The sequence below is a fragment of the Sinomonas sp. RB5 genome, assembly GCF_054063535.1.
Genome location: NZ_JBSSGJ010000006.1, coordinates 113,365 through 168,732 on the forward strand (window position 1 = coordinate 113,365; position 55,368 = coordinate 168,732).

Annotated in this window: 54 protein-coding genes and 2 pseudogenes (1 of these 56 only partly in view); 28 read left to right on the forward strand and 28 right to left on the reverse strand. The window is 68.9% G+C overall.

What is annotated here, in order from left to right; translation table 11 throughout:
- The 4 genes from ACVWWH_RS09085 to ACVWWH_RS09100 all read left to right on the forward strand — a co-directional run.
- On the forward strand, positions 1-120 hold the 3' end of the coding sequence (locus tag ACVWWH_RS09085; protein WP_457316353.1) for an NAD-dependent epimerase/dehydratase family protein. The gene continues 738 nt to the left of window position 1, outside the view; only the last 120 of its 858 coding nucleotides appear in the window; its start codon lies beyond the left edge, outside the window; its stop codon occupies positions 118-120.
- Positions 121-200: 80 nt separating this feature from the next.
- Entirely contained in the window at positions 201-1,004 is an 804-nt protein-coding gene (locus tag ACVWWH_RS09090; protein WP_457316354.1) for an ABC transporter ATP-binding protein, read from the forward strand.
- Entirely contained in the window at positions 1,001-1,879 is an 879-nt protein-coding gene (locus ACVWWH_RS09095; protein WP_457316355.1) for an ABC transporter permease, read from the forward strand. The genes ACVWWH_RS09090 and ACVWWH_RS09095 overlap by 4 nt, the downstream gene beginning before the upstream one ends.
- Positions 1,876-2,886, forward strand: a complete 1,011-nt coding sequence (locus tag ACVWWH_RS09100; protein WP_457316356.1) for an ABC transporter substrate-binding protein — start codon at positions 1,876-1,878, stop codon at positions 2,884-2,886. Before ACVWWH_RS09095 ends, ACVWWH_RS09100 begins: the two co-directional genes overlap by 4 nt.
- A gap of 70 nt (positions 2,887-2,956) precedes the next feature.
- Here ACVWWH_RS09100 and ACVWWH_RS09105 read toward each other — a convergent pair whose 3' ends face one another.
- From ACVWWH_RS09105 to ACVWWH_RS09115, 3 genes are all read right to left on the reverse strand, one after another.
- Positions 2,957-3,883 carry an HNH endonuclease family protein gene (locus ACVWWH_RS09105; protein ID WP_457316357.1) on the reverse strand — a complete coding sequence of 309 codons (927 nt, stop codon included), beginning with the start codon at positions 3,881-3,883 and terminating at the stop codon, positions 2,957-2,959.
- A gap of 188 nt (positions 3,884-4,071) precedes the next feature.
- Positions 4,072-5,244 carry a DUF3761 domain-containing protein gene (locus ACVWWH_RS09110; protein ID WP_457316429.1) on the reverse strand — a complete coding sequence of 391 codons (1,173 nt, stop codon included), beginning with the start codon at positions 5,242-5,244 and terminating at the stop codon, positions 4,072-4,074.
- Between the two features lie 431 nt (positions 5,245-5,675).
- Positions 5,676-5,843, reverse strand: a complete 168-nt coding sequence (locus tag ACVWWH_RS09115) for a hypothetical protein (RefSeq protein WP_457316358.1) — start codon at positions 5,841-5,843, stop codon at positions 5,676-5,678.
- A 477-nt stretch (positions 5,844-6,320) separates the two neighbouring features.
- Here ACVWWH_RS09115 and ACVWWH_RS09120 point away from each other — a divergent pair, with 477 nt between their 5' ends.
- The 3 genes from ACVWWH_RS09120 to ACVWWH_RS09130 all read left to right on the forward strand — a co-directional run bounded on the left by ACVWWH_RS09120 (position 6,321) and on the right by ACVWWH_RS09130 (position 10,110).
- Positions 6,321-7,907, forward strand: coding sequence for a reverse transcriptase domain-containing protein (locus tag ACVWWH_RS09120; RefSeq protein WP_457316359.1), 1,587 nt, complete (start codon positions 6,321-6,323; stop codon positions 7,905-7,907).
- A gap of 180 nt (positions 7,908-8,087) precedes the next feature.
- Positions 8,088-8,402: a nucleotide pyrophosphohydrolase gene (locus ACVWWH_RS09125; RefSeq protein ID WP_457316430.1), complete on the forward strand. Its 315-nt coding sequence runs from the start codon at positions 8,088-8,090 to the stop codon at positions 8,400-8,402.
- Positions 8,389-10,110 carry a DNA/RNA helicase domain-containing protein gene (locus ACVWWH_RS09130; RefSeq protein ID WP_457316360.1) on the forward strand — a complete coding sequence of 574 codons (1,722 nt, stop codon included), beginning with the start codon at positions 8,389-8,391 and terminating at the stop codon, positions 10,108-10,110. Before ACVWWH_RS09125 ends, ACVWWH_RS09130 begins: the two co-directional genes overlap by 14 nt.
- A gap of 54 nt (positions 10,111-10,164) precedes the next feature.
- Here the strand turns inward: ACVWWH_RS09130 and ACVWWH_RS09135 are convergent, their stop codons facing one another.
- Positions 10,165-10,932 carry an HpcH/HpaI aldolase family protein gene (locus ACVWWH_RS09135; RefSeq protein ID WP_457316361.1) on the reverse strand — a complete coding sequence of 256 codons (768 nt, stop codon included), beginning with the start codon at positions 10,930-10,932 and terminating at the stop codon, positions 10,165-10,167.
- Positions 10,932-11,861, reverse strand: coding sequence for a DUF6282 family protein (locus ACVWWH_RS09140; RefSeq protein ID WP_307006775.1), 930 nt, complete (start codon positions 11,859-11,861; stop codon positions 10,932-10,934). The genes ACVWWH_RS09135 and ACVWWH_RS09140 overlap by 1 nt, the downstream gene beginning before the upstream one ends.
- A gap of 130 nt (positions 11,862-11,991) precedes the next feature.
- Here ACVWWH_RS09140 and ACVWWH_RS09145 point away from each other — a divergent pair, with 130 nt between their 5' ends.
- The 5 genes from ACVWWH_RS09145 to ACVWWH_RS09165 are packed head-to-tail and all read left to right on the forward strand — an operon-like array spanning position 11,992 to position 15,145.
- Entirely contained in the window at positions 11,992-12,405 is a 414-nt protein-coding gene (locus tag ACVWWH_RS09145) for a cupin domain-containing protein (RefSeq protein WP_066496691.1), read from the forward strand.
- 32 nt (positions 12,406-12,437) lie between these two features.
- Positions 12,438-13,760, forward strand: a complete 1,323-nt coding sequence (locus tag ACVWWH_RS09150; RefSeq protein ID WP_457316362.1) for an MFS transporter — start codon at positions 12,438-12,440, stop codon at positions 13,758-13,760.
- Positions 13,761-13,804: 44 nt separating this feature from the next.
- Positions 13,805-14,566 carry an IclR family transcriptional regulator gene (locus ACVWWH_RS09155; protein ID WP_457316363.1) on the forward strand — a complete coding sequence of 254 codons (762 nt, stop codon included), beginning with the start codon at positions 13,805-13,807 and terminating at the stop codon, positions 14,564-14,566.
- A 58-nt stretch (positions 14,567-14,624) separates the two neighbouring features.
- Positions 14,625-14,858: a type II toxin-antitoxin system ParD family antitoxin gene (locus tag ACVWWH_RS09160; RefSeq protein WP_066496675.1), complete on the forward strand. Its 234-nt coding sequence runs from the start codon at positions 14,625-14,627 to the stop codon at positions 14,856-14,858.
- A complete protein-coding gene (locus ACVWWH_RS09165; protein WP_066496660.1) occupies positions 14,855-15,145 on the forward strand; it encodes a type II toxin-antitoxin system RelE/ParE family toxin in 291 nt (96 codons plus the stop codon). Before ACVWWH_RS09160 ends, ACVWWH_RS09165 begins: the two co-directional genes overlap by 4 nt.
- A 24-nt stretch (positions 15,146-15,169) precedes the next feature.
- Here ACVWWH_RS09165 and ACVWWH_RS09170 read toward each other — a convergent pair whose 3' ends face one another.
- A complete protein-coding gene (locus ACVWWH_RS09170; RefSeq protein ID WP_457316364.1) occupies positions 15,170-17,971 on the reverse strand; it encodes an AAA domain-containing protein in 2,802 nt (933 codons plus the stop codon).
- Positions 17,972-18,339: 368 nt separating this feature from the next.
- On the opposite strand from ACVWWH_RS09170, the gene ACVWWH_RS09175 reads away from it, so the two are divergent.
- Positions 18,340-19,017, forward strand: a complete 678-nt coding sequence (locus tag ACVWWH_RS09175) for a hypothetical protein (RefSeq protein WP_457316365.1) — start codon at positions 18,340-18,342, stop codon at positions 19,015-19,017.
- A 110-nt stretch (positions 19,018-19,127) separates the two neighbouring features.
- On the opposite strand, the gene ACVWWH_RS09180 is transcribed toward ACVWWH_RS09175, so the two are convergent.
- From ACVWWH_RS09180 to ACVWWH_RS09190, 3 genes are all read right to left on the reverse strand, one after another.
- Complete coding sequence (locus tag ACVWWH_RS09180; protein WP_457316366.1) at positions 19,128-19,979, reverse strand: carbon-nitrogen hydrolase family protein; 852 nt, start codon at positions 19,977-19,979, stop codon at positions 19,128-19,130.
- Between the two features lie 321 nt (positions 19,980-20,300).
- Positions 20,301-20,681, reverse strand: coding sequence for a hypothetical protein (locus ACVWWH_RS09185; protein WP_457316367.1), 381 nt, complete (start codon positions 20,679-20,681; stop codon positions 20,301-20,303).
- 419 nt (positions 20,682-21,100) lie between these two features.
- Positions 21,101-21,655 carry a DUF3761 domain-containing protein gene (locus ACVWWH_RS09190; RefSeq protein WP_457316368.1) on the reverse strand — a complete coding sequence of 185 codons (555 nt, stop codon included), beginning with the start codon at positions 21,653-21,655 and terminating at the stop codon, positions 21,101-21,103.
- Between the two features lie 361 nt (positions 21,656-22,016).
- On the opposite strand from ACVWWH_RS09190, the pseudogene ACVWWH_RS09195 reads away from it, so the two are divergent.
- Positions 22,017-22,169: pseudogene (locus tag ACVWWH_RS09195) on the forward strand (DUF4236 domain-containing protein); the annotation flags it as partial.
- A gap of 639 nt (positions 22,170-22,808) precedes the next feature.
- Positions 22,809-23,624: an HIRAN domain-containing protein gene (locus ACVWWH_RS09200; protein WP_457316431.1), complete on the forward strand. Its 816-nt coding sequence runs from the start codon at positions 22,809-22,811 to the stop codon at positions 23,622-23,624.
- Between the two features lie 27 nt (positions 23,625-23,651).
- Here ACVWWH_RS09200 and ACVWWH_RS09205 read toward each other — a convergent pair whose 3' ends face one another.
- Positions 23,652-23,981, reverse strand: coding sequence for a CHY zinc finger protein (locus ACVWWH_RS09205; RefSeq protein ID WP_457316369.1), 330 nt, complete (start codon positions 23,979-23,981; stop codon positions 23,652-23,654).
- Between the two features lies 1 nt (position 23,982).
- Positions 23,983-24,630 carry a biotin transporter BioY gene (locus tag ACVWWH_RS09210; RefSeq protein ID WP_457316370.1) on the reverse strand — a complete coding sequence of 216 codons (648 nt, stop codon included), beginning with the start codon at positions 24,628-24,630 and terminating at the stop codon, positions 23,983-23,985.
- A 330-nt stretch (positions 24,631-24,960) separates the two neighbouring features.
- On the opposite strand from ACVWWH_RS09210, the gene ACVWWH_RS09215 reads away from it, so the two are divergent.
- Complete coding sequence (locus ACVWWH_RS09215; RefSeq protein WP_457316371.1) at positions 24,961-25,785, forward strand: DUF6994 family protein; 825 nt, start codon at positions 24,961-24,963, stop codon at positions 25,783-25,785.
- An 89-nt stretch (positions 25,786-25,874) separates the two neighbouring features.
- Here the strand turns inward: ACVWWH_RS09215 and ACVWWH_RS09220 are convergent, their stop codons facing one another.
- From ACVWWH_RS09220 to ACVWWH_RS09240, 5 genes are all read right to left on the reverse strand, one after another.
- Positions 25,875-26,231, reverse strand: a complete 357-nt coding sequence (locus tag ACVWWH_RS09220) for a HepT-like ribonuclease domain-containing protein (protein WP_457316372.1) — start codon at positions 26,229-26,231, stop codon at positions 25,875-25,877.
- Positions 26,228-26,671 (reverse strand): helix-turn-helix domain-containing protein, encoded by a 444-nt coding sequence (locus ACVWWH_RS09225; protein ID WP_457316373.1) that lies wholly within the window; start codon positions 26,669-26,671, stop codon positions 26,228-26,230. The genes ACVWWH_RS09220 and ACVWWH_RS09225 overlap by 4 nt, the downstream gene beginning before the upstream one ends.
- 91 nt (positions 26,672-26,762) lie before the next feature.
- Complete coding sequence (tcuA, locus tag ACVWWH_RS09230) at positions 26,763-28,256, reverse strand: FAD-dependent tricarballylate dehydrogenase TcuA (RefSeq protein WP_457316374.1); 1,494 nt, start codon at positions 28,254-28,256, stop codon at positions 26,763-26,765.
- A gap of 85 nt (positions 28,257-28,341) precedes the next feature.
- Entirely contained in the window at positions 28,342-29,739 is a 1,398-nt protein-coding gene (locus tag ACVWWH_RS09235; RefSeq protein WP_457316375.1) for an MFS transporter, read from the reverse strand.
- 85 nt (positions 29,740-29,824) lie between these two features.
- Positions 29,825-31,015, reverse strand: a complete 1,191-nt coding sequence (locus ACVWWH_RS09240; RefSeq protein WP_457316376.1) for a PrpF domain-containing protein — start codon at positions 31,013-31,015, stop codon at positions 29,825-29,827.
- Between the two features lie 114 nt (positions 31,016-31,129).
- Between ACVWWH_RS09240 and ACVWWH_RS09245 the strand changes: the two genes are divergently transcribed.
- Together ACVWWH_RS09245 and ACVWWH_RS09250 are read left to right on the forward strand one after the other, a co-directional pair.
- Positions 31,130-32,050: a LysR family transcriptional regulator gene (locus ACVWWH_RS09245; protein WP_457316377.1), complete on the forward strand. Its 921-nt coding sequence runs from the start codon at positions 31,130-31,132 to the stop codon at positions 32,048-32,050.
- Between the two features lie 154 nt (positions 32,051-32,204).
- Positions 32,205-32,465, forward strand: a complete 261-nt coding sequence (locus ACVWWH_RS09250) for a hypothetical protein (protein WP_457316378.1) — start codon at positions 32,205-32,207, stop codon at positions 32,463-32,465.
- Positions 32,466-32,536: 71 nt separating this feature from the next.
- Here ACVWWH_RS09250 and ACVWWH_RS09255 read toward each other — a convergent pair whose 3' ends face one another.
- Positions 32,537-33,988 (reverse strand): amino acid permease, encoded by a 1,452-nt coding sequence (locus ACVWWH_RS09255; protein WP_066496609.1) that lies wholly within the window; start codon positions 33,986-33,988, stop codon positions 32,537-32,539.
- A 294-nt stretch (positions 33,989-34,282) separates the two neighbouring features.
- Between ACVWWH_RS09255 and ACVWWH_RS09260 the strand changes: the two genes are divergently transcribed.
- Positions 34,283-34,828, forward strand: a complete 546-nt coding sequence (locus ACVWWH_RS09260; protein ID WP_457316379.1) for a flavodoxin domain-containing protein — start codon at positions 34,283-34,285, stop codon at positions 34,826-34,828.
- A gap of 49 nt (positions 34,829-34,877) precedes the next feature.
- Here the strand turns inward: ACVWWH_RS09260 and ACVWWH_RS09265 are convergent, their stop codons facing one another.
- From ACVWWH_RS09265 to ACVWWH_RS09285, 5 genes are all read right to left on the reverse strand, one after another.
- A complete protein-coding gene (locus ACVWWH_RS09265) occupies positions 34,878-36,116 on the reverse strand; it encodes an RNA polymerase sigma factor (RefSeq protein WP_457316380.1) in 1,239 nt (412 codons plus the stop codon).
- Entirely contained in the window at positions 36,113-36,436 is a 324-nt protein-coding gene (locus tag ACVWWH_RS09270; protein WP_457316381.1) for a YciI family protein, read from the reverse strand. Before ACVWWH_RS09270 ends, ACVWWH_RS09265 begins: the two co-directional genes overlap by 4 nt.
- A gap of 166 nt (positions 36,437-36,602) precedes the next feature.
- Positions 36,603-38,084, reverse strand: a complete 1,482-nt coding sequence (locus tag ACVWWH_RS09275) for an APC family permease (protein ID WP_457316382.1) — start codon at positions 38,082-38,084, stop codon at positions 36,603-36,605.
- A 28-nt stretch (positions 38,085-38,112) separates the two neighbouring features.
- A complete protein-coding gene (locus ACVWWH_RS09280) occupies positions 38,113-39,414 on the reverse strand; it encodes a flavin monoamine oxidase family protein (protein WP_457316383.1) in 1,302 nt (433 codons plus the stop codon).
- Positions 39,415-39,429: 15 nt separating this feature from the next.
- On the reverse strand, positions 39,430-39,765 hold the full coding sequence (locus ACVWWH_RS09285; RefSeq protein ID WP_457316384.1) for a cupin domain-containing protein: 336 nt from the start codon (positions 39,763-39,765) through the stop codon (positions 39,430-39,432).
- A gap of 155 nt (positions 39,766-39,920) precedes the next feature.
- Here ACVWWH_RS09285 and ACVWWH_RS09290 point away from each other — a divergent pair, with 155 nt between their 5' ends.
- Both ACVWWH_RS09290 and ACVWWH_RS09295 read left to right on the forward strand, forming a co-directional pair.
- Positions 39,921-40,475 (forward strand): TetR/AcrR family transcriptional regulator, encoded by a 555-nt coding sequence (locus ACVWWH_RS09290; protein WP_457316385.1) that lies wholly within the window; start codon positions 39,921-39,923, stop codon positions 40,473-40,475.
- 171 nt (positions 40,476-40,646) lie between these two features.
- Positions 40,647-41,192, forward strand: a complete 546-nt coding sequence (locus tag ACVWWH_RS09295) for a flavodoxin domain-containing protein (protein ID WP_066496580.1) — start codon at positions 40,647-40,649, stop codon at positions 41,190-41,192.
- Between the two features lie 55 nt (positions 41,193-41,247).
- Here ACVWWH_RS09295 and ACVWWH_RS09300 read toward each other — a convergent pair whose 3' ends face one another.
- On the reverse strand, positions 41,248-42,249 hold the full coding sequence (locus ACVWWH_RS09300; protein ID WP_066496578.1) for an alcohol dehydrogenase catalytic domain-containing protein: 1,002 nt from the start codon (positions 42,247-42,249) through the stop codon (positions 41,248-41,250).
- 231 nt (positions 42,250-42,480) lie between these two features.
- The gene (locus ACVWWH_RS09305) at positions 42,481-44,226 is read right to left on the reverse strand and encodes a glycoside hydrolase family 13 protein (protein ID WP_457316386.1); all 1,746 of its coding nucleotides are present in this window, start codon (positions 44,224-44,226) and stop codon (positions 42,481-42,483) included.
- A 132-nt stretch (positions 44,227-44,358) separates the two neighbouring features.
- Between ACVWWH_RS09305 and ACVWWH_RS09310 the strand changes: the two genes are divergently transcribed.
- Positions 44,359-46,260, forward strand: coding sequence for a hypothetical protein (locus ACVWWH_RS09310; protein WP_457316387.1), 1,902 nt, complete (start codon positions 44,359-44,361; stop codon positions 46,258-46,260).
- A gap of 82 nt (positions 46,261-46,342) precedes the next feature.
- A complete protein-coding gene (locus tag ACVWWH_RS09315; RefSeq protein ID WP_457316388.1) occupies positions 46,343-47,509 on the forward strand; it encodes an ROK family protein in 1,167 nt (388 codons plus the stop codon).
- Positions 47,510-47,572: 63 nt separating this feature from the next.
- On the opposite strand, the pseudogene ACVWWH_RS09320 reads toward ACVWWH_RS09315, so the two are convergent.
- The 3 genes and pseudogenes from ACVWWH_RS09320 to ACVWWH_RS09330 all read right to left on the reverse strand — a co-directional run.
- Positions 47,573-49,525: pseudogene (locus ACVWWH_RS09320) on the reverse strand (putative bifunctional diguanylate cyclase/phosphodiesterase); the annotation flags it as partial.
- A complete protein-coding gene (locus ACVWWH_RS09325) occupies positions 49,459-50,010 on the reverse strand; it encodes a heme NO-binding domain-containing protein (protein WP_066496561.1) in 552 nt (183 codons plus the stop codon). The pseudogene ACVWWH_RS09320 and the gene ACVWWH_RS09325, both read right to left, overlap by 67 nt.
- A gap of 111 nt (positions 50,011-50,121) precedes the next feature.
- Complete coding sequence (locus ACVWWH_RS09330) at positions 50,122-51,534, reverse strand: MFS transporter (RefSeq protein WP_457316389.1); 1,413 nt, start codon at positions 51,532-51,534, stop codon at positions 50,122-50,124.
- Between the two features lie 386 nt (positions 51,535-51,920).
- Between ACVWWH_RS09330 and ACVWWH_RS09335 the strand changes: the two genes are divergently transcribed.
- From ACVWWH_RS09335 to ACVWWH_RS09345, 3 genes are all read left to right on the forward strand, one after another.
- On the forward strand, positions 51,921-52,061 hold the full coding sequence (locus ACVWWH_RS09335; protein WP_457316390.1) for an OsmC family protein: 141 nt from the start codon (positions 51,921-51,923) through the stop codon (positions 52,059-52,061).
- A 68-nt stretch (positions 52,062-52,129) separates the two neighbouring features.
- Positions 52,130-53,053: a dihydrodipicolinate synthase family protein gene (locus ACVWWH_RS09340; RefSeq protein WP_457316391.1), complete on the forward strand. Its 924-nt coding sequence runs from the start codon at positions 52,130-52,132 to the stop codon at positions 53,051-53,053.
- A gap of 114 nt (positions 53,054-53,167) precedes the next feature.
- The gene (locus tag ACVWWH_RS09345; protein ID WP_457316392.1) at positions 53,168-53,554 is read left to right on the forward strand and encodes a hypothetical protein; all 387 of its coding nucleotides are present in this window, start codon (positions 53,168-53,170) and stop codon (positions 53,552-53,554) included.
- Between the two features lie 9 nt (positions 53,555-53,563).
- On the opposite strand, the gene ACVWWH_RS09350 is transcribed toward ACVWWH_RS09345, so the two are convergent.
- Positions 53,564-54,076 carry a hypothetical protein gene (locus ACVWWH_RS09350; protein ID WP_457316393.1) on the reverse strand — a complete coding sequence of 171 codons (513 nt, stop codon included), beginning with the start codon at positions 54,074-54,076 and terminating at the stop codon, positions 53,564-53,566.
- Between the two features lie 108 nt (positions 54,077-54,184).
- On the opposite strand from ACVWWH_RS09350, the gene ACVWWH_RS09355 reads away from it, so the two are divergent.
- Together ACVWWH_RS09355 and ACVWWH_RS09360 are read left to right on the forward strand one after the other, a co-directional pair.
- On the forward strand, positions 54,185-54,913 hold the full coding sequence (locus ACVWWH_RS09355) for a DUF4386 family protein (RefSeq protein WP_457316394.1): 729 nt from the start codon (positions 54,185-54,187) through the stop codon (positions 54,911-54,913).
- A gap of 233 nt (positions 54,914-55,146) precedes the next feature.
- Entirely contained in the window at positions 55,147-55,350 is a 204-nt protein-coding gene (locus ACVWWH_RS09360) for a cold-shock protein (protein WP_066496547.1), read from the forward strand.
- The last annotated feature ends 18 nt before the right edge of the window (positions 55,351-55,368 follow it).

Sequence of the window (55,368 nt, forward strand, 5' to 3'; positions counted from 1 at the left end):
GCGGACGCGTCCGGGGCCGCCCAGGGGTCGGAGTGGGACCGGCGCTGCATCGGCGGCGTGTTCTCCTCGCCCGAGCCGCCGATGTTCTCGCCTCCCGTCAGGCGTGTGACGACAGGCTGACATATGGGCACAGAGCGCAGTGAACCCGCCAGTAGGATCGCGACGTGGCGTTGACCGCCATTGGGGAAAAGGAAGTTCATGTGACCACATCTGCACTGCCCGTGAATACCGGGACCAATGCCTTCGAGATCAAGGACGTCTCGAAAGTATTCGTCGGCAAGACCCCGGTCCAAGCACTGGTGAATATCAATCTAGAACTCAAGGCAGGCTCGTTCACCTGCATTGTCGGCCCCTCGGGCTGCGGCAAATCGACGCTGCTGCGCATTCTCGGCGACCTCGAGACGGCGACCGAAGGCCACGTCACCACCAACCTCCCGGCCTCGAACGTCCCGAAGTCTGCGTTCGTGTTCCAGGAGCACGGGGTCTTCCCGTGGTTCAACGTCCTGCAGAACGTCGCGTTCGGCGAGCAGATGGCCGCGGTCGGGAAGAGGGAGCGCGAGGAGCACGCCCGGCACTGGATCGCCGAGGTGGGGCTCACCGGCTTCGAGCAGTCCTACCCCCACCAGCTCTCCGGCGGCATGCGCCAGCGCATCGCCATCGCGCGGGCGTTCGCCACAGGGTCGCCGTCGCTCCTCATGGACGAGCCCCTCGGCGCCCTCGACGCCCAGACCCGCATGCTCATGCAGGAGCAGCTCGTGCGGCTCTGGGAGGCCGAGCGCAAGACCGTGGTCCTCGTGACGCACGCGATCGAGGAGGCGCTGCTCCTGGGCGACCAGATCGTGGTGATGTCCGCGCGCCCCGGCCGCATCAAGGAAGTCATCGACGTCCCCTTCCCCCGCCCGCGCAAGGTCGAGATCGAGGGCACCGAGGAGTTCGCCCACATGCGCCAGGCCATCTGGGAGTCGCTCCGCGACGAAGTCCAAGCATCTCTGAGGTATTCATGAGCACCCCCACCACTCAGGCCACGCGCGCCGACGCGTTCCAGCCCTCGCCCGAGCTCGAGGGCGCGATCGCCCGCGAGTACCGCCGCGAGCGGCGGCTGCGGACCCGCGACCTGCTCCTGTCCATCCTGACGCCGATTGTCCTCATGGCGTGCTGGGAGGCCGCGGCCCGCGGCGGCCTGCTCGATGCGCGCCTGTTCACTCCCCCGACCAAGATCGTGGAGCGCGGGGCGCAGATGATCGCCGACGGCGAGCTGTGGGACCACATCGTGGCGACCACGGGGCGCCTGCTGGCCGGGTTCGTGATCGGCTCCGCCCTCGGGGTCGTCGCCGGGCTCGCGATGGGCGTGTGGCGCCCCGTCCGGGCCGCGCTCGGGCCCACGTTCACCGCGCTCTACGCCCTGCCGAAGATCGCCATCCTGCCGCTCCTGCTGCTCATCTTCGGGCTGACCGAGACGCCGAAGGTCCTCGCGGTGGTCATCTCGGTCTTCTTCGTGGTGCAGATCAACACACTGGCCGGAATCGTGCAGATCGACGCGCGCATCCTCGAGGCGGCGCGGGCCTACAAGGCCACGGGCTGGCGGCTGTTCCGCTACATCCTGCTGCCGGGCGCGATCCCGGCGATCATGACGGGCCTGCGCGTTTCTGCCGGCATGTCCGTCATTGTGATCACCGCGGTCGAATTCGTCGCCTCCAATGACGGCCTCGGCTATCTCATCTGGAATTCGTGGCAGCTGTTCCAGCCCCAGGACATGTACGTGGGGCTAATTACCGTCTCGCTGCTCGGGGCGCTGCTCACCGGTCTCATCATCGTTCTCGAACGGGCGCTGCTTCCGTGGCGGCGGCCCGGCGGATCCCACAGGAAGGTCAAGAAATGATCAGGGCAAAGCTTGGGGCCCTCGCGGCCGTCGTCGGACTCGCGCTGACGGGATGCGGCGCATCCTCGGCAGCCGATCAGAAGGCCACCGACGCCGGTGGCCTGCAGACCGTCAACGTGGGCCAGGTGCAGCTGCCGATCTTCGCGCCGATGTACGTCGCGGACGCGAAGGGCTACTTCAAGGACGCGGGCATCAAGCTGAACCTGCAGAACGTGAAGTCCGGGCAGGACGCCGTTCCGCTCGCCTCCAGCGGGAAGCTCGACGTCGTGGTCGCCGGCTTCTCCGCCGGCATGTTCAGCGCCATGGAGGCCGGGCTGGACATCAAGGTGGTCGGCTCGATGGGCGTCTCGGACGGGACGAAGAACTCGCCCACCGACCTCGTGGTCGCCAAGAAGCTGGTCGACGCGGGCACCGTGAAGGGCATCGGCGACCTCAAGGGCAAGAAGATCGCCGTGGCCGGCGGCGCCGGCGGCACCGGCGCGTACCTCACGGCGCTCGCGCTCAAGGAGGCCGGGCTGACGCTCAAGGACGTCACTCTGGTCAACCTGGGCAACCCGGACATGCCCACCGCGCTCAAGAACGGCAGCATCGACGCCGCCCTCGAGAGCGCGCCGTTCTCCTCGCAGTCGATCAAGGACGGCACGGGCGTCTCCTTCGCGGTGCCGCCCAAGGGCGTCTCGGGCACCGGCGTGGTCTACGGCGGCAAGTTCGCCTCCTCGCCGCTGGCGCAGAAGTTCTTCGACGCCCTCGCCAAGGGTGCCAAGGACCTGCAGGGCGACGCGCGCTACTCGGACGCGAACGTCGCCACGATCGCGAAGGCGACCAACCAGACGCCCGCGCAGGTCAAGGCGGTCCCGCTCTACACCTGGCTGCCCAACCTCGCTCCTATGCCCGACCAGCTGGCGGACATGGAGAAGGTCTGGATGGACGCCGGGGCGATCAAGTACAAGACCCCACTGGACCTGACCAAGTACGTGGACGCGAGCTTCTCGAAGAACGTGAAGTAGCCCTTCCTGAGCGAGGGGGCCGTGCGGTGGATGACCGCGCGGCCCCCTTTCTGCTTGCTGTCTGCGGGCGCTACTGCCGCCAGCGCAGGCGCGTGTCCGTCGCCGAGGTCTTGCACGTGTAGAGGACGCCGGTGGAGCTCACGCCCTGGGCGCCCGCGGTGCTGCAGTAGGCGCCGGGGGTGACGGTGGGCAGTGCGGGCGCCGGGGCGGGGGCCTGCGGCGCGGACGGGTCGGGCTGGTCCGCGGGGGCCAGCTGGCCGGGGCACTGGGCGAGGATGCCGGCGATGGCGTCGTGCTCGGCCTGGGTGACCCACAGGCTGTAGGTGGCCTTCACCGAGACCTGGCGGGCGACGTACGCGCAGCGGAAGGCGGTGTTCGGCGGAAGCCAGGTGGCGGCGTCGCCGTCGCCCTTCTGCTCGTTGGTGGGCCCGCTCGTGGACTGGAGGTTGAGCGGGTCGTTGGCGAGGGCCACGCGCTGCTCATAGGTGAGCTGCTGGGCGCCCTTCTGCCAGGCATCGGAGAGGGCGACGACGTGGTCGATCTGCACCGCGTCGCTCGTGCCCACACCGCGGAGGAAGGCGATGGTGGTGGCGGTGTAGGGGTCGGCGAGGGTGCCTGAGGCGACCGTGCAGGAGACGCTCGTGACGTAGGTGATGTCCGTGAGGTCACGGTTGAGCATGTCGTTGCGGGTGTCGCAGCCGTTGCCGTCCACGTCGAGCCAGGCCGGGCCGAACTGGGAGCGGTCGTAGCCCGTCTTGGGGGCGCGGCCCTTGACCGGGATCGTCTCGAGGAGGGCCGCGGCCTCGGTGCCGTACGCCGGCTCCGGGTTCGGGGCGGCGTAGGCGGTGGTCGCCGTGGTCTGGGGCACGACGCCGGCCGCTTGGGCGGGCGCGGCCGTCGCCGTCGCGAGGCCCGTCACGGCGAGGGAGGCGGTCAGAAAGGCGGAGAGGGCTAGCGGGCGCTTGGCGGATGGGCGCGGGCGGTGCAGGTGCGGCATAAGTTGGTCCCCCGGTTGAGCGAGTCTTCGCCCCCATTGTGCTGGGCAGTGCGCCCGCAGCTCCGGTTCCTGACGCTTTCCTGAGCCAATCTTGAGCCCGAGGGAAGGCGATCGCCGCACCCTTCCCTGGGGACTGTTCCCGCGTCTAACGATTCAATGTCTTGGCCTCGACCGCGTAGGCCGCGGAGCTACTTGTACCAGACAGCAACTCCATGATGGTGCGAACACGTTCCACTGTGGTGCGCCGAATACGAGTACGTACCGTCTACGCACAGTGCCGTAGCTCCCGCCGGCCCTCCAGCTGGGGCAGGAGCCGGAGCCGCTGGAGCGGGTGCAGCCGGGGCCGGAGCAGCCGGCGCCGGCGCTGCAGGAGCCGGCGCCACGACGTAGGTGCTGTAGGCGGCCCACCAGTCAGAGGCGATGGCCTGTTGGGCCGTCCCGAGCCCAAGAGTTCCGGCACATACGAGTTCGTGGAGCTTGTTCTCAAGCTCGTCCTTCGACTTGGCTCCTCCGGAGGTGAGGGTGGATGGCTCCGGCCAGAGACTGTGGACGTCAGACGGGGCGCCACCCAATTCGAGAGGAATGAGGTGGTCTTCCTCGTAGTCAGCTGGATTGGTGTCGCCGTTATATGTGTATCCCCCGGCGAGCTGGGAGACCTTGAGGTTCGAGGTGTACTCCTCAGGTGGCCGGACCTGTGCCGTCCAGCCCGTCACGCAGATGGTTGTATCAATGGTGGATGGGGTGACCGCGGGGTTTGTGGCCCCAGGAGTAGTGGCCTTGTCCGGAAGAACCGCACCGCCAGGAGCCCGCACAGCGGCTGAATAGGCCACTGGCGGCGCCGCGGACGGCGATGTGGTCACCGCAGACGATGCCGTCGTGGAGGGCTCGGCGGTCGAAGACTGGGGCGCTGCCGTCGGCGAGGGTGAGAGCTGCGTTGTCTGTGACGGTGCGGGGGACGCGGTCGCGCTGTTTGTGGCCTGGGGGACGGTAGCGCTCTGAGAGGCCTTGACTGCCGCCGGTACAGGCATGGTGGCAGCGGCCGCCGCCATTGACGTGAAGCCGACGACGATCGATGCGGCGACCCCGATCGCGGCCACTTTGCGTCCCCCGAACCGCAACCAGGAATGTCGTCCCGTGATGAGCGCGTAGAGAGCCGTCACCAACGTGGTGCCAAAAAGGAAGAAGACCCAGACAAAAGGGATGGGGGTGAAGAAGGTCAGCAGGAGCAGCAGTGCGACTATCGATGCACCCACCCACGTCGACGGACCCCAATTGCGCGTTGCGTTCATCGCTCCCCCAATGGATGCAGCTTTAGTAAATTGCAGCTCGCGCCGCCGAAGACCTTGTTTGGGGATCACCATTGAGCTGAGCAAGGTCAAGAGTGGACCCGCGCACGAGGGCCGTCAAGTGTTTGCCTTCCCGGAGAGCCCGCCTGCGCACCGGCGCGCGCAGCGTGATGGAGTTCTCCACGTGGGGGGAAGACGGTTCATCTGGGCCGCGACCACGGCTCTTGCCTCGATAGCCTTTTTTCGGCGTGCAGCTGCCCTGCAGACATAGGTCTTTCCGCCCCGAGCCTTTCGGAATTGTGCAACGTACAACCGAACCGGTGGGCCCGTCGGTGGACTGGAGGTTGAGCGGATCGTTGGCAAGAGCCCCGCGCTGGGCCCATCAGCCACCACGTGGGCGATCTGCACCGCGTCGCTCGCGCCCACCCTGCGTAGGAACACGATGCTGGTGCAAGCGTGGGGGCGGCGAGGATGCCGGAGGCGACCGTGCAGGGCACGGACGTGCCCTAGGCGATGTCCATCAGGTCGACGTTGAGCATGTCGTTGCGGGTGCCGCTGCCGTTCCCGTCCACGTCGAGCCACTCCGCGCCGAACTGGGAGCGGTCGTAGCCTGTCTTCGGCGCGCGGCCCTTGACACGGAGCGTCTCCAGGAGGGCTGTCGCCTCGGTACCCAAAGCAACTGCACCTCAAGGGCAGGTGCGGCTCGACATGGGCGGGAAGAACGCCGTGCTCGTGCGCCTCCTAGACTAAGGACAAGAGTCCTCCTGCGTCTCGTTGGAGCAGGCGGAATTGAGCACGTTCTACAAGAACGTATGGGGCTAAGCGTGGACTTGCGGCATTCCCGGCGCCCAACGTCGACCTGCAAAAGTAGGGTTGCAGGTTCGGACCGAGCCATCGACCAGTCGAGCATGGGTCGCGGTGTCGTACTGGTGGCCACAGGCGATCCGGGACAACCGCAGTGCATATTCCGGCGAGGCGCCTACTCGTCGGCATGGCTTTGGCTATACTGGCAATCATGCTCCAAGAGGAGCTAGGCCTCGTTCCAATTTTGGGCATCCTCTGGCTGATCACCAAGCTGCCCGCTCTGGGGTGAGAAGCGCGAGCCGACCACCTGCGTGAAGCACATTTTGCATGGATCTGAAGCCGAGTGGGTGGAAGCGAACGTCAGTTCGCTTCCACCGCTTCAATTTGGGGGTGTGGCTGTGTGGTGGCAGTTAGAAGAACGGCTCTTGAGCGCGACAACTCGCCTCATACGCGAGCATGAGAAGTACGCGAAATCCGTGTTCGATGAGAATGTTCGCCGTCGTCGCAGGAGCAAAGGCGAGCCAGAGCTGCTCCCGGTTCGCCGACCGGAGACCTGGGCCTTGGACTCTGGCTTCGATCCATTTATCGTCAGAGGACGACGAAAGGCGGTCGCACATGCCGTGACGCTGCGCCTCAGAAACCGTTCATATACGCCCAGGAGGCCCGCAGGATTCCACGTACCCAAGCCTTCAGGCGGGAAACGAATCGTCAGTACATTTCAGATAGCAGATGAAGTGGTTTCCAATACCCTCTTTCGGTCACTGATGCGAAAAAACCTACCTCGCATCAGCGCGAGGGCCTATGCATATCGTCCGGACCTCACGCCTCACGATGCCATCGCCTATGTGAAGAGCGAATTTGGACGACACCACCGGATTTTTGTGGCAGAGTACGATTTCAGCAAGTTTTTTGACACGGTAAATCATGAATTTATCCGAGAGTCCCTCGACCGATTGGGCGTCATTCGTACGCCACTCGAGGACTTCTTGATTCAACAGTTCCTCGAAGCACCCGAGCCGTACTTCAGCGAGAACGGTCCGGCTGCTGAGGCCCGGCGAACAGGCGTTCCTCAAGGAACGTCGATCAGTCTCTTTCTTGCCAACATTGCGGCATCCGAAATTGATCGGAATTTGGAACGACTCGGCGTAGGTTTTGCGCGCTACGCCGATGATACTCTTATTTGGTCCGATGACTATGGACGCATATGTCAAGCGGCTGAAGTGCTGCACGAGGAGTCTGAGCGGATCGGCTCACCGATCAATGCTGAGAAGAGCCCCGGCATCCGCTTGCTCGTTGGTGAGAACTCGCCAACAGTGGAGATGGCTTCAACGAGATCAGTAGACTATCTCGGCCATACTATTTCTTTGCGATCAACGAAGATGAAAGAGGCCACCAAGAGTAAGATTAGGAAGCGCCTACAGCATCTCATTTATACCAACCTATTACTTGAGCCCTTGCGCAATGCACAGGAACCAACACAGTTGACCGATGTCGATCGCGACTACGTCACGGCGATATGGCAAATTCGGCGCTATTTATACGGACCCCTCAGCGAAGCTGACATCCGGAGGTTTCATTCCGGTCGCGTTCCTCCGATGTCCTTCGAAGGGGTGATGTCGTTTTTCCCACTAATCGATGACGATGCCAGCCTCCGGGAGCTTGACGCTTGGCTCGCAAGCGAGTTGTGGCTCGCAATGCGCAAACGTGAGAAGCTCCTAGCTCGCCAAGGGCTTGGACGCCCGCGTCCAATGGGACTCGGCAAAGATGCCCTTATCGATTACCAAACCACCTCGAGGAGAAACCATCAGAAAATCGACTTGCGGATACCAAGCTTCACTAGAATCGCAAGCGTCATTAGGACTGCGGTGAATACGCACGGTTTAGGAGTGGTAGCAGGCGATGCACCGTTGTACTTGTACGGAAGCGAGTCCTGAGACGGGCGTGCAAGTGGTGCGGTGCTCGCGCGATTACCCCAGCCATGATGCGTCGCTCGGAGGCCTAGCTCTTGCCTCAAAATCAAAAGCCGACCAGCGCTATGCGAGCCGCGACTTGGTCAGGATGAGGCTGACACCTCGAATCCACTTGATAGCGTGGTGACCGTGACCGAAGACCGGATGGTGCACCTCGTTAGCGCGCTTCGCGAATTTGCACGGGAACGAGAGTGGGCGCAGTTCCACACGCCCGAGAACCTCGCAAAGAGTATCTCCATCGAGGCCGGCGAGCTGCTCGAGTGCTACCAATGGGGTACTCAAGTGGACAACCGCGCGGTCCGCCACGAGCTCGCCGACGTGTTGACCTACTGCTTGCTCTTGGCCGACCGGCTTGGGGTTGACCCCCAGGACATCGTGCTCGAGAAGCTCGAGATCACTCGAGCCAAGTACCCAGTCGAGCTGTCGCGCGGGCGGAGTACCAAGCATGACCAGCTTTAGGATCGAGCGCCTCGCACTCGACACCGAATCAGTCAAGGTATGGGCAGCCGGCGACGCACGCCACCGCAACTGGCCGGTGGTCTACACGCTCAACAACGACAGCAGCATCTACATCGGCGAGTCGCTGAATGCAGCAAGCCGCATGACCCAGCACCTCGCAAACGGTCGTGAGAACCTCCATGCCGTTCGGGTCATCGTGGACGACCGCTTCAACAAGTCAGCGTGCCTCGACCTCGAGTCATACCTCATTCGGTTCTTCGCCGGCGACGGCAAGTTCACGGTGGAGAACCGCAACGAGGGCATCACCGATGCCGATTACTACGATCGAGGCCAATACCAGCAGACGTTCGACCACGTCTTCGAGACCCTCCGCAAGGAGGGGATGTTCAGCCAGACGATCCCCCAGATCGTCAACAGCGACCTCTTCAAGCTCTCGCCGTTCAAGGCGCTCAGCCAGGACCAGGCCGGCGCAGTCAACGACATCTTGGAGGGCCTCTTCGAGGACCTTGAGAACAGCCGGTCGAGCACCATCGTCATCCAGGGGGACCCCGGCACGGGCAAAACGATCGTCGCCATCTACCTCATGAAGCTGCTCAGTGACATCCGGTCGCACCACAACGAAGACGTCGTGGAGAGTGACTCGATCTTCGCGGAGTATTTTCTGGAGGGGTACCCCAAGCTGCTCCGCAATTTCCGCGTGGCACTCGTTGTACCTCAGCAGTCCCTGCGCCAGTCAATTCAGAACGTCTTTGCAAAGACTCCTGGGCTGGGAAAGGGAATGGTCCTCTCACAGTTCGACGTCGGCTTCAGTGAAACACCATACGATCTGCTGATCGTCGACGAGGCTCATCGGCTCTCGCAACGAGCGAACCAGTCCTCAGGTGTGCGCAACAGAGATTTCCAGACGATCAACGAGCGTCTGTTCGGGTCGGACGACGACGCCCTCACCCAGCTCGATTGGATCAAGAAGCAGAGCACCCACCAGATCTTCCTGGTCGACGCTGCCCAAAGTGTCCGTCCCGCGGATCTGCCCAGAGAGCGCATGGCATCGCTGCTTGCAGAGGCGAAGGATGACCACCGCTTGTACCGGCTGCTGACCCAGATGCGCCTTCAGGCTGGTGAGGACTACGTAACCTACGTCAGGTCGATGCTTACTGAATCTGCGCCTCAGCCTCAGCGGTTCGGCGAGTACGAGTTCGCGCTCTACGACAATCTGACGGATATGCTTGGGAAGATCCGTGAGAAGGAGCGCGATTTCAAGCTGGCGCGGCTCGTCGCTGGATATGCTTGGCCATGGGTGAGCAAGAAGAACCCCAAGGCACACGACATCGAAATTGACAGCTGCAAGCTCCGCTGGAACTCGACGGACCGCGACTGGATCAACTCGCCGAAGTCGGTCAACGAAGTCGGATCAATCCACACCGTGCAGGGTTACGACCTCAACTACGCGGGCGTGATCATTGGGCCCGAATTGAAGTATGACCCTACACTGCAGCGCATCGTGGCGGACCGCAGCAACTATCACGACAAGAAGGGCAAGGAAAACAACCCACGCCTCGGCATCGTGTATTCAGACGAGCACCTACTGGAGTACATCGTCAACATCTACGGCGTTCTGCTCACCCGTGGAATGCGGGGCACCTACGTCTACGTCTGCGATCCCGCCCTTCGCACCTACCTGAGTCGGTTCATCCCTCGGAGCGCGTGAATGCGCGTGTCCGGCGCGCATGGGCCGGGCACCCGCCGTCGCCGGTGGTCTTGCTCAACCACCGGCTGTCTGCAGCAGCGAGCTGAACTGCCTCGCCCCGCCGGCGAGCATGGTCAGGTCCGAGCCGGCGACGATGTAGCGGTAGCCGCCTGCCACGGCGTCGGCCGCGGCCTCCGCCGAGCCGGCGAAGATCCCCATCGGCACCCCACGCGAAGCGGCGGCCGCCTCGATCGCCTCCGCCGCGGCCCGCATCGGCGGCGAGTCCAGCTGCCCCGGCGTCCCCAGGTCCACGGACAGGTCCACGGGCCCGATGAACACCACGTCCAGGGCGGCCATAGCGGCGTCGATCCCGTCGGCGTAGTCGGCGGTCTCGAACTGCCCCACCGCCAGAACCGTGGAGTTCGACCGCTCGAAGTGCTCGGCCAGCGAAACCCCCATCCCGTAGTCCGCCGCCGGCTGCGCGAGCGAGACCGACCGGGTGCCCAGCGGCGGGTACGAGACCAGCTTCCGCAGCTCCCCCGCCGCGGCCCCGGAGCCCCGGGCCAGCTGGATCCCGGCGGCGCCGGCCTCGAGCAGGCGGTTGATATCGCCGCGGTCCAGGGCGGGGACCCGAACCAGGACCGGAAGGCCGCGCGCCCGGCCGGCCCGCACGACGTCGCACGCGTCCCCCACCGACATCTGCGAGTGCTCGTAGTCGCAGACTACGAAGTCGAAGCCGGAGAGGGCCAGGATGTCCACGATCTCGAACCGCGGGATCTTCAGGAACGTGCCGAGGACGGGGCGCTCGGCCATGAGCCCGCGCAGGGACGTAGGCAGCGACATCAGATCCCCAGCAGGTCGGCGGGGTTGTCAGCGATGAGCCGGCGCACGTCCTCCTTGGACACGCCAGCGTCCAGCAGCCCGCGGACCATGCGCGCATAGGCGTCCACCGGCAGCGGGTTGTTCGCCTGCCCCAAGTCCGAGCCGAGCAGGGTGCTCTCCACGCCGGCCGCCTTGACGAAGCCGAGCAGGGTGTCGAGGCCCCACTGGTAGAACGAGGTGCGGTCATCGTACTGGCAGATCGAGTGCTCGATCCGCGCCCCGAGGCCCACCCAGCGGCGCACCCGCTCGGGCTCGGCGCCGATCACGAAGTTCGGGTGGTTCACGAGGATCCGCTTGATGCCCATGGAGGAGGCCTGCTCGATGAGCCGCTCCGTCTGGTCGGCGTCGAGATGGCCGCAGGACATGATCGCGTCGTGGGCCTTGATGACCTCGAGGATGTCCAGGACCTCGGGCTTGAGCGCGCCCTCGGCGTCGAGGATGCCGATCTCGGTGGTGTGGCGCAGGCCCAGGTTGTTGGTGGGGAAGCGCATGTTCTGGCCCTCGGCCTCGTGCACGCAGATGTGGGCGTGCGAGGAGATCGTGGGGAACCAGACCATCCGGCCGCCCTGCGCGAGCGCGAGCTCGGCCGCGTACGGGTTGAGGCCGCCCACGTAGTTGTTCAGCGCCACGCCGGAGACCACCGGGATCGGCAGGCCGCCGAGCGCCTCGGACGCCGCGCGGATGTCCGTGACCATCGAGTGGTGGTGGCTCTTGACCAGGATCGCGCGGAACCCGGCCTCGTGCGCCTGCCACGCCGCCTCGGCGATGGGCAGCCGGCGCGGGAACGGCGAGGGGCTGGGGTGGACGTGGAGGTCGACGGCGCCGTCCAGGATCGCGGCGACCTCCGGGTCGTCGATGGTGACGGGCTCGTGGCCTTCGGGCTTCAGCATCGTTGCTGTCCTTCCGTTGGTACTGCCCTTCGAGGGGCATTGACAGTGACCGTGATCACGATGCTACGCTCGTTCCACATTGCGCACAAGCTGTTCCGTAAATCGGAACACGAGGTCAAAGGAGATCGCGGTGTCCCTCAACGAATCGCTCTACTCGGAGGTCGTCAGCTTCGACGACGTCCCGCTCGAAGTCGCCCGCCCGGGCATCACCCGCAAGGCCTACGCCACGGACGAGGTCATGATCGTGTGGAACACCGTGGAGAAGGGCCTCGAGCTCCGCCCCCACTCGCACGAGGACTTCGACCAGCTCGTGTTCATCCTCGAGGGCGAGGCCGACTACTACGTGGACGGCGTGGCCCACCACATGGGCCCGCGCGACCTCATGCTCGTTCAGCGCGGCAAGGAGCACTACATCGACGTGACCTCCGGCCCGTGCGTGAACATCGACATCTTTGTCCCGCCGCGGGCCGACTACGCCCACCTCACCGCCTGGGTGGCGAACCTGGCCCACAAGGAGCCGCTCACGATCGGGGCGCAGTCATGACGGCGCCGGCCCTGCACGGCCACACTGGGACCGTGGGCACCGCGGCATCCGGGCACGAGCGCCGCGCCGTGGTGGGCGCGAGCGCCGGGTTCTTCATCGACATGTTCGACATCTACCTGCCGGTGATCGCCCTCGCCCCGGCGATGGCCTTCTTCACCCCCGCCTCGATCAATGCGGGCACGACGGCGATCCTCGGCGGCCTCGTCTTCGCCTCCACCCTGGTGGCGCGCCCACTCGGGTCCATCATCTTCGGCTGGCTCGGGGACAAGGTGGGGCGCAAGAAGGCGACCGTGATCGCCGTCGCCGGCGCGGGTGTGGCCACCGGGCTCATCGCCGCGCTGCCGGGCTACCAGAGCGTGGGCATCGCCGGGGTGGTCGCGCTGATCGTGCTGCGGTTCATCGGCGGCGTGTTCCTCGGCGGCGAGTACACCGGCGCGGTCCCGCTCGCGATGGAGCACTCCGCCAAGCGCAACCGCGGCCGCAACGCGGGCCTGATCGCGCTCGGCTTCCCGTCCTCCTACGTGGTGATTTCGGCGCTGACGCTGCTCGTGCTCACGTTCGCCCCGGCCGGCAGCCCGGCCTCGGCCTACTCGCAGTGGGGCTGGCGGATCGCGTTCATCGTCGGCGCGGTCATCTCGATCGGCTTCGCGATCGCGTACGCCCGAGGGGTCGAGGAGAGCCCGGCCTGGGAGAACACCTCCACGAAGCGGGTCAACCCGTTCAAGGAGCTCCTCGCCGGGCCGAACCGGAAGCCGCTCGCGCAGGCGTTCCTGCTCATGACCGGCGTGTGGTTCTCCTCCAACGCCTCGATCGTGATCCTGCCGCCCACCATCGCGACCACCACCGGGCTCAGCGCGGTGCAGACCTCGGCCCTGATGATCATCGCGTTCGCCGTGGTGACGGTGGCATACCCGCTGTTCGGGATGCTCTCGCAGCGGATCGGGCGCCGGGCGTTCTTCGTCCTGTGCGGCGTGGGCTCGCTGCTGGCGATCCCGCTGTTCGTGCTCTTCGCCTCCGGGTCGGTCAGGGGCTTCTGGGCCGCGACCGTCGCGGTGGCCGCGATCGCCCTCCTGGGCGTGCCGGCGTTCGGGGCCATCGGCGCCTACATGTCCGAGCGGTTCCCCGTGGAGGTCCGCGCGACCGGGTACGGCGTCGGCTACTCCCTGGCGCTCATCATCCCCTCGTTCTACGCCTTCTACATGGCCGCGCTCTCCGGGCTCATGCCGCTCAAGCTCACGCCCACGGTGCTGCTCGCCGTCGGCGGGATCTGCCTCATCGTCGGCGCGCTGTGGGGACCCGAGACCAAGGACCGCAACCTCGCCGAGCACACGATCGCCGCAGAGCGCCAGCCGTGACGGCCACGCCGGTGCGGGGCGGCGCACGGGCTAGAGTGTGGGCTATGCCAACGGAGAGGGACGATGCCGCGCCGGCCGGCGGGCTGCAGGTGGTGAGCCGGAGCGCCCAGATCCTGCGGATGTTCAGCTCCGACCGCACTGAGGTGCGCATCAACGACGTCGCCGAGGAACTGGGGATCGGGCGGACCTCCGCCCACCGCTACCTCCAGTCCCTCGCCTCCGAAGGGTTCCTGCAGCGGATCAACGACAACGACTACCGGCCTGGGCCCCTCATCATGGGCATCGCCGCCTCGATGCTGACCGGCCCCAAGATCATCGACGTGGCCGAGCCGCTCTTGGCCACGCTCGCTGAGCGCACCGGCCAGACCGCGGTGCTGGGGCTCTGGACGGGCTCCAGCGCCGTGGCCGTCGCGTCCAAGGAGCCGGCCGGGAAGTCCGTGAACATGACGGTGCGGATCGGCGCGCCCCTCGGCCCGCAATCCGCCCAGGGGCTCGCGTTCCTCGCGTGGGGCTCGCCATCCGTGCGGGAGCGGGCGCTGGCGAAGCTCGGTGCCTCACGGGGCGAGGTGGAACGGAAGCTCGCGGAGGCCCTTGCTGCTGGGTTCTCCGTGAGCGAGGCGGTGATCGACGGGGTCGCGGCGGTCGCCGCCCCGGTGTTCGACGCCGGCGGGAGCGTCATCGCGACCCTCGCCCTCGTTGCCCCGGTCGGGGTGCTGGACACGTCGGCGGAGGGCCGGCACATCACCGATCTGAAGGCCTCGGCGGCCGCGCTGTCGGGGCTGCTCGGGGCGTCGACGGCGGCATAGCAAAGCCTGCTGGCGTAAATCTGGCGTCCCGGGTACCAAGCTTTGGTATCGTTGGTCCATGGCGCGCAATACGTCGATCAGCCTGGATGCCCACTTCTCCGATTTCCTCGCCCACGAGGTCGCGACGGGCCGCTACGGGTCCGCGAGCGAGGTTGTCCGTGCCGGCCTCCGGCTTCTGGAGGATCAGGAGGCCCGACTCTCCGCGCTGCGCTCAGCCCTGAGCGCGGGCGAGGCCAGTGGCGAGCCGGAACCCTTCGACTTCGACGCGTTCATCGCCGCGAAGCGCCCGTGAAGCAGTACCGGCTCACGCCGGCCGCGGTACAGGACCTCTCATCCATCTGGGACTACACAGCCGACCGCTGGGGTCTCGGCCAGGCCGAGATCTACGTAGGAGAGCTGCGCGGCGCCATCGAACGGGTCGCGGACCGCCCCGATCGCGGCCGCCCCTGCGACGAGATCCGCGCCGGGTACCGGCGCTACGCGATCGGCAGCCACCTGATCTTCTACGTCGAGACCGATACGACGGTCGACGTGATCCGCATCCTGCACCAACGCATGGACCCCACCCGGCACTTCTAGGTCCCGTTCCGGCGCTGCCTGCTATCACACGCCATCGTGCATCCCCGCGAGCGCCGCGTCCAGCGCATTCCTGATCCGCTCCTCCTCGCCGCTGCCGGTCGTGGAGAGCCGCAACAACGGCAGCCCGATCGCGGCCAGGACCCGGTCCTTGAGCTCGTCCCTCGCCAGCTGGACGGGGTTGTCGTCGTGGAACGCGAAGCCGTCCACCTCGATCGCCAGGACCGGGGCCCGGGTGAGCCGGTTGTAGACCACGATGTCGAGCGAGGACCCGCGGCGCACGAATCCCGCCTGGTCCGCGCTCAGTCGAGCGCGGCTGGGCACGAGGTGGCGAAGGAGCACCTGGGGCACCGCCTTGAGGCCCCGGTACGGCTCCTCGCCGAGCATGCCGTGCAGCACCGTCCAGGCGATGTCCTCCGACCGTTGCCCGAGATGCCCTGCCACCCGCCCCGCAAGCGGCCGGAGGCGCGCGGAGAAGCTGGTGTAGAGCAGGTCGAAGACGGACACGATGCTGCTGTCGACGAGCTGAGCCGGATCCTGGTACTGGATGTAGCCCATCAGGTCGCGCAGATTCCTGCTCGTCGGCAGCATTCGGTGATCGGTGACGAGGATGAAACGCTCTCTCGCGCGAGAAACGGCGACGTTCACGAGACGGGCATCGTCGACGAACTTCACGCCGCTTCGACCGGCCGCGGTGTCGTCGAGGACAGCGCTCATAATGACCGCACGCTTCTCGCGGCCTTGGTACCGATGAACCGTGTCTGCCTCGATGTCCATGAGGTCTGCCGCCGAGCCCAGGCGGCCCTGCAGCTCCGTGAGCTGCCGCCGGTACGGCGTCGTGATGCCGATCTCTGCCCGGGGGATACCGGCGCAGTGCGTGGAGATCACCTCGTCGATGATGGCGTCAACTTCTCGCCGGTTGACCCGACCGCCGTCGCGGAATTGCCTCATGTGGTTTCCCTCGGCCGTCCTCACAACCATCATCGGCCGTGGCCGGCGCGGGCCCTCAGTGAGCGGGATGAGCTGGCCGTCGTAGAACTTCTCACTGCAGAACCCGATGATGGCCGGATCGCAGCGGTAATGCTCGCGGAGCATCGTGACTGGCAGGGCATCTCCATAGAGCTGTCGGAGCGAGGACATGATGCTGTGCGTGCGGTAGTCGTACGACGGCGCGGGCGGCACCTCGCCTGCGCCGGGCCGCTCCCCGACGATGGGTCGCAGCTGTCGTTGGTCTCCGACGACCACGATGCGCCGGCATGAGGCCATCGCAAGTGCAGAGGTGAGCAGGTCCGCCTGGGAGGCCTCGTCGATGATCAGGCAGTCGAGCAGGTTGTCCTGGCCGATGCTGCGGCGGAGGGAGTGGCACGTGCTCAGGATGACGGGATAGTCGACGGTGAAAGCGCGGAAACCGGCCCGGATCGCGTCCGGACTGTACTGGACGCGCCCGCGTGAGCTGTAGCGCCCGCGGAGGGCCGAGCGCAGGAAGCGCTCCGACAGGAGCCGATGGTCGGCGAGCATGCCGGCGAGGCCGCCGTCCTCCACCCGGCGTTCGTGGTCCGCGATGTCCCGGTCCAGTTCAGCGATGCGGCGGTCGTAGAACGCTGCCTGGACGCGCAGCGTCAGGTCGGTGTCCCCCAGCGCGGCACCGCCCAGCGACCCGTACTTGAGCCGGCGTACGATGCTTCGCAGCCAACGGAACCGCTTGGGCCGCGTGCCTTCGAGCGCCGCCTCAACGAGGAAGTCGATGAGTGTCTCTGAGGACCGGCCAAGCAGGGGCAGGGGGCCGCCGTCGACGACGTCCTGGCTCCGGAGGAACTCTAGGAAATGCTCGCGTTCCAGACCGTAGGCATCTCGCTCCTGCCGGAGCGTCGCGAGGTTCCATTCGGCCCGCTGCGCCGTGGTGAGCCGCTCGGCGAGCGCCCGGATCTTCGTCGGATCCGCGGGGTCGTCCGTCGATTCGGCGAGCATCTCGCCGATCGCATGGTTGCGGTCCGCCTGGCTCTTGAGGAAGTTCTCCCGCTTCTCGGCGCGCCCCAGATCCGCGACGACATAGCCGATGCCCCTCCCTGCCAGCTTGTCCCGAACGTTCTCGACGGCGGCGTTGTTAGACGCGACGACACCGACCGACGCGCCGGGACTCGCGATCAGCGTGGCAATGAGGTTGAGGATCGTCTGCGTCTTGCCGGTCCCGGGCGGCCCCTCGATCACCGAGATGGGGAAGCGCAGCGCCTTCTCCATGGCCGCACGTTGGCTGAGATTCGAGGAGAACGGCGCGATCGGAACGGCGTCGTGTTCGGCGGGTTCAAGCGGCTTCGCCGTGAGGTACCGGGCAAGCACGCTGTCCGGATGCACGGTCGTGAGGCGTTCGTACTCACGCTTGAGGGGGTCGGGGCCCTGCGGCCCTGACGGAAGGGCGGCGACGATGGACCGCCAGTAGGCGAGAACGTGCCCCGCCAGCCCTGCCTGTTCGACGTCTTCCTCGATGCGCACCCTGTGCTCGGGGTGCAGGTGGTGCAGCTCAGTCTCCCCGCGCCGCTCAAAGATCCGCACCCAGGCTCCGGAGGGTCCGTCGAACCGGTAGGCCGCTCGGGGGTCCGGGACCCGCCGGCCGGCGGCCTCTACCCACGCCCCCTCGAGGCTCATCGAGGACGGGTGCTGGAGAACCAGGACCTTCTGCGGGCCATAGCGGTACGTCCTGGTTCCCCTCACGAACCGGACGAGAAAGTGCTGGCCCTCCCGATGGTAAGAGTCGACCTCGGCGGTCTTGTCCTGCCAGTCGCCTCGGTCCGTCGACCAGACAAGGAGCGCCTCGGCGCGCGGATCGATCATGGCCACCCCCCTGAGTACACCCCGAGCCTATCGCCGCAATCGAAGCGGCGGGCGTCACGGGGTCGGCGCCAAAAGCTCAGCTCACGCAGCCGCCGAGGAGCTGGGCATCGGGCGCGCCGACTCCCCCGCCGGCTACCTCCAGTCCCTCGGGCCACCCAGGCGGGGCGGCCACCGGCGCAGCTCTCCCCCGCACAGGCCGCGTGCGCCTCACCCGACAATTCCCGGCAAGACATAACCAGCCGCGTGTACGTCCTACCGGCCGAGCTGATAGAGCGCCAAGTCGACGTCTGCGGCCCTTAGACGGCACTGCACCGGGCGGTGACGTTGTCCCCTTGCGGGTCCCGCGGGTCGCTCGGGACGCTGGACGCATGAAGAAGGTGCTCACCGCGTTCGGCGCGTGCACCGCGGCGGCCATCGCGTGCCTCGCAGCCCTCCGCCCGGTGTTCCGGCACTGGGGCGCGACCCGTGACGAGGTCACCGGCCCCTACCCGGGGGCGGACATCGTGCCCGACGGCGAACGGGGCGCGACGATGGCCGTGACGATCGATGCGCCGCCCGAGGCTGTCTGGCCATGGCTCGTCCAGCTCGGGGGCGACCGCGGCGGCTGGTACTCGTGGGACCGCCTCGACAACGGCGGCCGGCCGAGCGCCGACCGGATCCATCCCGAATGGCAGGATCTCAAGCGCGGCGACACCGTGAAGTACTGGACCAAGCGCTACGGGCCGGTGGACGCCTGGACCGTGGCCGCCCTCGAGCCGAACCGCTTCCTCGGGCTCCACGGGCTCAGCGACCTCATGGGGAGGCCCCTCGACCCCGCGCAGCCTCGCCCCTCGGCCTACACGGAAGGCCTCTGGGGCTTCCAGCTCAAGGAGTTCGCCGGCGGCAGGACGCGCCTCGTGATCGGCGGCTACGAGACCTTCCGGCCGCGAGCAGCCCGCTGGCTGCTCTCGCAGTGGATCTTCCCCCCGATCGTGTGGGTCATGCAGGCCCGGATGCTCGCGATTCTCAAGCGCAATGCCGAGCGGGCCTGGAAGCACGCCAGCTGACCGTCGTCGTCCGCGTCACCTCCCCCGAAGTACAGGTGCCGGTGCGCCTCGCACCGCTCATTGAGCGGTGGAGACCGCGACGGCGTCCTTGAGGGGGTCACGCAAGAGGGTCACGAGGCACTGGGAGTCCATGTACCCGGGTTGATCTGCCCCTGGTAGATCGGAAGCGCGATCGGCTGCTCGCCGGGCCGGAACTGGGACCACATGCGGTTGACCCCGGCAGTGCCCTGGGTCCGGACGCGGCCGACGGCGTCCAGGTCCAGATCTACGGCCATCAGTGCGGGGGCCGCGTCCGGAACTTCCGCGAGGATGGTGCCTTCAGGATCGACCACGATGCTGCGGCCCTGGCCAGTGGGCCCGGCGCAGTTGACGCTGACGATGAAGACCTGGTTGACGATCGCATTCGCCTGGGCGAGAACCAGCTCCTGGGCCCTGTCCGGCGTTGTCGTCTTGACGACATTGAGGATCACCTCCGCACCCATCCACGCGAGCTGTCGCGATGTCTCGGGGAACCAGGCGTCATAGCAGATGTTCAGCCCCAGCCACCCGATGCCAGGGAGGTCGACGACGACGAAGCGGTCGCCGGGGTCATAGGGCTCGTGCGGGCGCCAGGGAAAGACCTTGCGGTAGCTTCCGGCGAGATGCCCTTCCGGGGAGAGAACGATCTGGGTGTTGTACAGCTGGCCTTGGGGTCCGAGCTCGCACACGCTGCCGGGGACGAGCCAGACACCGAGGTCCTGCGCGAGCTGGCGCAGTGTGCGGACTCGCGGCCCATCGAGGGGCTCGGCCGCCGACCGCAAGGCCTCGGGCCGCTGGAGGTCGGGCGTTCCGTCGCCGAAGAGATGGAGTTCGGGAAAGACCAGGAGCTTGGCCTCCGGGTGGAGCTCGAGTACGCGTCGGGCTTCGTCGGCGAAGCCCCCCAATGGGCTGCCGATCTGACGCGGGGGCGCCTGAACGGCCACCAGGGGAAGTTGTCGCGGCATGGCTGACCTCACTTTCGTCGCAGAGAACCCGCATCAAGGTGCGCTGCGTGACCCATGATGCCAACTTCGGAATCCACCGAGGTCCACCGACTGATCGACCGCCGCATGCTTCTCGAGACCTCGGTGGCACATTTACACGGCGCTGAACGCGACACCGGACCAGCTCTCGGAGCTCGACGCCCGGCAGCGCCACCGTTCGCAGCCCGAAGCGTGCCGCTGAGATGAGTGGCGGTTCCCCGCCCTTTGGCTGGTAACCACCACTCATCACGCAGTCAGGAAGGTGATCCAGGGATGCCCCTTCTACGCGCCGCTGAACCACCTCGTCGGCGGCCAGATGCGGTTCAGCAGGCCACGCTTCCCGGCGGTGCCGTCAGTCTCGCGGTGCCACTGCTCGTCGTCGCAGACGCGCAGGGCGATGACCTCGGCCGGCCCGGCAATGTCCCCGAGCAGCTCCACCACCCAGGGGGCGAAGCCCCACGCGTCCTGGAAGGTCTCGGCGTCGACGCTGAAGCCGACGGCGATCTCAGGCTTCTCCGTATCAGGCGAGAAGCTGAACGTCTCAGCACCGGCCTCCGTCACCGGCCCCATGACGGCCATGACCCTCTCCACCGGGCTCGGCGAGGGATCACCAGGAACGGGGAGGAGGCGGATGTCCGCCGAGATGTGCCACACGCTGTTCATGCTGGTGTCCTTTCACGGTAGGACCGCCGCTCATCCGGGTGACTCCCGGACGCAGGGCGGTAGCTCGTCCGTGGAAGCACCAGCCGGGGCGAAGGATGAAAGCGTCATCATGGGCTCATCAGAGCACACCCCACCGACAGAACAAGCTCCCGCGTTCCGATCGCTGAGCCCGGGTGCAGCGAGCGGACGACGGCCGGCGCCCACCCGCCGTCGTCCGCTCCGGCTGAGACAGCAAACGTCCGCGCCGACGGCCGCATAGAACGCCATAAGCACGACGCCGGTGACCGCCCCGTAGGGCGGTCACCGGCGTCGGTGTTTTGAGCCGCTGTCCTGAGGACCGATCGAAGATTCGGCGATCGCAGGCGATCCCGTCGTGGTCACGGTTCAGCCCCTAAGTCCTCACCCCGCAGGCCGCGGAGCTACTTGTACCAGACAGCGACTCCATGATGGTGCGAACACGTTCCACTGTGGTTTGCCGAGTACGAGTACGTGCCGTCCACGCACAGTGCAGTAGCTCCCGCCGGCGAGGCCTGCTGCTGCTGAGCTGCCTGCTGGGCGGCCGCTTGCGCGTCAGCAGCCGCCTGCGCGTCAGCAGCGGCTTTCGCATCCGCAGCCGCCTTGGCATCGGCTGCCGCCTTCGCATCCGCAGCAGCCTTGGCATCGGCCGCGGCCTTCGCGTCGGCGGCGGCCTTCTCCGCGGCGAGATCGGCAGTGAGCTTGTCGGCCTTGGACTTGGTCATCCACACGATCGAACCGTCGCGGTCCTTCGTGCAGGCCAGATCCGCCCCTGCCAGGGTGTACCGCTCCCCCACGTTGGTGCAGGTGTCACCGTCTGAGTAGAGCGCAGCCACCACGGTCGCGGTCGAGGTTGGGCAACCCAAGGACGTCGTGTCCGGAGTCGAGGTAGCCGAAGGCTCGACCGAGGAATCGGTTGAAGCCGGCGTGGCCTTGACCGTGACTGTGATGGTCGGCATCGGTGAAGGACATGCGGTCGTCGCGGTCGCGCTCGGACTCGCCGGCGCAGCGTTCCCGACCGAAGCGGTCGGGTGTGCCGAACATCCTGTCAGGACCAATGCGCTCAATGCGACGGTCACCAGGACTTTTTTCATACTGCCCCCTAAGAACGAACTTTCCGCACTCTCCTCAGACGGCCGATGGGCGGCTTGTATGAATGCGTCGTAGCACAGCAGATCATACTCACATTTGACATGTAAAATGGCCGCCGAGGGCCCCCGCCCCCGACGGCTCCTGGCTCGGCGCAGATTCTGGCGGGGGCCACTCGCGAGGAGCCAGCAAGGGTGATCGGCACCGAGGGCAAGGGAAACAGGCGGCGCTATGGGTTTCAGGTTTCGCAAGTCAAAGAGCTTTGGGCCAATTCGGGTGACTGCATCCAAGCGAGGCTTTAGCGTGAGCGCCGGCAGCGGCCCATTCCGGGTGACAGCTTCCAGCAGAGGCCGGATCACCAATACGGTGCGCGTCCCCGGCACCGGGCTCACGTACGTGTCGACGAGCAGTACCGGAGCCGGGAAATCCCGCAAACGAATGAAACCCGTCTCGGCCCCAAGCACGAAATCACCTCGTGCGAGCAGACCGCCGGTCGCCGACGCCGTCTGGCAGGCCCTGCTGGTGCCGGACTCCACTCCCCCCGCGTCGTCATTTCAACGGGACTACGTCCGTGCAGCCGTCTCCCGGGTCACAGGGCGCCGACCGAGCCTGATGCACCTGACGCTCGCCCAAGCGGAACACGTACTGGGGTTCGTGGGCGGGGATCCGTCTCAGCTCTATCGAGCTGGCCGAGGGAATCCGCGCATCGAGAGATGGGCCACTGTCAGCAAGTGGGCAATGTTCGCTGCACTTCTTCTGCTCATCACCGTCGCGGCGCCGCCAGGCGTGCTATTCGCGGCCGCGCTTGTCGCCATTGTCGCCTGGCGGCGAAAGCAGCGGCGGGTCCGGCAGGCCTGGGAAGACGAGAACTGGGTGCCGACCTCAACGACCCAAACGGCTGGCGGGCACCAGGCGACGAGCCTTGCGTCGCCACTCTCGAGGGCTGGAACGTCAGCCCCTGCGGATTCGGGCCCTGCAGGGCCCGAGTATCGGGTATCGCTGGGGCGGGGCGAATGGCCCAACGTGGACCTCGCTGGAGCCAGCCACTACCTTCCCGCGATACGGGCGGCTCTGAATTCCGGGGACACCTCGAACACCGGAACCGGGTCATCCAGAGAAGCGGAGGGCCTCCGGGTCGTGCTGGTGCCCGAACCCGACAACCCCTACGACTCCAACGCCATCAGCGTCCGGTGGGCGGGTAGGACTATCGGATACCTGAGTCGAGAAGATGCTGCCCGGTACTCACAACCCGTGCGCCGCATCACCGCCAGCGGGTTCGCCCCGGTGTCTGCCGCCCGGATCTGGGCGTGGGACGGAGCGCAGATGACGGATGCCCGAGTGACGGTGGCTCTTCCAGAGCCGGAGCTGATCGCGCCGCTCAACGAGCCGCCCACAACCACTCACACGTTGGTGCCGTGGGGAGCAGCGGTACAGGTGCTCCGGACCGAGGACCACTTCAGCGCGCTCTTCGACTACATCCCGGAGGAGGGGGTCGGCCTGCTGCTCGTGAGCCTCCACAAGGCGATGCGCACACTCAAGAACGGGACGCTCCGATCATTCGTGGAAGTACGTCTCGACGGGAACCGGGTCGGAGAACTCAGCGGCACCACCTCGCCTCACTACTTGCCGCTGCTCGAACACACCGAAACCGTTGGCGAACTCGCCGTCTGTTATGCCAAGATCACCGGCTCGCCGCTCGCAGCCAAGCTCGCACTGCAGGCCCAGCGCGCGAGTGAGATCAGCAACTCTTGGCTGGCAAACTCGCCCCACCCAGCACCGCGGCTTACGCCGTGGGCCCGCTCCTACAACGTGCCGGCCGCTTACGTGCCAAGACACTGACCGCCGATTCGGCCAGAGCCCGGCTAGTCAACCGAAGTACAGGTGCCGGTGGGCCGCGCAGCGCTCGTTGAACAGGGCGCCGCAGCTCGGGCACGACGCGGTCGCCAGATAAGCCTCGATCGCCATCTCGCTCTTGCAGACCCCGCAGAGCACCGCGGGCTCCGCCCACTGCTCCGGCGGCCAGGTCAGGGCCTCGTGGTCCGCGTCCTCGGCGTGGCAGAGGTGGCACGGGTAGTAGCGCCCGCAGCAGGCGAACTTCATCGCCACCACGTCCACCTTGGTGCGGTAGTGGACGCACCGGGTCTGGTCGTCCACGGTGGCGCCGAAGACCGGCACGGCGCGCACTCCCGCGCTCACTTCACTCGCCTCGCTTGACCCGGCGGACGAGCACATCCGGGAACGCCCGGTGCACGGCCACCGCGGCGACGGCCGCGACGGCGTCCTTGAGGAGGTCGCCGGGGTAGAAGACGAGGTCGGCGGCGAAGGCCGCCTGCCAGGAGAGCTTGAGGTTGAGCATCATGCCGATCACCCCGGGCAGGTGCGAGGCGACCACGGTGACCACGGCCGCGGCGAGGAAGAACCACACCGCCCGGCGCTTGGCCGAGGCGCGGCGGATGATCTGCTCGGCCGCGACGCCCACGAGGAAGGCCGCGAGGACGAACCCGACGATGTACCCGGCGGAACCCCCGGCCATGACCTGCAGCCCCGCCCGGCCGCCCGAGAAGATCGGCAGCCCGGCGAACGCCACCACGAGGTAGAGCCCCACCGCGGCGGCGCCGCGCGCCCCGCCGAGGACCAGGCCGGTGAGCATGATCGCGAAGGTCTGCAGGGTGATCGGCACCCCGAAGCTGCCCACCGGGATGCCCGGGACGACGGCCGAGGCCGCGATGAGCGCGGCGAACACGGAGACGAGGGCCAGCGACTGCGAGTCCCACATCCGGCGGGGCTTGCGCGGGCTCTCGGCCGGGCGGTGGGGCGCGGGGGCGGGCGTCGTCGGGTTGCTCATGGTTCCTCCAGAGGGTCCGGGAAAGCGTGCTGGAAGAAGGCTACGAAGCGCGGTCCGCGTCCGTTTTGTAGGGAACGCACCACGGGTGACGGCGGTCTATGGATCGATCGCTACAAAGGGGTGGGGTTGCGCGGCGAGGGCACCTGTGCTGAGCCTGCCGGGGAGGCGCCGCTGTGCGTCGGCTCGTCAATCCCCGCCAAGTGGCGGCCGGACGAGGTGCACGCACCGATGGAGCGCGTTTGACCAGAACCAGTGGTGATGAATTGATGGCGCCCAGCCGGATAAGAATAAAGGCTGACTCAAGACTTCGCGTATGCATAAGCTTCCGGCATGCGCGTATTCGATACTTCGTTCGACTACAAGACTGACAAGCCCGCGAAATCCAGGCCCGACGCGGACAACGACAGTCCGCAGCTCCGCGTGGATCACGAGCTGCTATGGACCAAGAAACTGAACTCCGGCGTACTGTTCGCCCCGACGGCGCCATCGGCCCGCCGGAACGGCTACCTCATCTACACCGATGCCTCTGGGGAGAGGCACTGGTACGGAAGCGACGCCATCACCAATTCCTACACCGGGTGGCTGACTCCGAACTCTCTGGCCGGCGCAGTCGCCTCGCTCAGCCCAGCCCAACGGTCGCGCTACCTCAACCCGCCGTACACGATCGGTAGCGCCATGATCTGGCCCGTGAAATCGCAGGAGCCGTACACCATCAACAAAGCCCGTCGATCGATCGGTGACCGCATGGACCTCACCCTTGAGTGCATCCGTCGTCACTACGCTGGAGAGGGGGAAAGCCCCCTGACTGCGGTCCTCAACGCCTATGCGGATTTCCTCGGACTCTTCAACGGGTTCGAAGAGTTTGTGGACTTCTTCCACCTGCAGGACTTGGTAACGCCGGATTACTCAAAGATTCAGTTCTACCTGCCGTTTGAGAGCTTCGAGCATCCCAGGACACCGGTCACCGCGACCGAGTATGTGACTTACCGGGAGGCCACGCTGGAATTCGTTGCACGGCGGGGGCGCCGAATGGCCGAGTGGGTTGTTAAGAACCACCCTGAGATTGAGGTCCGCCACCAACCCCCGAGCTGGACCGACGACGGCGGGCTCCCACTCGCCGTCGTCCGCAGCCCTGCACAGCCCCTTCGCCACTGACTCGCACCCTGTGACGGCCGAGAACCCGCTGGCTCGGACCCGAGGGAGGTCGCCGAGGACCTCAGAGTGCAGCCGGGCGTCCCTGCCCGTCACGGGCTCAACTGGTCGAGGATCCTGCGCACGCGCTCAGCCTCGAGCGGCAGCCGATGAGCCAACGCAGTCCACAGAATGTCGTAGTCAACCTGGTCGTACCGGTGCGGGACGAGATTCCGCGTTGCTTTCATCGCCCGCCACGCGACCTCCGGGTTGGCGGCAGTGAAGTCGTCGGGCAACCGGGCGACGGCTTCGCCGAGCTTGTGGAGGATCGATTCTGCGGCGAGGCGGAGTGCCTCGTCAGCGTCATAGGCCGCCTTGCCTCGGGCCACGATGACCCGCGCCGCGGTGTCGCTGAATCTGAGGAAGTCTCGCAGACAGGCAACCGTCCGCTCCTGCTCCCTCGTCGTCACAGCGCGACTGCTTCGTCCCGGATGCGATTCACCCCTGGGCGCAGGCCGCCTTCCGAGACCACGTCCACATGGAGGCCGGTCATCTCTTCAAGCTCGACCGTGAGCTCCGCGAGATCGAAGACGGTGGCGTCGGGCGCCAGCGTCACGAGCAGGTCGAGGTCGCTCCCTGACGTGTCGTCCCCTCGGGCCGCTGAGCCGAAGACCCGCACGTTGCTGGCCTTGTGCTCCTTGGCGATGGCGAGGATCTGCCCGCGCTTCTCTGCGATGACCGCCGAGGGGCGGGGCCGCGCCGCGCGCCTCATACGATCCAGCATGGCCGCGGAGGGTCTGCGCTGCCCGCTCTCGTACGCCGCAATATTCGGCTGGGCGACGCCCGAACGCGCGGCCAGCTCTGCCTGCGTGAGCCCGGCTGCCATGCGCAGCCGACGGATTTCGTCCACGGCACCATTATATCGACTGATATAGCGCGCCGCAGCGGACGACGGCGGGTCCCCACCCGCCGTCGTCCGCCCCCAAGCGTGACGCGAGACCTCAGGCGAGCGAGCCCGCCCGCCGTCCGAACACGACCCCGGCCGCGAGGCCGGACCCGCCCGGGTAGTTGCCCGCGAACAGGCCGCCGAGCATCTCCCCGCACACGTAGAGCCCAGGAATCGCCTCGCCCGCGGTGTCCAGGACCCGACCGTGGGTGTCCGACTTCAGCCCGCCGAACGTGAACGTGATCCCGCAGGTGACCGGGTAGGCGTAGAACGGGCCCTCAGTAAGCGGTGTGGCCCAGTTGCTCTTGACCGGAGTGGTCCGGGCGCGGCGGCCGTCCTTGACGTTGGGGTCGAACGGGATGGAGAGGTCGATCGAGGTGTTGTAGTCGTTGACCGTCTTGGCCAGCGCCTCCGGGTCCACCCCGATCCGCTCCGCGAGCGCCTCGAGGGTGGGGGCGGTCTCGACGGAGACTCCCGGCATGTCGTACTCCTCCGAGCGCAGCATGGGCCGCAGGGCCGCGTCGAAGATCTGGTACGCCACCGACCCAGGCTGCTCGAGCACCGCCCGGCCGAGCTTCGCGTACGTGTAGTTGCGGAAGTCCTCCCCCTCGTCCACGAACCGCTCCCCGCGGGCGTTGACGATGATTCCCAGCGGGTAGCTCTGCCGCGTGAGCCGGTTGGTCAGCTCGCGGTTGGACTCGTTGCCCGGCGTGAAGGCGTCCCACTGGGTGGAGTGGCATGTGGCCCAGTCCCCCGCCCGGCCGGCGCCGAGCTCGAGGGCCGCCGTGAGCATCTGGCCGGTGTTGAACGGGGTGCCGCGCACCTTGGCGTTCTCCCAGCCGGGCCCGAGGTGCTCGGCGCGCAGCTCCCGGCTGGCCTCGAAGCCGCCCGCGCCGAGGACCACCGAGTCGGCGCGCAGCTCAACCTCAGTCCCGTCGGCCTCGCGGACGGTCACCCCCACCACGGCCCCGCCCTCGCTCACGAGCCCCACCACGTCCTGCCCGAACCGCACCTCGGTCCCGAGCCGCTGCGCGACCGCGAGGTGGTCCTGCATGAGGCCCTCGCCGCCGCCCACGTTGCCCACGTGCAGCCCGCCCCAGAAGAGGTAGCTGCCGTCGGCGCGCTCGTAGGCCTGCCGCTCGTACATGAGCCGGTACTTCAGCCCCAGGGAGTGCAGCCAGCGCAGGCCCGGCGCGGCCTCGGCGGCGAGCACCTCGGTCAGGGCCGGGTCGTTGCGCCCGTCGGTGACCTTCTCCATGTCCTGCACGTAGTTGGCCTCGCTGTACGGGGGCACCTCGGTGACCGCGTGCCGACCGTCCGGCTCGATGAAGTCCACCAGGTCCGGCAGCCCCGCGTGGGCGATCCGGGTGGCTCCGGCGGTGTAGTAGCTGTTGCCGCCGAAGAGCTCGCGGGGCGCCTTCTCGAGCAGGAGGACCTTTCGGCCCCGCACGGCGGCGGCGTGGGCCGCGGTGAAGGCGGCGTTGCCGCCCCCGACCACGATCACGTCCGCCGCCTTGGCCTGGGTGCGGGGCAGGTTCGACTCAGTCACAGAGATGTTCCGTTCTATCCGGGGTGGGGCTGCCCGCGGGGCGGTGGCAGCGGGAATGGTGGTGGCGGGGGCGGGGGTGCCGGCCCTAGGCGGGCGAGGACTCCGTGCGGACTGCGGCCGCGGAGCCGGAGAGCCCCACGCCCTCCTCGGAGACCTCCTCGAGCGGCCGCCGGCCGGTGCGCGGGCCGAACACGGCCACGGCCACCGCGACGATGAGCCAGCACGCGGCGATGTAGACGAACACCGCCTGGTAGCCGAAGGAGGAGAAGATCGCGGCGACGATCATCGGCCCGAAGATGTTCGCCAGGCGCCCGGTCCCGTAGACGAGGCCGTGGCCGGCGTTGCGGAGGGCGGTGGGGAACAGCTCGGGGCTGTAGGTGTAGAGCAGGGTCGCGAAGGTCTGGATGAGCAGGTTCACGCAGAAGCCGAACACCACGATCGCCACGGGGTTGAACGTCAGCCCGTACGCCAGGCCGCTCGCCGCGGTGGCGAGGCTGACGACGACGATCGGCAGCTTCCGCCCGAACCTGTCCGTCACGGGCCACGCCAGCAGGGCACCGGGCACGGCGCCGATGGTGGTCAGCGCGGAGAACCCGAGCGACTCGGCCACGCTGAAGCCGTGCTGGGCCAGCAGCGTGGGCACCCAGGCGACGAACCCGTAGAAGCCGAGGGTCTGGAAGATCCACACGACGGCGAGGAAGAGCGTGGTCCGGCCCGTCTTGCCGGTGAACAGCGCGCGGTAGCTGGACGCGCCCGCGGAACCGGCCGGCGTCGTCCGCTCCGGGATGGCGGCGAGCGGCGGGAGCTGCCCGGCGCCGGCCTCGAGCCGGGCGAGCGAGGCCTCGGCGGCGTCGAGCCGGTTGCGGTGCACGAGCCAGCGCGGGCTCTCGGGCAGGACGAGGAGCGCGGGGACCGCGAGCAGGGCCAGGCTGCCGAGCACGAACACCCAGCGCCACGTGTCGTGCCCGAGGGGGACGATGCCGCGGGCAGAGAAGGACATGGCCGGGATGCCGGCCAGGCCCACGGCCATGACGGCGGCCTGCATGCGGCCGCGGCGCGCCCCGGGCATCACCTCGGAGATGTAGGTGGTGGCGGCCACGACCATGGCCGAGAGGCCCAGGCCGGTGAGGAACCGGAACAGGAAGAACGTGGGGACGTTGATCCCCGCGGCGTTGACGAGCGAGAAGGTCGAGAACATCAGCGTCGAGAAGAGCAGGGCCCGCTTGCGGCCGATCAGGTCCGAGATGCGGCCGCCGAAGATCGCGCCGATGGCCATGCCGAGGAAGGCCGCCGAGGTGACGGTGGCGACGTCCTGGACGGAGAAGGCGAGGTGCTTGACGAGGGCCGGGGCCACGTAGGCGAAGGTGTTCAGGTCCCCGAACTCGAAGAGGAACACGAAGGCCAGGGTGACGAGCGCGATCTTGTGCGCTCTGGTGATGGGCAGGCGGTCCACGCGGGCGGCCGCCGAAGAAGCGGTGAGCAACTCTATCCTCCTTGATAGAAGTCCAGTTTGATGGAAGCAGCCCGGGGTGGGCTGCGCCAGAGGTGGTGCGGGTCAGGAGTGCGGGTCAGGCCGGGACGGCGAGGGGTGCCGCGGCGGGGCGGTGCTGGGCTCCTTCCGCTGGGGCTTCCGGCTGGCCGGCGGCGCCGGCGGTCGGCACGTGCAGCACCGCCGTGGCGAGGCGGCGGGCGGCGCGGTGGAGCGAGACGGCCTGGACCGTCCCGTCCGGAGCGGTGGTCCACGAGGCCTCGACGACGCCGGACGCCGTGCCGATCCGCACCGTGCGGGCGTCCGCCGGCAGGTAGCGGCTGACCACCGTACCGGGGGTCGCGGCGGCGACGGCCACCGCGACGGCGGAGGTGAGGCCGATCGCCGGGTGCGGGGCGTGCATGGAGAGCATGCGCACGGAGACGTCGTACTCCCCCGCGGCCACGGCGGTCCCGTCCGAGGCGACGTAGTCGCGGGCGGGGCCCACCACACCGGTCTTCGGCACCGCGTTCGGCGCCGGCTCCCCGGGGGCGATGATGCCGTGGAGCACGGCACCCTCGGCGCGGAAGGGGGTGAGCATCGGCACGCGCTCGGTGAGCTCCGCGATGCCCTCGGCCCCGGTGAGGCCGAGGCCCGCGGCGTCGAGGAGCAGGGCGGGGGCGCCGGCGCTGACGATGGTGGCCTCGCCGGTGCGGCCGCCCGCCTGGACGGCCTCGGACGTGCGGCCGGTGGGGAATGCCCGCTCGCGGCCGAACGGGCCCTCGAAGGTGAGGTCCACGGGGACGCCGCCGGAGGCGACGCCGGGCACGTGCGCCTCGCCCCGCTCGGGGGCGCGGCCGCCGGGGGTGGGCACGGAGGTGCGCAGGATGGCGCCGGTGTTGACGTTGCGGAGCCGGACGGTGGTCTGCTCCGCGCCGAGCCGGACGAGGCCCTCCTGGACCGCGTAGAGCCCCACCGCGGTGGCGCAGTTGCCGCAGTTGCTGCCCCACTCCACCACGCGGTCCGCGATGCCGACCTGGCCGAAGAGGTAGTCCACGTCCGCCCCGGCGTGCTCCGAGCGGGCGACGACCGCGATCTTGGAGGTGGTGGACGTCGCGCCGCCCACGCCGTCGATCTGCCGCGCGTCGCCGGAGCCGAGCGCGTTCTCCAGCAGCGTCTCCAGGGCCAGCGGCGCGGCGTCGACGGCCTCGGCGGCGAAGATCCAGCACTTGCTGGTCCCGCCGCGCACCCACGCCGCCGCGACCTCGACGGTCCCGTTCAGTTCCTCCACCGGTGTACTCCTTAAGGCTCTTGGGCTGTTCCTCACTTCATCGTGGGACCGCCGCTGGATCCGCACCAGCTAAAGTTTCTGAAGGCTCTTTAAGCGCTGCTGTAGGCTGGGGGAATGGCGATGGACATCCGGCGGATGCTGGTGCTGGTCGAGGTGGCGCGGGCCGGGTCACTCACGGCCGCGGCCGCGCGGCTGAACTACACGGTCTCGGCGGTCTCGCAGCAGATCGGCCAGCTCGAGGACGAGGCGGGCCAGCCGCTCGTGGAGCGCCGGCCGCGCGGCGTGACGCTCACCGAGTCCGGGCGCGCGGTGGTGCGCCACGCGGAGCAGATCGAGCGGGCGGTGCAGGCCGCGCACGAGGAGCTCGAGGAGATCGCCGGACTGCGCACCGGGACGCTGCGGCTGGGCACGATCCCGACCGTCACCGAGTCCTTCCTGCCCGCGGCGATCGCGGCCTTCCGCGAGCGCCACCCCCGGGTGGACCTGCGGATCCACAGCGCCCAGCGCTCCGGGATCGGGCACCTGCTCGAGGCGCGCGAGATCGACCTCGCGATCACGTGGATGCGCGAGGTGCAGGACACCTCGGACACCGCCGGCACGAGCACCGAGCTGATCTTCCGCGAGCCCAACGTGCTCCTCGTGCCCGCGGGCCACGAGCTCGCGCAGCGGCGCACGGTGAAGATGGAGGACCTCCGGCACGAGCCCTGGATCATCCGCACCTCCCCCAACGTGCTCGCCGTGCTCGAGGAGGCGTGCGAGGCGGCCGGCTTCGCCCCGATCGTCTCCTTCGAGGCGCGCAGCTACCAGGAGGCGCAGGCCATGGTGGCCGTCGGCATGGGCATCGCACTCGTCCCCCAGCTCTCCCTCTACAGCCTGCGCGAGGACATCGCGGTGATCAGCGCCGTCACGCCCCGCCCGCCCACGCGCCGGATCGTCCTCGCCCGCCGGCGCGGCGAGCGGCTCTCGCCCGCCGGGGCGGCCATGGGCCAGATCCTCATGGAGGCCGGGCGCGCGTGGAAGGCCGCGCAGGGCTGAGGCCTAGGTGCCGAGAAATGTCAGAGGCGTGTGCCACCCTCCTCCTATGGCACCGACTTGCTCTTCACCTCTGGGAAGGCCCCTGCGCAATCAGTGGGGTCTACGCGGAGCGCGTTCCGCGTAGCGGCAGCAGCCGCCAGTGAAAGGAAGCCCCATGGCCAAGTCCAAGTCCAAGCACGCCAAGAACCCGGTGGTCCCCACCATTGTCTACAAGGATTCGGAGGAGATGGGCGACGTGCTCGCGGTGTGGCCGGCCATCCTGCCCGGTGACGACCCGCTCCTGCAGATCGACCCGGACCACGCGTGCATGTGCGAGACGAGCCGCGCCATCCACTTCCGCAGGGAGGACGCACCGCAGCTCGCGGCCGCGATCCTCGCCGCCGGGATGATGGAGCCCCGCAAGATGCGCAAGTAGCACCGCGAAAGGCGGGCGGACGACGGCGGGCGCGCGCCCGCCGTCGTCCGCCCGCCTCGCAGAGGGGTGCGTCAGCCGCGCTGGCTGGCCTCCTCCAGACGGCGCGGGCTGTCCGGGTTCATGAGCGAGTGCTTGCGCCCGTAGCCGAAGTAGATGGCCAGCCCGATCGCGAGCCAGACCACGAAGCGCAGCCAGGTCTCCCAGTGCAGCTGGGAGATCAGGAACAGCGAGGCCAGGACGCCGAAGGCGGGGACCACCGGCATCCACGGCAGGCGGAAGGTGCGCGGGACGTTCGGCTTGGTCCGGCGGAACACGATCACGGAGACGCAGACCACCACGAAGGCGGCGAGGATGCCGATGTTGGTCAGATCCGCCACGGCGCGGATCGGGAACACGCCGGCCAGGAACGCCGAGCCGAGGCCCGCGATCCAGGTGACGCGCTGCGGGGTGCCGCCGCGGTCCACCTTGGAGAACCACTTGGGCAGCAGGCCGTCGCGGCTCATCGAGAACCACACGCGGGTCACGCCGAGGAGGAAGGTCAGCATCACGGTAAGGATGGAGAGCACGGCGAAGACGGAGATGATGCTCGCGATCACCGGCAGGCCCACCCCGGCGAAGGCGGAGGCGAAGCCCGCCTTGGGGTCGATGTCCTTGTAGTTCTGCATGCCGGTCAGGACGAGGGTCGCGGCGACGTAGAGGAGCATCGCGATGATGAGGGACAGCACGATCGCCTTGGGCATGTGCTTCTTGCCCTCGGTGGCCTCCTCGGCCGCGGTGCTCATGGCGTCATAGCCGAAGACGGCGAAGAAGACCGTGGCGGCGCCGCTCATCACCGGGCCGAAGCCGCTGGGCATGAACGGGGTGTAGTTGTTGGTGTTGATGTAGAAGATGCCCAGGCCCACGATGAACAGGATCAGGACCACCTTGATCGCCACCACGGCGAGCTCGAAGCGGCCGAACGCCTTGGTCCCGCGGCTGAGGATCAGCGTGACGAGCAGGCAGATAAGAATGGCCGGCAGGTTGATGAGGCCGCCCTTGCCCTCATCGACCGTGGAAGCCATCCACGCTGGCAGGTGCACGCCGAATCCGCCCAGGAACGCATCCAGGTAGCCGGAGATGCCGATGGCCACGACCGCCACGATGGCGATGTACTCCAGCAGCAGGTCCCAGCCGATGAACCAGCCGGTGATCTCCCCCAGCGCCACGTAGCCGTAGGTGTACGCCGACCCGGCGCGCGGGATCATCCCGGCGAACTCGGCGTAGGAGAGCGCCGCGGCGGCCGAGGCCAGGCCCGCGACGAGGAACGAGATCAGGACCGCCGGGCCCACCCCGGGGTTGTCGGCGTCGCCGTGCGCCACGAGCCCGGCGAGAGAGAAGATGCCGACGCCGATGATCCCGCCGACGCCGATCGCCGTGAGCTGCCAGAGCCCGAGGCTCCTGAACAGCCCGCTCTTGACCGTCTCGTCTTCCATCTCCTCCAGTGGCTTGCGGCGCCACACTGATTGAGGATTCTGCCCACTCATCGAGAACTCCCACCCTGTGCTTCGGGCCCGCGGTTCGGGCCCTTACGAACTCTGCGGCCTGCGCGGGCGGCGACTTCCCCATCGAACGTGACGCCGGCCACATCGACCTTGAACAGTATCCGGAGATCCATCCCATCAGGTAAAGCAACTTTTTCCGAACTGTACCGTTCGGTTCTTCCGACGAATCCCTGCGTCTCTGCGGGCGACAGCGGGCCGCGCCCGCGGGACCTTCGCCACTGCAAGGCCGTCAACGACGGGCGGACCATGGGGAAAACGCCCCCAGGAGGCACCGCCATGAGCAAGGTTCTCGTCGTCTACAGCACGCACGAAGGCCAGACCGCGAAGATCGCGCACTTCATCGCCGAGATCCTGCGCGGCCACGGCCTCGAGGTCACCGTCTCGGACCTCAAGGACCCGGCCGAACCCGTTCCGTCCGGCTACGACGGCGTGATGGTCGGCGGCTCTGTCCACGGCGGCAAGCACGACAGGCGCGTCGTCGACTATGTCCGCAAGAACCTCGACGCGCTGACGGGAGCGCCCTCGGCCTTCTTCTCAGTGAGCCTGGCGGCCGCGGGGCACGACATCGAGGAGGCGGAGGGCCACGTCGAGCGGTTCGAGGAGCAGACCGGGTGGCGGCCGGGCAGAATCGGCCTCTTCGGCGGCGGCCTGCCCTACACGCACCTCAACTTCGTCATGCGGTACATGATGAAGAAGATCGTCCAGAGCAAGCCCGGGGACCTCGGCACAGACGTCTCCCGCGACTACGTCTACACCGAGTGGGACGGCGTCCGGCAGTTCGCCGAGGACTTCGCCGCCGGGCTGGAGAAGGCCGCCCGGTAAGGCGGCCGACACCTGCTGGGCGGTCTGGGCGCCCGGCGTTGCCTCCCGCTCAGGCCCCTTCCCTGCGGCGTCTCAGATACGCAGTCTCGGCGGCGTTGCCCGGCAGCCCGATCGCAGCGTCATACGCCGCGTGGGCCTCCGCACTGCGGCCGAGGCGGCGCAGCAGCTCGGCGCGGGCGGCGTGGTACGCCCGGTACCCGGCCAGGGCCTCCCCCAGCGGCTCCATCAGCGCCAGCCCGACCTGGGGGCCGTCGAGTTCGGCCACCGCCACGGCCCGGTTAAGGGCGACCACCGGCGAGGGGTCGAGGCGGACGAGCTGGTCGTAGAGGGCCACGACCTGCCGCCAGTCGGTGTCCCCTGCTCGGCGGGCGGAGGTGTGGACGGCGTTGACGGCCGCGAGGAGCTGGTACCGCCCGGGGGCCTCGCCGGAGGCCAGGCGCTCGCGCACGAGACGGTGGCCCTCGGCGATGAGCGCGGTGTCCCAGGCCGAACGGTCCTGCTCGCCCAAGGGGACCAGTGCGCCGTCGTCCGCAACCCGGGCCGTGCGCCGCGCCTCGGTCAGCAGCATGAGCGCAAGCAGGCCGGCCGCCTCGCCGTCGTCCGGGAGGAGGTCCCGCACCAGGCGGGCGAGCCGGATCGCCTCGGCCGTCAGGGACGGCCGGAGGGGGTCGGTATACGGTCCGGTCGCCAGGTAGCCCTCGTTGAACACGAGGAACAGGACCGCGAGCACGCCCGAGACGCGGGCCGGGAGGTCCTCGGCGGACGCCACGCGGTACGGGATGCGGGCCTGCGCGATCTTCGCCTTCGCGCGGGTGATGCGCCGCGTCATGGCGCCCTCCTGCACGAGGAACGCGCGGGCGATCTCCGGCACGGTCAGCCCGCCGACCATCCGCAGGGTCAGCGCCACCCGGGCCTCCATCGCCAGGGCAGGGTGGCAGCAGGTGAAGATCAGCCGGAGCCGGTCGTCGTCGACCGCGCCGAGCGGTTCCGGCGGTGCCTCGTCGCGCAGCATGAGGGCCTCCTGCTGCTTGTCGTCGCGCCTGTTCTCGCGGCGGATCCGGTCGATCGCCTTGCGGTTCGCGGTGGTGGTCAGCCACGCACCGGGGTTGGGCGGCACGCCGTCGTGGGGCCACCGCTCGACGGCGACCGCGAACGCCTCGGCCGCCGCCTCCTCAGCCACATCGAGGTCGCCGAAGCGCCGTGCGAGCGAGGCGACCACCCGCACCCACTCCTGGCGGTGGGTCCGGGCGAGGGCCTCCCCCGCCTCCCCTGCGTCGGCGGCGCTCACAGGAACGGCCGCACCTCGATGCGCCGGTTGCAGGCCCTCGACCCGTCGGCGGCGAGCCTGAGCGCGGCGTCCAGGTCCGGGGCCTCCATGATCCAGAAGCCCACGATCCACTCCTTGGTCTCCACGAAGGGACCGTCGGTCATGACCGGCTCGCCGTTGCGGCTGTCGATGACGGTGGCGGAGGCGGGGGCGCCGAGGCCGCCGGCGAAGACCCAGTGGCCCTCGGCCTGCAGCCTCTCGTTGAAGGCGTCGATCGCGGCGTCCTCTTCGGGGGTCGCGAGCTCGTTGCTGTCGTTGAGGACGGACACCAGGTACTGCATGAGGATCATCTCCTGTGGTTCGGTGGCGCCCTGCACGGGCGGCCGCTCACCCCTGCAACGAACGGGCCTGCTCCTATCGGACACCGGCGGGCGGACGGGTTCAAGCCGCCGCACGAAGGAGCTCCCAGCTGAAGAGCTGGAAGCTCCTTCGCCACGGCCGGCTCCCCTAGAGGTGAGGAGTCAGCTCCTCACCGGCGTTCTTGCGCTCGAGGACGATGCCGAGGATGAAGAACACCGGGACGACGGCGAGGAGGATGGCCGCGGTGGTCTCGTCGCCGCCGATGAGCTGGTTGAAGTTGGCCACGACCTGGCTGAGCAGGCCGATCAGGAGCACGGTGGAGGCCGCCGGGGCGATGAGGGTCTTCCAGACGCTCGTGTCGGTGCGGTTGCGGCGGAAGTAGACGACGACCGCAACCGAGGTCAGCACGTAGACGACGAGCAGGGACGCGACCGAGAGGCCCGAGAACCATGAGAAGAGGGTCAGGACCGGGTCAAGTCCGAACACCGCGAACGGGGCTATGAGCACCACGGTCAGTGCGGTCTGGGCGATGGCGGCGCGGGAGGGGGCCTGGTGCCTGTTGGTCCTGGCCAGGACTGCGGGCAGCGAGCGGTGGAGCGCGAGCGAGTGGAAGTACCGGTTGACGCTGTTGTGCAGGGCCATGACGCCGGCCAGCAGGGAGGTCAGCAGCAGGATCTGGGCCGTGAGCCCTGCCCACGGGCCGAGGGTCGAGACGATGGCACCGAAGACGAACGAGGTGGTGTCCCCGGACTGCAGCGCGGCGCCTGCGGCATCGCCGACCTTGCTGGCTCCGTAGAAGGTGACGATCGTCCAGGACACGAAGGCGAAGAAGCCCGCGATGAGGCAGACGGAGAGGTACGTGGCCCGGGCGACGGTGCGCTTGGGGTCCTTGGCCTCCTGCGAGTAGATGGCCGTGGACTCGAAGCCGAACATCGAGGCGATGGCGAACATGATGGCCACGCCGGGCGCCCCGGCCATCACCGCGGAGGGGCTGAAGCTCGCGGCGAGATTGAGCCCTTCCGGACCACCACCGGTGAAGACGACCTTGAGCGCGAAGGCCAGCAGGATGGCCGATTCGAGGCCGACCAGGACGGCCAGGACCCTGGCTCCGAGCTCGATGTTGCGGGTGCCCATGAAGTGGACCAGTGCCACGGTCACCAGCGTGGGGATCCACCAGGGCACGTCGAGGCCGGCCGCGCCCAGGAGCGCCGAGAACGAGGCGCCGTAGAGGCCGTACATGCCGGCCTGCACGGAGACGTAGGTGAGGATGGCGAGCCACGCGGCGGCGCCGCCCAGGCGCCGGCCGAAGGCAGCCTTGACGTAGGCGTAGAAGCCGCCGTGGGTGTCGACGCTGCGGCTCATCGCGACGAAGCCGACGGCGAAGAGCATGATGACGAGGCCGACGACGAGGTAGGCGCCTGGCGCGCCGGCGCCGTTGCCGAGTCCGACGGCCAGGGCCGTGGCGCCCGCGATGCCGGTCAGCGGGGCCTGGGTGGAGAAGACGAAGAAGACGATGCCGGCGACGCCGATCGTCCCGGCGCGCAGGGCAGTGGAGTGGCCGGTGTGGGCTGTGGGCGGCGAGGCCGCCGCGTCGTCGCGGTCGCCGATTGAGGCTTCGATGCTGCTCATAGTGATCCTTGTTCGAGTATGACCGGCTTCACGGCCGGATGTGGAGCTGCTCGGTGATGTTGCGGGCTGCGGTGAACCCGCTCTCGATGGCGCCGTCGATGAATCCGCCCCAGCCGTTGGCGTAGTCGGACCCGGCGAGGTGGATCCGGCCTTCGGGACGCTGGAGCTCGGGCAGGCTCTCGGAGAGGTAGCCGGCACGGTGCATGGGCCAGGTCTCCCGGGCGTACTCGTCCTCGACCCAGCTGTGGCCGGAGACCTCGAGGACCTCGATCTCGGGAATCCACCGGCGCAGGATCTCCTGGGCGGCGGCGGCGTCCTCGACGTCGACGGAGCGCCCGTCAGGGCCGAAGGCCACGAGCGTGGTGCTCTCGGCATCGAGGTACTCGGCCTGGACGAAGTTCAGCGGCCACTCCTGGGGGCCCATGGCCACGAAGCGCTCGTGGCGGCCCTTGACCTTGATCCAGAGCTTGGCCCCGAGGCCGAGCTGTCCGCGCTCGGCGGCCTCCCGCTTGCCCGTGGACAGCTCCGGCTCGAAGCGGATGCCGTCCAGGGTGTGCAGGGGCACGGTCACGACCATGGCCCGGGCGGTGTACTCGGTGCCGTAGCGTCCGACGGCGACGACCCCCTTCTCGTCGTGGCGCACCTGTGCAACGGGGGCGTCGAGCGTCAGCGTTGCGCCACTGTCGTCGAGGATGGCCCGGGCGAGGGCCTGGGTGCCGCCTTGGACCTTGTAGGTCGCGCAGGTCTCGAACATGACGGGCCACTCGTGGAAGGCGGCCGCGGCCCAGCGGAGGGCCTGGGTGTAGGCGGCGTCCTGGATGCGGCCGTTGAAGTTCAGGGCCCAGAAGCTGCGCATGAGCTCGTCCGCGACCGTGTCGAGGCCGAGTTCGTCGATCTTCTCGGCGACGGTCAGCTGGTCCGCCTCCTTCACCGCCGGGTTGGCGAGCGGCTCGTACGGCAGGGGGATGAGCTGGCGGGACGGTGCGAGGAAACTGCGGTTCGGCCCGTCGAGGATCGCCATCAGCTCATCCGGCGTGCCCGCGTGGAGCCTGCCGTCGGCATGCCAGTAGGCCTTCTCGAATTCCGGGGCGGTGACCACGCCGATGCCGTAGCGGGTGAGCTCTGCCCAGACATGGGGCTGGCTCCAGTGGACCCAGGTCCCGCCGAGTTCGAGGTTGCGGCCCATCCGGGGCTCGAGCCAGGTGCGTCCGGCGATACGGTCGCGGGCCTCGAGGATCTGGACGCTCAGGCCCTTCCGTCCCAGCTCGCGGGCTGCGACGAGGCCGGCGAAGCCGGCGCCGATGACGATGACGTCTGAGGTGTTCTGCATGGTCGCTCGGTCCCGTCAGCTGTAGACGAAGAACTCGGTGGTCGGCTTGACCACGGTCCAGCGCGTCTTCGCACCCTTGTTGAACGAGGCCATGCTCCCGTCGGTGAGGTCGAAGGTCTCCCCGCCGATCACCTCGATGCGAAGGTGGCCCTCGACGATGTAGAGCGTCTCGTCCTCCTCGAAGGCGAGGTCGAACGTCTCCGGCGCGTCCTCGGGCGTCACGGTCCAGATCCCGCCGGAGAGCTCGGGCCGCTCGCCGTCGCCCGGCCTGCGGAGCCACTGGACGTGGCCCACCGCGAAGGGCTCGGCCAGCCCGCGGTCGGTGGCTGTGTGGAAGATGGGGGCGCTCATGGGATCGCTCCTTTGCGAAGGGGATGGCTGGGGGGGTTCCGTGCCGCCTAGAGGTGGCGTGCATCACGTTCCTCAACTCTGCACTTGCTTAGTTTGCAGTGTCAAGCTCTGCACCTGCAGAGTTTTTCTGGGAGTTCGCCGGTAGGATCGGTTCCATGACAATCAGCGAGGTCCGGTACGGCTCAGGACGAGAGGCGCTCATCCGGGCCGTGGTGGACGTCGTCGCCGAAGAAGGCCTGGATGGACTGAGCTACCGGAAGGTCGCCCAGCGGGCAGGGGTGAACAACACGCTCATCTCCCACCACTTCGGCTCGAAAGAAGCCCTCCTGGAGGCCGCGACCGTGTGGGCAGTCCAGAGGTCGCAGCAGCTCGCCGACCTGACGCTCGCTTCGGAACTGGACGCGGACTTCGCCTCGTCGCTCACGCGCGTCGTGGCCGACGAGCCGAACCTCCAGATTTTCCAGTACTACATGATCCTGGCCTCACGGCGCAGTCCCGAGCTTCGGAGGATGGCCAACAATCTCTACGAGAGCTACATCAGCCTGGTCGAGCACTTCCTCGCCCACTACGGCCACCGTCCGGACCGCGCGGCAGCGCGCGCTGTGTTCGCCGCGCTCGACGGCCTCGTCCTCCAGCAGCTCACCGTCTCCTCGCGCGACGAGATCGCGGCGGCGATCGTGCGGCTCGGGGAGCTGCTGGACCGGCGCTGACGCCGTCAGCATCTTTCCGGCCGCCTCTTCCCAAAAGAATTAGGCGGACGCTTAGTTGTGCAGGCGCTTACCAGGTCATCCACGCCTGACCCGCCGCGGGACCTTGGACACTTCATGCCGGGCCGAGCCGGGCGCAGCATGAAGCCAGCCCCAGCCCGAGGAGGAACCGCCATGAGCAAGGTCCTGGTCGCCTACAGCACCCACGAGGGGCAGACGGCGAAGATCGCGGACTTCATCGCAGGCGTCCTGCGCACCCGGGGCGTCGAGGCCGACACCTGCGACGTCAAGGAGAGCGCCGATCCCGCGCTCTTCGACTATGACGGCGTGATCGTGGGCGGGTCCGTCCACGGCGGCAAGCACGACAAGCACGTGGTCGACTACGTCCGCCGCAACCGCCACGCCCTCGTCGGCGTGCCGTCGGCGTTCTTCTCGGTCAGCCTCTCCGCGGCGGGCGGCGACACCGAGGAGGCGGAGGGCTACGTCAAGAAGTTCGAGGAGCAGTCAGGCTGGCTCCCCAAGAGGATCGCCCTGTTCGGCGGCGGCCTGCCCTACAAGCACCTGAACTTCCTCATGCGGCACGTGATGAAGCGGATCGTGGAGGACAAGCCCGGGGACCTCGGCACCGACACCTCGCGCGACTACGTCTACACGGAGTGGGACGGCGTGCGGCGGTTCGCCGAGGACTTCGCGGCAGAGCTGGAGGCGACACCCGCGTAGGGGCGCCGCCTCCAGGCCGCAGGCTTCCACCCTGCCGCGCTCCGTCCAGTCGGCGTCAGTCGACGGTGAGGACCACGCGGAAGCGGGCCTTGCCGGACATCATGCGGTCGAATCCGTCGGCGGCCTTCTCGAGCGGGTACTCCTCGATGAGCGGGCGCACGCCGGTCAGCGCCGCGAACTTCAGGGTGTCCTCGGAGTCCTTCGCGGACCCGGACGCGTGCCCGGCCACCGCCTGGCTGCCGCCGATGATGGCCCCGGCGTGGACGGAGAGCGGCTCCTGCGGGACGCCGAGCACCACGAGCTTCCCGCGCGGCGCGAGGCCGCCGATCGTGGCGGTCATCGCCTCGGCGTCCGTCACGGTGGCGAGCACCACCGTGGCGCCGCCGAGCGCGGCGAGCGAGCCCGCGACGTCGTCCGCCGTGCTGTCGATGTAGTGATGGGCGCCGAGCTCGCGGGCGAACTTCTCCTTCTCGGCCCCGCGGGCGATCGCGACCGTCTCGAAGCCCATGCGGGCCGCGAACTGCACGCCGAGGTGGCCGAGGCCGCCGAGGCCCAGGACGGCCACGACGTCGCCGGGGCGGGCGCCGCTCTCGCGCAGCCCGTTGAAGGTGGTCACGCCGGCGCACATGAGCGGGGCGGCCTCGGCGTCGCTGAGCCCGTCCGGGACGGCGGCGAGCGCGTCCGCGGGGGCGACGACGAACTCGGCATAGCCGCCGTCGGACGTCAGGCCGGTGACCTTGCCGACGCGGCAGGAGATGAAGTCGCCGTCGCGGCAGGCGTCGCACACGAAGCACGCGCCGCCGAACCAGCCCACGCCCACCCGCTGGCCGGGCTTCCACTGCTCCACGCCCTCGCCGACGGACTCGACGGTGCCGGCCACCTCGTGCCCGGGGATGCGCGGGTAGGAGGACGCCATGCCGGCGCCCGGCATCACGTCGCTGTGGCAGACGCCGCACGCGGAGACGCGCACGAGCACATGCCCGCGCGGGACCTCGGGGACGTCGCGGTCCACGGCTTCGAGGGACTCGCCGGCGGCGGGGATCTGGATGGCTCGCATGGGGACACCTTTCGTCGAAGGGCTTGCTTGACCGCGGCACAGGCTAGCAATGGCGCCTTGGCGCCGACTGGGGGAAGCCGAGGAATTCTTCTCGACTGTCGTATTGCTAGATGGCCGAGCTAAATTATTGCCTCCGGCCCGTCAGGGCCGCAACCCACTCCCCTTACCCGCGCACGACGCCGGTGACGCACCCGCGCGGGCGCGTCACCGGCGTCGTGGTTCCGGCCCCTCTCAGCCGGCCGCCACGGTGCGGAGACGGCAGGTGAACTCCCACGGCCGCAGGTCCAGCCCGGGGCTGTCGGGGTAGTTGCCGAGCAGCACCTCGGCGTCGGCCCAGCCCGGGTCTCCCACGTCGACCCGCTGGGGCTCGCCGGAGAAGTTGCCGAGGACGAGCAGCTCGGTGCCGTCGAGGCGGCGGGTGAATGCGTAGACGGCCTCGTGCTCGGGCAGGAGCATCGTGAAATCGCCGTCCGCGATGACCGGCAGCTCGTGGCGGAGCCGGATGAGCTCGCGATAGAAGGCGAAGACGGAGTCGTCACGGTCCACCTGGTCGGCGGCGTTGATCTCCGCCGCGTTGGGATTGACCGCGATCCACGGCGTGCCGGTGGTGAACCCGGCGTTGGGGCCGGCGTCCCACTGGACAGGGGTGCGCGCGTTGTCCCGGTTGAGCGGGGCGATGGCCTCGAGGACCTGGACCGGGTCGAGGCCGAGCCCGTCGGTGGCCTCGCGGTAGTGGTTGAGGACCTCGATGTCCCGGTGCGCGTCGATCCCACCGAAGGCCATGTTGGTCATGCCCAGCTCCTCGCCCTGGTAGACGTAGGGCGTGCCGCGGTGCAGGTGCTGGACGCCGGCGAGCATCTTCGCCGAGAGCTCGCGGTGCTCCCCGTCGTCGCCGAAGCGGGAGACGGCGCGCGGCTGGTCGTGGTTGCCCCAGTAGAGGCTGTTCCAGCCGCGCTCCTCGAGGCCCTCCTGCCAGCGGTTGAGCGAGGCCTTGAGCTCGGTGAGGCGGAGCGTGCCGGGCTGCCACTTGCTGCCGTTGCCGTGGTCCAGGTTCACGTGCTCGAACTGGAAGACCATGTCCAGCTCCCCGCGGGCGGGGTCGGTGAAGAGGACAGCATCCTCGACGGTCACGCTCGGCATCTCGCCCACCCGGAGCAGGCCGGCCCCGCGCTCGGCGAACACCTCGCGGTGCATCTCCTGGAGGAACTCGTGGATGCGCGGGCCGCAGACGTAGCCACTGCGGTCGTGGCTGTAGAGCTCCCCCTGGGCGAGGGGCCTGTCCGCGAGCGCGGGGTCCTTCGAGAGGAAGTTGATGACGTCCATGCGGAAGCCGTCCACGCCCCGGTCCAGCCACCAGTTCATCATCGCGTAGACGGCCCGGCGGACCTCGGGGTTCTCCCAGTTCAGGTCCGGCTGCTTGCGGGAGAAGAGGTGGAGGTAGTACTCGCCGGTGGCCTCGTCGAACTCCCAGACGGGCCCGGAGAAGAAGGAGGCCCAGTTGTTCGGCTCGGCGCCGGGGGTGCCGGGCTCGTGGCCGGGCCGGGCGGGGCGCCACCAGTACCAGTCGCGCTTGGGCGAGTCCTTCGAGGCGCGGGACTCGGCGAACCAGGGGTGCTCGTCCGAGGTGTGGTTGACCACGAGGTCCATGACGAGCTTCATCCCACGGGCGTGCAGGCCCTCGATGAGCTCGTCGAGGTCGGCGAGCGAGCCGAAGAGCGGATCGATGTCCCGGTAGTCGCTGATGTCGTAGCCGTTGTCGTCCTGCGGAGACCGGTACACGGGCGAGAGCCACACGACGTCGACCCCGAGACGATGGAGGTAGTCCAGCCTGCCGATGATCCCCCGGAGGTCGCCCACCCCGTCCCCGTCCGAGTCCGCGAAGCTGCGCGGGTAGATCTGGTACACGACCGCGCTGCGGAACCACTGCGGGTCGGCGGCGGAATCGGCGTGGGGACGAGCGGTGCCTGCGGCGGTCATGGCTTCTCCTTGGCGGCGTCCGTGGGCCGTCCGCGGGGGCGGAGTCCGAACACCTTCTATTTTTATGCTTGACGCATTTATATGCTCGCAAGCAGACTGTGGTGACCGCAACCCCTCCCAAAGGACTGATCGATGAAGAACCTGTCCCGACGCTCCCTCTTGGCCTTCGGGGGCGCAGCCGCGCTCGCGTGCACGGCGGCGGTCGAGGCCCCCGCCCGCGCCGCCTCGACGGACCTGACGGTGCCCACGTCCCCCGCGCCGCCGCTGAGGCTCGCGAGCCGCAACAGCGTGTTCACCCGCCGCGGCGCCGGCCCCCGGTACTGGAACATCTACGGCTACGCCTTCCCGCACAACGCCCCGATCCCCGAGGACGAGTGGAAGGCCAACATCGACTGGCTCGCCTCCGACCTCGCCCCGTACGGCTACGACATGGCCTGCACGGACGGGTGGATCGAGGGCTCGAGCCGCACCACCCCGAACGGCTACATCGTCACCTACAACGACTCGTGGCAGCACGACTGGGCCTACTGGTCCCACTACCTGGCCGAACGCGGCATGAAGCTCGGGGTCTACTACAACCCACTCTGGGTCCACAGGGCGGCCGTCGAGGACCCGTCCAAGACCGTGGTGGGCCGGCCGGACATCAAGATCGCGGACATCGTCGCCCCGGGCGACTTCTTCGCCAAGGACATCGGCGGCAACACCCTCTACTGGCTGGACGTGACTCGCCCCGGCGCCAAGGAGTACCTCCAGGGCTATGTGGCCTACTTCAAGCGCCTCCGGGTCCCATACCTGCGCGTGGACTTCCTCTCCTGGTACGAGAACGGGATGGACGCCAACATCGGGCAGGTCAACGCCCCGCACGGGCGCGCCAACTACGAGACGGCCCTGGCCTGGCTCAACGAGGCCGCCGGCGAGGACCTCGAGCTCTCCCTCGTGATGCCGCACCTGTTCGACGACGCCTCCGCCGAGCTCGCCAACGGCGACCTCGTCCGGATCGACGCCGACGCCGACCGCGGCGGCTGGGACCGGCTCAGCGGCGGCCGCCAGGGCTGGCAGGACGCCTGGCCCAACTGGTTCAACCCGTTCGCGGGCTTCACGGGCTGGTCGCACCGCAACGGGCGCGGGCAGCTGATCCTCGACGGCGACTTCATGCGCGCCAGCACCTTCGCCAGCGACGACGAGCGCCGGACCATGATGAACCTCATGGTCATCGCCGGATCGCCCCTGGCCATCGCGGACACGTACCAGCAGATCGGCAACGACGCCTGGGTCTACACGAACAAGGACGTGCTCGAGCTCAACCAGGAGGGCCTGGTCGGCAAGCCGCTCTACCGCTCCGCCACCCCCTACTCGGTCGACCCCGGCTCCCGGGACAGCGAGCGCTGGGCCGGCCAGCTCCCCGACGGGTCCTGGGCGTTGGCGCTCTTCAACCGCTCCGACAGCGCGACCCAGACCAAGACCATCGACTTCGCCAAGGACCTCGGGCTCTCCGGCGCGGCGAACGTCAGGGACCTGTGGGCCCACCGGGACCTCGGCGTCCGGACCGAGGCCACGGCCACGCTCGCCCCGCACGCCTCGGCCCTGTTCCGCATCACCCCGCTGAAAGACCGGGGCGCCACCCGCTACCCCGCCGCCTACGCCGCGTGGGGAGGCGGCGCCGGCTTCAACAACGACCACGCCGGCCACGACGGCAGCGGCTTCGTCGACGGGCTCGCCGCCACCGTGGGCAGCGCGGACCCCCTCGTGACCTTCGCCGTCCGGGTGCCCCGCCGCGGCGAGTACACGATCCGGTACCGCTACGCGAACGCCACCGGGGCCACGAGCACCCTGACCGTCTCCGCGGAGCGGGCCGACCACTCGGTGGTCGACGGGCCCCGGCACGTCGACTTCCCCGCGCTCGCCACGTGGGACACCTGGGGTGTGGCGACCGCCAGGATCACCCTGGAGGCCGGCGACAACCTCATCACGCTCGGCCGCGGCCGCTCCGACGCAGGCGCCGTGAACCTGAACTGGATCGAGCTGGGCGCCTAGGTGCGGCGCCGCCTCCACGGGCGCTCCCAACCGGGAGCCGCCCGTGGAGGCGGCGGCCGCCCCTGCCGATAGAGTGGAGGCCATGGGTATGGAGGCAGCCGGGCGACTGGCCTTCCACCTTCCCGCGGTGAAAGACCCGCACCGGGCAGAGCTCTTCTCCCTGGTCCTCCGCAACGAGCCGCTCACCCGCGCCGATCTGGCCGAGCTCGCCTCGCTCGACCAGTCCACCGTCACCCGCACCCTCAAGCCGCTCATCGACAGCGGCTACGTCACCGAGTCCCCGGCCGCCCCCGCCGGCCGTGGCCGGCCCCGGCGCGTCATCCGCGTGGCGGTCGAGAAGCTGTGCGCGGTGGGCATCAAGATCGGCCCCCACGCCATCTCGGGGGTCCTGACGGACCTCGGCGCCAAGGTGATCGCCCGGCAGGAGACGGCCGTGGATCGGCCGGCCCCCGAGGAGGCGCTGGCCGCCGTCGCCGAGCTCGTCGGCAGCCTCCTGGACGCGGTGCCCGGGTCCCGCGAGCGCGCCCTCGGCATCGGCGTCGGCGTCAGCGGGCACGTGGACCCGCCCTCCGGCACGTGCCGGTTCTCCCCCATCCTCGGCTGGCACGACGTCGACATCGCCACCCCCCTCGGGCGGGCGGCCGGCCTTCCCGTGAGCGTGCACAACGACGTCAACACCCTCGCCGTGGCCGAGTACCTCTTCGGCGCGGGGCGGGAGGCGGAGGACTTCGCCGTCGTCACCCTCGGCCCCGGGATCGGGCTCGGCCTCGTGATCGGCGGCCGCCTGCACGACGGCGCCGAGGGGCTCGCGGGCGAGTTCGGCCACATCCCCCTGCTGCCGAAGGGCCCGCAGTGCCACTGCGGGCGGCGGGGCTGCCTCGAGGCGCTGGCGGGGGACGACGCGATCGCCCGGGCGGCCGGGACGCCCAGCGTCGCCGCGGCGGCAGACCTCGCCCGCAGCGGCGAGGGCACCGCGCAGCGGAGCGCCCGCCGCGCCTTCCGCGGCGCCGGCGAGTGGATCGGCCGCGGGCTGGCCGTCATCGACAACATCCTTGCGCCGGAGCTGATCCTCCTCTCCGGCGAGGGCATCGCCGCCTACGACCTGCTCTCCGAGGGGATCGCCTCAGGCCTGGGCAGCTGCGCCTTCGAGGGCGCCCGGGCGCTCGAGCGGCTGCGCATCGACTCCGCCGACGTGAACCTCTGGGCCCGCGGCGCGGCCTGCCTCGCGATCCAGCGGTCCCTGGGCTGACCCGGCCGCGGGACGGGCCGCGAGCAGGCCCGAGATCACGGCAGGCTCCACGGGCCGGGAGAAGTAGTACCCCTGCGCGAAGTCGCACCCCAGCGTCTTCAGCTCCTCCACGTGCCGGGACGTCTCGGCCCCCTCCGCGATGACCCGGATCCTCAGGTCCCGGGCCAGGTTCATGATGGTCCCCACGATCTGCCGGCCCTGCTCGCCGCGGTCGAGCTGGGCGACGAAGGAGCGGTCGATCTTGAGCGTGTCCATCGGGAAGCTGTGCAGGTACGCGAGCGACGAGTACCCCGTGCCGAAGTCGTCGATGCTCACGCAGACGCCGAGCCGCTGGAGCTGGGTGAGGACCTCGACGGTGTACTCGGTGTCCATCATCGACACGCTCTCGGTGATCTCGAGCTTGACCGTGTCCGGGCGGATGCCCGTCTCAGCCAGGACCCGGGCCACCTGCTCGACGAAGTCGTGCTGGGCGAACTGCCGGGCCGAGACGTTGACGGCCACCGTGAGGGCAGGGTCGCGGGGGAACTCCTGCTGCCAGCGGACCATGGTCCGGCACGCCTCGCGCAGCACCCAGATGCCGAGGAAGACGATGATCCCCGTCTCCTCCGCCACCGCGATGAACTGGTCCGGAAAGACCAGCTCCGACTCGGACCTGCGCCACCTCACCAGCGCCTCGACCCCCACGATCGCCCCGTCCCCCAGGGAGACGATCGGCTGGTAGTGGAGCACGAACTCCTCCTCGTGCAGGGCCTGGCGCAGCCTCGACTCGAGCGAGAGGCGGCCCACGGCGAGCTCGTGCATCACGGGATCGTAGATCTCGTAGCGGCCCTTGCCCAGCACCTTCGCCCGGTACATGGCCAGGTCCGCGTGGCGGAGGATCTCGTCCGCCGAGTCGTAGCCCATGGCGCTGGTGGCGATGCCGATGCTCGCGCTGACGAACAGCTGCTGGCCGCCGATGAGGACCGGCTCGGCGAGGGCCTCCATCATGCCCGCCGCGGTGCGCACGGCGTCGTTGACGTCCTCGATCCCGTCCAGCAGGACCGTGAACTCGTCGCCCCCGATCCTCGCCAGCGTGTCCCCCGGGCGCAGCGCACGGCCCCACCGCCGGGCGACCTCGGTGATGAGGGCGTCCCCGACCGGGTGCCCGAGGCTGTCGTTGACGAGCTTGAACCGGTCCAGGTCGGCGAAGAGGACGGCGAAGGAGCTCCCCTGGTCCCGGGCGGTGCGGGCCACGGCATGGGCGAGCCGGTCCGCGAGGAGGGCCCGGTTGGGCAGCCCCGTGAGGGCATCATGGAGGGCGTCGTGCAGGAGGCGGTCCCGGGCGCGCTCGCGCTCCGCGACGCGGCCCAGCTGGGCGCCGATCTTCGCCAGCAGCCGCAGGAGCGTCTCGTCGGGCTCGAGGGTGTGGGCGGCAAAGAACTCCAGGACCGCGGTGACCTCCGTCCCGAGCAGGATCGGGAAGGCCACCGCCGAGCGGAGCCCGTCGCGCAGGGCCGCCTCGGCCCGCGGGAACCCGGGGTCTGCGGCGATGTCCGGGATCCACGCCGGGGCGCCGCTGGCCAGCACGCGGCCGGGCAGCCCCTGCCCCGCCTCGAAGCCAGTGGCCTCGGTGGCCCCGTAGAAGTCCCTGAACCGGCCCTCGCCCACCCCGTGCCAGATGGCGGTGGGCCGCACGCTCCGGCCGCCCTCGTCGAGCAGGTAGGCGTGCCCGATCTCCCAGTCGCTGAATTCGCACACCGTCCGCACCCCGTACTGCAGGGCCTCGGCCACGGTGCTCGACTGGTTGGCCGCATCGGCGACCGCCTCGAGCAGCCCCAGCTGCTGCTGCCGGTCGTAGAGCTCCCGCAGCCCCTTCTCCGCGATCCGCTCGGCCGCGAGGCGGGTGCGCCGCTCGCGCTCGAGGCGGCGCTCGAGCGCGGCGATCTGCGCCTCCAGCGCCGCCGTCCCGCTCACGCTGCCTCCGCGGCGCGGAAGGTGACCCGGCAGAGGCACTCGCTGTCGCCCCGGTGCATGCACTCGAGGTGGTCCACCTGGGCCGTCTCCCCGAAGTGAGCCGCCGCGCCGTCGATGAATCCATGGGCGAGCGCGCAGAGCCGCCGCGGGGAGGTGTAGGCCATCAGCAGCGCCCCGGACGGTTCCGTGCGGAACCCGAAGGTGGGCACGTCGGCACCGGGATAGATCTTGCGCACCTCCGGATGGATCATGCTGTTGACGCTGAGCAGGAAGGGAAGCGCCGTGGTGTGGGCGGAGAAGTAGGCGGGGAACCGTCCCGCCATCAGCGCCATGGCCTCGCGGCCGAACCAGCGCAGCGCCTCGGCGGGGCTCAGCCCGGCCAGGCGGCCGGCGCCTTCGACGATCTGGTAGACCTCCGCGTCCGGGTAGCTGCCCAGCGAGGTGTAGACCCCGTCCAGGCCGAGGCCGTCGAGCAGCCCGTCCCAGGCGTCGGCGCCGTGGCGCTCCACGACGGCTTCCTCGAGCAGGTTGAAGATGATGCCCTTCATGGAGCCCCCCTGATGCTTGGCAGCGCGTTGTGGTCCGACCGATGTTGCATCTCCCTCCTATCGGCAGGTCCGGCCGCACCGTCAGCAAGTCGTCACCGGGCAGTCCCGGTGTCAGTGGGAGAAGTTTGCGGAGATCTCTGCGAGGGTGCGTCCCTTTGTTTCAGGGGCGAGCCATTGCGAGAGGACTGCGCCGAGTAATGCGACGGCGGCGGCGGCGACCATGCTTGGGCCCATGCCGATGTTGCTGATTGCCCATGGCAGGGCGAAGGTGCCGAGTGCGGCTCCGATGCGGCTGAAGGCCGCGGCGAAGCCCATGCCGATGCCGCGCAGGTGGCCGGGGAATACCTCGGCCGGATAGACCTGGGTCAGCGTGGTGTAGCCGGCATTGAAGTAGGAGAAGGCGAGGAACAGGACAAGCACGAGGATCGCCGGTGCGTTCCCCCAGAGTCCGATGATCAGCAGGATGCCTGCGCAGAGCCACTGCCCGGGCACGGTGAGGATTCGGCGGCCGAGCTTGTCAATCAGAAGCACAGTGGTGACAACGCCCGCGGTCGCAAGTGCGGACAGGCCCACTCCGCCGGCCCAGCCGCCGCCGAAGCCGAAATGGTTGAGCACGTCGTCGGCGAAGGTCGCGATCGCGAAGTACGGAGTGACCGCGCAGAACCAGAAACCTGAGGTGAAGAGGGTGGCGCGCCAGTGCTGCCTCGAGAACAGCATTCCGACGGAGGCGCTCTTGATCTTTGTCCTGCCCTGCGCGGCCTGGGCCTCCTGGATCCTCCTCAGATCGATCTCTTCGGTGATGCTGTGGTGCATCTGGGGCGATTCGACGTATCTGCGTGCGATCGCGAGCGCCTCCTCGCGCCGTCCCTTCGTGATGAGCCAGCTCGGCGATTCGGGGAGGCCGAAGCGGGCGAGGAACAGGACCAGGGCGAGGATCGTGCTCGTGCCGATGACGAGGCGCCATGGGGTTCCGGCGTCGTGCAGGAGGGTGCCGATGATGAATGCCATCATGAAGCCGACGTACCAGGCGATCAGAGTCAGCCCGAGCAAGCGCCCGCGGAGCTTTGGCGGGGAGAACTCTGACAGCAGGGGTCCACCGATTGAGTATTCGCCGCCGATCGCGACGCCCATGAGGAACCGGATGATGGCCAGCTGGACCACGGCCCCGTCTCCGGAGGCTACGAAGAACTGGGCCGCTGAGGCGAGCAGGAACAGGCCCATGTCCACGAGGAACATGGGCTTGCGCCCGAACTTGTCAGTGGCCCAGCCAGCCAGCGGCGCGCCGACGAAGATGCCTGCCAGCGGGCCTGCAGCGATCATGCCCAGGGACAGTGAGTCGAGCTGGAGATCCGACCGCATGGGTCCGGTGACGGGGCCGATGATTCCGAGGATGTAGCCGTCGAGGAACATCCCGCCGATGAACACAGCGACAAGCCGCACCATGAAGCGGCGTTTGAACGTGGAGCTGGTCTCTTTCAATATCGAGGTGTCGACGGACGCCGTTGTCCTGGTCGGATAGATCATTGAGATGTGTTCCCTTCTGGCTTCAGCACAATCCACTGACGGCGCGAGAGCGCCATTGCCTGGACGCGGACAGCCGCTCAGTTTCCCGCACCTTCGCGCCGACCCGTCGAGATCAAGACCTCCAGTCGGGGACGGCAGCGTGACATACGTCTCATATATCAGACTAGGGATCCACCCCGCCCCGGTCAAGAGCCGGACGCTTCGGCAAGGGCCCTCGCCGGGGAATAGGGTCCCGCCTCCCTCCCGTTCTCGAGTACGTGCGAGCGGCGCCGCAGCGCCCACACGCTGCACCATCCAACCGAAGGGACCCCCATCGCCGACTCCTACACCGCCACCGCGACCCGCACCGGGACCGAGCAGTTCACCGTGTCCACCGGCAGCGGCGCGTGGGCGAGATCCGCGTGGAGCTCGTGCTCCCGGAGGGCCTGAGCGAGAAGCACCGGGAGGCGCTGCTGCGCGCGGGCCAGCACTGCCCCGTGCACGCGACCCTCACCCACTCCCCCGAGCTCACGGTCGCCCTCGGCTGAGCCGCCCGGGCGGACCGGCTGGCGTCGGGTAGGTTGCTGGGACAGCACCTGATCCGAGGAGACCGCCCGTGTTCACCGGCCTGAGCGCCTTCCCCCTGACCCCGCTCGACGAGCACGGGATCGACGAGGCCGCGCTCGGCCGGCTCGTGCAGCGCGCGTCCGCGGCCGGCGTCGACAGCCTCGGCGTGCTCGGCTCCACGGGCAGCTACGCGTACCTGGGCCGCGAGGAGCGCCGCCGCGTGCTCGATACCGCGGTCGCCCATGCCGGGGCGACGCCGGTGCTGGCCGGCATCGGCGCGCTCCGCACCCGCGACGTCCTCGCCCACGCAGCGGACGCGCAGGAGGCCGGCGCCGCCGCCGTCCTGCTCGCGCCCGTCTCCTACCAGCCGCTCACGCCGGAGGAGGTGTACGGCCTCTACGAGGAGGCCGCCGCGGAGCTCTCGGTCCCGCTCGTGGTCTACGACAACCCGCGCACCACCGGCTTCGCCTTCACCGACGAGCTCCACGCCGCGATCGCCACGCTCCCCGGCGTCGCGTCCGTGAAGATCCCGCCCGTGCCAGCGGATCCGGACGCCGCCGCTGCACGCCTCGGCGCGCTCCGGGCCCTCCTCCCGGACACCGTGACGATCGGCATCAGTGGCGACGCGTGCGCCGCGACGGCCCTCGCCCACGGCGCCGACGCCTGGTACAGCGTGCTCGCAGGGATCCTGCCGGAGGTCTGCGTCGCGCTCACGCGCGCGGCCCTGCGCGGGGCGGGGCGGCCAAGTGGCGCGGCAGGCGCGGACGACGCCGATCCGGTCCGCGCGCTCTCGGCCCGGCTCGCGCCCGTCTGGGACCTCTTCGCCGAGCACGGGAGCCTGCGCGTGGCCGCCGCGGCGGCCGAGGTCCTCGGGCTCACGGCGTCCCCCAGCCTCCCCCGGCCCCTGCGGCCGCTGGACGCGGAGGCGAGGGCCGCCGTCGTGCGCGCGCTGGAGGCCGTCGGCGCGAGCTGACGCGCCGCCAAGAGACAGCCTGTCCGGCGCCCGAACCGGCCGGTTTTCGGCAGGCGCCATCGAATCCCCGCGCCGCACGGATTGCGGCGGGGCGCCGCGGGGCAGGATGGAGGCATGAGTGATGACACAGAGATGATCCAGCGCGGCATCGGCGTCCTCACGGCAGCCCTGTCCTGGGAACCGGAAGACCCTGCGGCAACCGAAATGTTCAAGGAATCCCTCAAGACCCTCGCCCGGGTGGACGACGCGGTCTCGGTGACGTTCAGCGGCGGCTCGCCCGAGCAGGCGGCGGCGCTGCGCGAGGTCCTGCCCCAGGTGATCCGGCAGATCATCGAGGCGCTGGCCCCCGACTACACGCGCCTGGTCCTCGGGATGGCGATCGGATTCAAGTCCGTGGCCGAGGCCTACCGGCAGGACGCGCCGGACGCGGACGTCGCGGGCATCCTGCAGGCGGCCTCCCTCAACCTGGCCGAGGCGGAGGACGAGGACGACGAGGACTAGGGTCCGCGCCTATGCGAGGCGGTGCCGCCGCCGCGGCGCCGGGCCGGTCGCGATCTGCCCCCTCCACTCGGCGCGCAGCAGGAGCGCCATGCCCACGAGCATGACCGCCGCGTAGTAGGTCAGGAACCAGGAGAAGAACGTCCCCAGCCCCAGGTGGAACGCCATCGCCGCCACGAGCCCGGCGCGCGTCGGCCAGCCGCCGGAGAGGATCAGGATGCCGGTCACGGCCTCGAACGCGATGAGCAGCCCGATCCAGAGCGCGTAGTTCCCGGGCACCACGCCCCGCCAGGCATCGGTCACCCAGGCGAACTTCGCGTCGTCGGCGAAGTCTGCGTAGGTGGCGCCCCCGATCAGGAACGAGGCGTTCACGGCGGCCCCGCCGAGCAGCATGGTCAGCCCCGTCCCCACGCGGCCCACCCACTGCGCCCACGGGAACCAGGCCGCCAGGACGCTGCCGAGGAACGCGGGGACGGCAAAGATGAAGAACACCACCATCTGGACCAGCGGATTCATGGCGATCACTCCCGGACACTGCGCGGAACCTGATCTTCAGGCTAGGCCGGGCGCGGGCCGACGTTCAGAGCCCTTCGCCCCCAGCAGCTTCACGCCGCCGGCCCTAGCCTGAAGAGCATGACGGCGCCAGCCCAGCCCAGTGCCCGCGCCTGGTGGGCCTCCCTCTCCTGGATTCCCCTCTACCGGGTCGCGGGCGTCGCCGCGCTCCTGTTCGTGCTCTTCGACCTGGCCGCGCTGGCCCTCTACGCCGTGGACGCGCCCCCGGTCTCGGGCGGCGAGGCAACGCTGCGCTTCATCGCCGGGCACAAGGCCTCCTACATCGCCCAGCAGCTGCTCTGGCTCGTCCCGTCGCTGTTCGGGCTCGTGGTGTTCGCCGCGCTCCTCGTCGCCCTCCTGCCCACGAACCCCAGCCTCGCGCTGCTGGGCTTCGCGGTGGGCGCGGCGTCGTGGACGGCGCTGCTCGCGGTGCCGACCTCGAGCGTGGGCAGCCTCTCGCTCGTCACCCTCAGCGATGCGTGGTCCGCCGCCGACGACGCCGCGCGGCCGGCCTTCGCTGCGGCCGCGGAGGCGCTCGTGGCCGAGAACAACACGGTCGCCCTCGCCGGGATCCTCACTCCGCTGGGCGTGCTCCTCATCAGCCTGCCGATGGTCCGGGGCCCGCTCCCCGGCTGGATCGGCTGGCTCGGGATCGCGACCGGGGCGCTCGGGCTGGCGAGCGAGGTGCTGCGGTTCGCCGTCACCGCCCTCTACGCGGTCTACGGACCGCTCCTGTGGGTGTGGATCGCCGCCGTCGGCATCGCCCTTCTGGGGCTGACGGGACACAGGGCCGGGAAACCTGTAGAGTGATACAAACGCCAGCTGTCAGAAGAGCGGCTGGTCACCGCCCTCAGGTTGAGGGCCCCTTCAGACTTCTTGCTGCCAGGCCTTCGGCCGCTGGGCCGCGGCCCCGTGTGGCCGCCCGCACCGCGCACAGCGCCTCGCACATCATTCCCCTCACCACCACAGCTGTCCGCGCCGACGTCGTCGGCCCGGCAACCGGCCCCTGCACAGGGGTCACATCCACACAGAAGGAAAGCAACATGGCCACTGGCACCGTGAAATGGTTCAACTCCGAAAAGGGCTTCGGCTTCATCGCGCCTGAAGACGGCACTCCCGACGTCTTCGCCCACTACAGCGCCATCAACTCGTCCGGCTACCGCTCCCTCGAAGAGGGCCAGCGCGTCGAGTTCGATTCCGAGCGCGGCCCCAAGGGCCCCCAGGCTGCGAACATCCGCGCCCTCTGATCTGAACGACGCCGCGGG

What these genes read in the sequence shown, in the direction of transcription:
- ACVWWH_RS09095 (WP_457316355.1), top strand. Translation starts at nt 1,001, where the DNA reads ATGAGCACCCCCACCACTCAGGCCACGCGCGCCGACGCGTTCCAGCCC.
- ACVWWH_RS09100 (WP_457316356.1), top strand. Translation starts at nt 1,876, where the DNA reads ATGATCAGGGCAAAGCTTGGGGCCCTCGCGGCCGTCGTCGGACTCGCG.
- ACVWWH_RS09105 (WP_457316357.1), bottom strand. Translation starts at nt 3,883, where the DNA reads ATGCCGCACCTGCACCGCCCGCGCCCATCCGCCAAGCGCCCGCTAGCC.
- ACVWWH_RS09110 (WP_457316429.1), bottom strand. Translation starts at nt 5,244, where the DNA reads ATGGTGATCCCCAAACAAGGTCTTCGGCGGCGCGAGCTGCAATTTACT.
- ACVWWH_RS09125 (WP_457316430.1), top strand. Translation starts at nt 8,088, where the DNA reads ATGGTGCACCTCGTTAGCGCGCTTCGCGAATTTGCACGGGAACGAGAG.
- ACVWWH_RS09130 (WP_457316360.1), top strand. Translation starts at nt 8,389, where the DNA reads ATGACCAGCTTTAGGATCGAGCGCCTCGCACTCGACACCGAATCAGTC.
- ACVWWH_RS09135 (WP_457316361.1), bottom strand. Translation starts at nt 10,932, where the DNA reads ATGTCGCTGCCTACGTCCCTGCGCGGGCTCATGGCCGAGCGCCCCGTC.
- ACVWWH_RS09140 (WP_307006775.1), bottom strand. Translation starts at nt 11,861, where the DNA reads ATGCTGAAGCCCGAAGGCCACGAGCCCGTCACCATCGACGACCCGGAG.
- ACVWWH_RS09155 (WP_457316363.1), top strand. Translation starts at nt 13,805, where the DNA reads ATGCCAACGGAGAGGGACGATGCCGCGCCGGCCGGCGGGCTGCAGGTG.
- ACVWWH_RS09160 (WP_066496675.1), top strand. Translation starts at nt 14,625, where the DNA reads ATGGCGCGCAATACGTCGATCAGCCTGGATGCCCACTTCTCCGATTTC.
- ACVWWH_RS09170 (WP_457316364.1), bottom strand. Translation starts at nt 17,971, where the DNA reads ATGATCGATCCGCGCGCCGAGGCGCTCCTTGTCTGGTCGACGGACCGA.
- ACVWWH_RS09175 (WP_457316365.1), top strand. Translation starts at nt 18,340, where the DNA reads ATGAAGAAGGTGCTCACCGCGTTCGGCGCGTGCACCGCGGCGGCCATC.
- ACVWWH_RS09185 (WP_457316367.1), bottom strand. Translation starts at nt 20,681, where the DNA reads ATGAACAGCGTGTGGCACATCTCGGCGGACATCCGCCTCCTCCCCGTT.
- ACVWWH_RS09190 (WP_457316368.1), bottom strand. Translation starts at nt 21,655, where the DNA reads ATGCCGACCATCACAGTCACGGTCAAGGCCACGCCGGCTTCAACCGAT.
- ACVWWH_RS09210 (WP_457316370.1), bottom strand. Translation starts at nt 24,630, where the DNA reads ATGAGCAACCCGACGACGCCCGCCCCCGCGCCCCACCGCCCGGCCGAG.
- ACVWWH_RS09215 (WP_457316371.1), top strand. Translation starts at nt 24,961, where the DNA reads ATGCGCGTATTCGATACTTCGTTCGACTACAAGACTGACAAGCCCGCG.
- ACVWWH_RS09245 (WP_457316377.1), top strand. Translation starts at nt 31,130, where the DNA reads ATGGCGATGGACATCCGGCGGATGCTGGTGCTGGTCGAGGTGGCGCGG.
- ACVWWH_RS09250 (WP_457316378.1), top strand. Translation starts at nt 32,205, where the DNA reads ATGGCCAAGTCCAAGTCCAAGCACGCCAAGAACCCGGTGGTCCCCACC.
- ACVWWH_RS09255 (WP_066496609.1), bottom strand. Translation starts at nt 33,988, where the DNA reads ATGAGTGGGCAGAATCCTCAATCAGTGTGGCGCCGCAAGCCACTGGAG.
- ACVWWH_RS09260 (WP_457316379.1), top strand. Translation starts at nt 34,283, where the DNA reads ATGAGCAAGGTTCTCGTCGTCTACAGCACGCACGAAGGCCAGACCGCG.
- ACVWWH_RS09270 (WP_457316381.1), bottom strand. Translation starts at nt 36,436, where the DNA reads ATGCAGTACCTGGTGTCCGTCCTCAACGACAGCAACGAGCTCGCGACC.
- ACVWWH_RS09275 (WP_457316382.1), bottom strand. Translation starts at nt 38,084, where the DNA reads ATGAGCAGCATCGAAGCCTCAATCGGCGACCGCGACGACGCGGCGGCC.
- ACVWWH_RS09280 (WP_457316383.1), bottom strand. Translation starts at nt 39,414, where the DNA reads ATGCAGAACACCTCAGACGTCATCGTCATCGGCGCCGGCTTCGCCGGC.
- ACVWWH_RS09285 (WP_457316384.1), bottom strand. Translation starts at nt 39,765, where the DNA reads ATGAGCGCCCCCATCTTCCACACAGCCACCGACCGCGGGCTGGCCGAG.
- ACVWWH_RS09290 (WP_457316385.1), top strand. Translation starts at nt 39,921, where the DNA reads ATGACAATCAGCGAGGTCCGGTACGGCTCAGGACGAGAGGCGCTCATC.
- ACVWWH_RS09295 (WP_066496580.1), top strand. Translation starts at nt 40,647, where the DNA reads ATGAGCAAGGTCCTGGTCGCCTACAGCACCCACGAGGGGCAGACGGCG.
- ACVWWH_RS09300 (WP_066496578.1), bottom strand. Translation starts at nt 42,249, where the DNA reads ATGCGAGCCATCCAGATCCCCGCCGCCGGCGAGTCCCTCGAAGCCGTG.
- ACVWWH_RS09305 (WP_457316386.1), bottom strand. Translation starts at nt 44,226, where the DNA reads ATGACCGCCGCAGGCACCGCTCGTCCCCACGCCGATTCCGCCGCCGAC.
- ACVWWH_RS09310 (WP_457316387.1), top strand. Translation starts at nt 44,359, where the DNA reads ATGAAGAACCTGTCCCGACGCTCCCTCTTGGCCTTCGGGGGCGCAGCC.
- ACVWWH_RS09315 (WP_457316388.1), top strand. Translation starts at nt 46,343, where the DNA reads ATGGGTATGGAGGCAGCCGGGCGACTGGCCTTCCACCTTCCCGCGGTG.
- ACVWWH_RS09325 (WP_066496561.1), bottom strand. Translation starts at nt 50,010, where the DNA reads ATGAAGGGCATCATCTTCAACCTGCTCGAGGAAGCCGTCGTGGAGCGC.
- ACVWWH_RS09330 (WP_457316389.1), bottom strand. Translation starts at nt 51,534, where the DNA reads ATGATCTATCCGACCAGGACAACGGCGTCCGTCGACACCTCGATATTG.
- ACVWWH_RS09345 (WP_457316392.1), top strand. Translation starts at nt 53,168, where the DNA reads ATGAGTGATGACACAGAGATGATCCAGCGCGGCATCGGCGTCCTCACG.
- ACVWWH_RS09355 (WP_457316394.1), top strand. Translation starts at nt 54,185, where the DNA reads ATGACGGCGCCAGCCCAGCCCAGTGCCCGCGCCTGGTGGGCCTCCCTC.
- ACVWWH_RS09360 (WP_066496547.1), top strand. Translation starts at nt 55,147, where the DNA reads ATGGCCACTGGCACCGTGAAATGGTTCAACTCCGAAAAGGGCTTCGGC.